The following is a 54,844-nucleotide window of genomic DNA, read 5'->3' as shown; positions in this document are numbered from 1 at the left end:
CGAACTGAACGGCCTCATCATGGGCCTGCTGCACGACGCGCGCTTCCTGCGCGACCCCCAAGCCGCCGATCGCGCCACGCAGACCTGGCAGCGGCTTCTTTCGAGCTACCGCGCCTGAGCCACGGCACAGGCCATTTCGTTCCGTCTTTCTTTGTCTTAATTTCGCACGATCGTGCGATAAAAGGAGAAACACCATGCTGATCATCGCCCTCTGTCTTGCCGTCTATGTGGTCGCCATCGGCGCCGACGCCACCCGCGATGCGCTGCGCAGCCTGCCGCGCAGCAATGAGGACTGGGTCTGGTACTGAACGACCGTACGCAGGAGCCCATTGCATGACGAGCACCACCACCTCCGCGGCCACGCACGCCGCCCAGTCCAACTACTACCGCCCGGGCCGCCTGATGCGCGCACTGCGCTTCGGCCTGACCGCCTCGCAGCGCCTGTGGCCCGGGCTGGGCGTGCGTGCGGCCTACCGCGTGTTCGGCACGCCGCTGCCGCCCAAGTGGCTCTACCGCGGCCAGGGGCCCGGGGCCGACTGGCGGCGCGAAGGCTGGGCCTTCGAGAATGCCGGCATCGGCCTCTATCACCTGGCCGCGCAGGACTCAGGTGCGGAATCGGCGCCCGTCGTGCTGCTGGTGCACGGCTGGGGCGGGCATGCGGGGCAGATGCTGGCGCTCGCGCAGGCGCTGGCCGATGCGGGCCTGCGGCCGGTGCTGCTCGAACTGCCGGCCCATGGCCGCAGCGCGGGCACGACGAGCAACTCGCCGCAGTTCGCGCGCGCCATCGCGTATGTGGTTGCCAGGCTCGCGGCCGACGGCCATGCGCTGCGCGCGGTGGCTGCCCATTCGCTGGGAGCCAACGCGCTGGCGCTGGCGGCCGCGCAGGGCCTGCAGGCCGAGCGGATGGTGCTGCTCGCGCCGCCGGCGTCGCCGCGCGAATACACGCGCTATTTCGCGCACACCTTCGGGCTCAGCGAGGCGACGCGCCAGGCCATGCAGCGGCGGTTCGAGGCGCGCGAAGGCGTCCTGATGGCGCAACTGGAGCCGGCGGCCGTCGGTCCGCGCATCGCGCAGCCGACGCTGATCGTGCATGACCGCGACGACCGGGTGAACCGCTTTGCGGATGCCGAGGCCTATCGAGACGCGATCAGCGGAGCGCGGCTGGTGGCCACGCAGGGACTGGGGCACCGCCGCATCCTCAAGGAGGAGGACGTGGTCCGCCAGGTGGTGCGCTTCGTGGCGCAGCCCTGAGCGGTGGGCGGGCGTGGGGGGCAATGCCGCCCGCGCCGCGTTCTTTCTTTTTCAGCGCGCCGGCGAGGGTGCCGGGTCGGGCAGCTCGATCTTGATGTCGAGCACTTCGAGGTCGTCCTGTTTTTCCAGGTGAACCTTGATGTCATCGGCATTGATCTTCACGTACTTGGAGATCACCGCCATCAGCTCGCGCTGCAGGTCGGGCAGGTAGTCGGGGCGTTTCTTGCCGCTGAGGCTGGACCGCTCGTGCGCGAGGATGATCTGCAGCCGCTCCTTGGCGACGCTGGCCGTCTTCTTCTTTTCGCCGAGCAGGAACGAGAAAAAGGACATGGCCTACTTGCCTCCGAAAATTCGCTTGAAGAAGCCCGGCTTTTCGGCGTCGACGAAGCGCATCGGGCGGTCCTCGCCCAGGAAGCGCGCCACCACGTCGCTGTAGGCCTTGGCCACGTCGGTTTCCTTGTCGTGGATGGCGGGCACGCCCTGGTTGGAGGCCTGCAGCACGCTCTCCGACTCGGGAATGACGCCGATCAGCTTGATGCGCAGGATGTCCTGGATGTCCTCCAGAGAGAGCATCTGGCCGCCGGCCACGCGGTTGGGGTTGTAGCGGGTGATCAGCAGGTGCTCCTTGATGGGGTCGCCGCCTTCCTTCGCCCGCTTGGTCTTGCTGCTGAGCATGCCCAGGATGCGGTCGGAGTCGCGCACCGAGGATACCTCGGGGTTGGTCACCACGAGCGCCTCGTCGGCAAAGTGCATGGCCATCATCGCGCCGGTCTCGATGCCGGCGGGCGAATCGCAGACGATGTAGTCGAAGTCCATCGCGGCCAGGTCGGTCAGCACCTTTTCGACGCCCTCCTGCGTGAGCGCTTCCTTGTCGCGCGTCTGCGAGGCCGCGAGCACGAACAGGTTGTCGCACTGCTTGTCCTTGATGAGCGCCTGGCTCAGGTTGGCCTCGCCCTGGATCACGTTGATCAGGTCGTACACCACGCGGCGTTCGCAGCCCATGATGAGGTCGAGGTTGCGCAGGCCCACGTCGAAGTCGATCACCGCCGTCTTCTTGCCCGCGAGCGCGAGGCCCGACGCGAAGCTGGCGCTCGTCGTGGTCTTGCCGACGCCGCCCTTGCCTGAGGTCACCACCACAATTTTGGCCATGGCCATTCCTTCTTGTTTCGATTCGGTTGTTGGTTGTCGGATGCGGCGCGGCCCGTCAGGGAATCGCGTCGATCATTAGCTTCTTGCCATCGAGGCGTATCTGGGCCGGCTTGCCGAGCACCGGGTCGGGCAGCGGCACTTCGTTGGTGCGATAGATGCCCGCGATGGCCACGAGCTGCGCTTCCATGCAGGTCGAGAAGATGCGCGCCTCGGTATTGCCGCGCGCGCCGGCAATGGCCTTGCCCCGCAGCGGTGCGTAGACGTGCACGTTGCCGTCGGCAATGACCTCGGCGCCGAAGCTCACCACCGCGGTCACCACCACGTCGCCGCCGCGGGCGTAGACCTGCTGGCCCGAACGCAGCGGCTTGTCGATCAGCAGGGTGCCGTTGGCCGGCACCGGCACTTCGCGCACGATCTGCGGTGCTTCGCTGGCGGGCGCCGGCGAAGCGGCCGGCGGTGCCGGGGAGCGCGGCGCGGGTGCCACCGGCATGGCCGTGAGCGACAGGCCGGCGGCGCGCGCCGCCGCATTCTGGGCGTTGTTGCCCCCGCGCACCGCAATCGGCTGCGTCTGGTGGCGCGCCAGCAGGCCGCGCAGCGCCGCGAAGTCGAGCGCCGGGGGTTCCTCGCCGCCTTCCTCGTCCGGCTGCAGCTGCGAGAGGTCGATGACCACCGGCTCCTGCTCGAAGAAATCGGGCGAGTCGGCCAGCTGCGCGTCGAGGGCCTCGGCCAGCACGGCCAGGTCGGCCGTCTTGAGGATCACTGCGATCAGCGGCAGCGTGGCGCTCTTGAATTCGAAAACCGCCTTGGTGCGCGCGGCGGAGACATCGGCCATTGGAAAACGTCGGTGCGAAAAGCGTTGAAGTCTAACGGGCGCGGGCTTCCGGCCAGTGACCGGGGCCCGCTTCAAGCACCTCGGACAACATTTCTTGCACGAGGTTTCACTTTGCAAGGCCTCAGGCGTTGCGCGTCCGGCCCAGAAGCGCGTAGAGGATGATGGCGCCGAAAGTCGCGGTGCCGATGCCGCCCAATGCGAAGTCGCCGAACTTCAGCGTGAAGTCGCCGGTGCCGATGATCAGCGTGATGGCGGCCACGATCAGGTTCTTGTTCTGCGAGAAGTCGACCTTGTTGTCGACCCAGATCTTGGCGCCCGCAATGGCGATGAGCCCGAACACCACGATGCTCACGCCGCCCATCACCGGCAGCGGAATGGCCTGGATCAGCGCGCCGAACTTGGGGCTGAAGCCCAGCACCAGCGCGATGAGCGCGGCCACCACGAACACCGCCGTCGAGTAGATGCGCGTGGCCGCCATCACGCCGATGTTCTCGGCATAGGTGGTCACGCCGGTGCCGCCCGAGGCGCCGCTCACCACGGTGGCGATGCCGTCGCCGATGAAGGCGCGGCCGATGTAGGGGTCGAGGTTGCGGCCGGTCATGGCCGTGACCGCCTTCAGGTGGCCGAGGTTCTCGGCCACCAGAATGATGGCCACGGGCGCGATCAGCAGCATGGCGTTGGCCGTGAACACCGGGGCGGTGAAGGTCGGCATGCCGAACCAGGCGGCGTTGGCGATGCCGCCCAGGTCCACCGGCTTGCCCAGGCCCATGCCGTTGGTCAGCGCCGCATAGACCAGCGTGGCCAGGATCAGCCCGACCAGGATCAGCAGCCGCTGCAGCATGCCGCGTGTGAACACCGCCACCAGCCCCACGCAGAGGAAGGTGACGGCCTGCATCCACGAATCGAAATTGCTGGCCGCCATGTTCTTGATCGGCACGCCCGCCAGGTTGAGCCCGATCACCGCCACCACGGCGCCCGTGACCACCGGCGGCATGAAGCGCTCGATCCAGCCGGTGCCGATCGCCTGCACGAGGGCGCCGATCAGGATGTAGACCACCCCGCAGGCCACGATGCCGCCGAGCGCCACCGCGATGTTGGCGTTGGGACCCTTGCCCGCGTAGCCGCTGGCCGCGATCACCACGCCGATGAACGCGAAGCTCGAGCCCAGGTAGCTGGGCACCTTGCCCCCCGTCACCAGGAAGAAGATCAGCGTGCCGATGCCGCTCATCAGGATCGCGATGTTGGGATTGAAGCCCATCAGGATGGGCGCCAGCACCGTGGCGCCGAACATCGCGATCACGTGCTGCACGCCCATCGCGCCGGTCTGCAGCCAGGGCAGGCGTTCGTCGGGCGCGACCACGCGGCCCTCGGTGGCGGCGACTTCGCGCCAACTGAACAGGTTGCTCATGAGTGGTGATCTCCTCGGTAGTTATTGATGTTCCTGGGGGGCTTCTCTCGGCCCGCCGCCGCCCGCGTGCCGGGCGGGTTTCCTGCCCTAGCGCGGCGCCAGCACCGCCATTGTGATGCGCGAGACGCAGGTCAATTCGCCCGCGTCGTTGGTCATGTCGATCTGCCACACCTGGGTGGTGCGCCCGCGGTGCACCGGCCGCGCGGTGCCCGTGACCCAGCCGCTCGTGGCCGAGCGGATGTGGTTGGCGTTGATGTCCAGGCCCACGGCCCGGTCGCCCTCGGGGGCCGAGTAGTGCGCGCCGCAGGAGCCCAGCGTCTCGGCCAGCACCACCGACACGCCGCCGTGCAGGATGCCGTAGGGCTGGCGGGTGCGCTCGTCCACCGGCACGCGGGCGCGGATGAAGTCGTCGCCCACCTCCAGGAATTCCATGCCCAGCGTGGACACGGCGGTGCCGATGTGGTTGCGGGTCAGTTCCTCGACAGAGATGTCTTTTTTCCAGATACGCATTCGGTTTCTCCGGTGCAGGGTTTGGGAAACTATAGCGACGGGGGCTGACAACGGCAGTCGCCTTTGCGTGCTAAGTTGGCCGGATGAAACGCCCTGTCCGCCGTTGGCTCATCGGCATTGCCGCGGTCCTGCTGCTGGGTGCCGGCGCGCTGGTGTGGGTGGCGAGCACCCGCCTGCCCAGCGACGAGGAAGTGGCCGCGCGCATTGCCGAAGGTTTCGAGAAGCGCTTCGGCGTGGGCCTGAAGATCGGCGGTGCGCACTGGGCGCTGTGGCCCAGCCCCGTGCTGGTGCTGTCCGACCTGGCCACCGAGCAGCCGCGCCCCGTCACGCTGCGCCGCATCACGGTGCAGCTCAAGCTGCGGGAGCTGCTGCGCCGGGTCGTCGCGATCGACGAGGTCGAGATCGAAAGCCTGGTGCTGCCGCGCGAGTCGGTGCGCGCGTTCCGCGGCAAGGGCCCCAAGCCGAAGGAGGGCGGCCACATCGTCGCGCTGCCCGCGCCCTGGACGCTGGCGCCCGTTCCGCTCGAAAAGCTGCGCTGGCGCGACCTGAGCTGGATCGACCGGCGCGGCATTGCGCTGGCCTATGACGGCGAAATCAGCTTCGACGCCGGCTGGCGGCCGCGCCAGGCGCGAATCGAGCGTGCCGGCGTGTCGCCGCCCGCCCGGCTGCGGCTGGACCGCGCCGCCGGACAGGACCGGTGGCGCACCCGCATCGACATCGGCGGCGGCACGGCGAACGGCGTGGCCTGGTTCGAGACCCTGCCCGGCGACCTGCTGCGCGTGTCGGCCGAGCTCGAGCCGCGGCAGGTGGACATCGAGGGCATGGTGCAGGCCTTCGGCCGGCGCAGCGCCGTCGCCGGCAAGGTTTCGGGCCAGTCCGCGCTGGTGGCCGAGGCCGGCGAAGTGGGCGCGCTGCTGCGCAGCCTGCGCACCCGCACCACCTTCTCGGTCCAGCCCGCCACGCTCACGCGGCTGGATCTGGCCAAGGCCGTGACCACCGCCGGCATCAGCCGCGGCGGCACCACGCCGCTCGACGAGCTCACCGGCGTGCTCGACACGCAGGGTACCGAAGACGGCGTCGTGATGCGCTACACCGGGCTCAAGGCGCGTTCGGGTGTGCTCACGGCCAGCGGCAGCCTGCGGCTGTTCAACCGCAAGCTGGACGGCGAGATCGCGGTCGACCTGGTCGACGGCGTGGTCGGCATGCCGCTGAAGATCGGCGGGACCATGAGCGAGCCCGAGGTGTCGCTGACCGGCGGTGCGCTGGCCGGTGCGGCGGTCGGCACCGCGCTGCTGCCGGGCGTGGGCACGGCCATCGGCGCGCGCGCGGGGCAGCAGATCGAAAGGCTTTTCGGCGAGGAAGAGCCCGTGAAGAAGGCAGCGCCGGCGGCTCGCAGGAAAGGCCCTCGGGTTTCCCCCTGACCGGTGCCGGCGGGGCCTGCGACTGAAGGTCGTTGAAGCCGCGCTGCGCACCTCGAGGCATCAACCGAAGGCCTTGATGACGGCCGGCACCGTCAGCACCGCTGTGTAGTAGCCCATGAACTGCACGCCGGTGTTGAAGCCGATGGCGCGCGACAGCAGGCCCCCGAGCAGGCCCATCGTGAGGATCACCAGCAAGCCGAGCAGCTGCCCTTCCCATACGCTGATCACCACGATCAGGCCGACGAAGGTCGCGATGATGGCCTCGTGGCTCACCTTGCGCGAGACGAAGAGTGCCGCGCGGCGCGCGAAGTTCATCGTGAACGGATAGGCCACCAGCGCCGCGAGCATCACCGCCAGCATGCCGTAGCCCAGGAACTCCCAGTGGTTCAGCAGGTTGTGCAGGTTGTGGGTCTGGCCCGTGGCCGAATCGATGGTGAACACCGGCGGCGCATTGAAGAGCGGCGCGGCCGGGCCGGCCGCCACCGGGCTCAGCGGCAGGCCGATGGCGATCAGCGGAATCAGCGCCTCGGCGATGTAGGTGGCCTCGGTCACGCCGTTGCGCGCGGCCAGCGTGGTGGTCAGCCGGTGGTAGGCGTGCTTGATGCGCGAACCCACCAGCTCGCCCAGCACCACCGTCATTGCGACCGGGCTGAACACGAAGGTGGCGCTGGAGATCGCGGCGGTCGCAACGGTCCACTTCACCTGTCCGCGGTCGAGCACCTTGAACGGGTTCGGAAAGTAGCCTGACCAGCCTTTCACGTCCGGCGCGAGCGAGAAGGTACGGACCTTCTCGCGCTTCATGCGCGCACGGGCCGCGGGAGAAATCACCGAGAACAAATCGGCCACCAGCGGCCCGATGGCGATGCCCAGGAAGTAGCTGATGCTGAGCTTCACGCCGTACTTGCCGGTGAGCGCCTGCAGCGCCACGATCACCATCACGAACGGCACCAGCGTGGCCACCGAGGCCCAGCGCCCGCTCGAGAAATACGCAATGGCCACGGCCGCCACCACGAAGATCCAGGGCGCCGCCTTGGTGATGGCCGCACCATAGGGCGCGAGCAGCACCGCGAACAGCACGGCCAGCGGCACGGCGAGGAAGGCCGCGATGATCGCGCCCGACACCATCTTGCGCAACGCGATGTGCGGCACGCCGAGGTTGCGCAGCACGTTCGCGTCCTGCAGCAGCGGTGTCGCCATGGTGTCGCCCGGGATGCCCAGCAGCGCGGTGGGCACCGCGTGCGTCATGTGCTTGGCCACGGCCGCTGCGAGAAAGAAGGTGAACACGCCTTCGGGCGGCACGCCGAGCAGCACCACCAGCAGCGTGAGCGGCGCGAGCGTGGTGGTTTCGTCGGTGCCCGAGACGAGGCCGATGGCCGCGAAAACAATGGCCCCCACGAGGCCCATGCCGGTGGCAACGAGGATCTGGTCGAGGAGTGCGGCGTCGATCACGGTGCGGCTCCTCCGGCGCTGCGTGCGCTGGGCTTGTACGACGCGAACAGGTCGTAGATCTCCAGTTCCTTCATCTCGCGCACCACGGACGGCGGCAGGTCGTCCACCGAGCCCAGGTCGCCATGCTCGCCGGCCAGTTCGGCCAGCACTTCTTCGCGCCAGCGCGGATCGGCCTCGGTGCCTTCCACCACTTCGCGCTTCGGCGTGAAGAGCTTCGCGCAGACCAGGCCCGACACCACGCAGCCGCCGAGGCCGGCGAGCATGGCGTAGGCGCGTGCCAGCTCGGGTGTGCTCACGGCGCTCGCGAGCACGCGGCTGGCCACGAGATAACCCGTGAGGCTCACCGCGACGCCGATGACGATCGACCACGCGAGGTGGCCCAGGTCGGCCGTGTCGCCCCATATCTCCACCAGCCGCCATCTGGCGCGCGTTGCACTGTCTGCGTTCATTTGCGATGTCTCCGTCTTGGTGATGTGACGGCCACTTCCATGGCCGCCGCGGTTTCGGCCGCGGTCCGTTGTGCGGGCCTCTCCGGCCCTGCCTACTTCCTGCGCAGCGCTTCGAGCAGTGCCATGGCGCGGTCGGTACGCACGTCATGCTCGGCGGCCATCTGCCTGGCGATGCTGTCGATCTCGTCGCCGGTGGCGCCCGCGACCAGCGCGATGTTGCGGGCATGCAGCGCCATGTGGCCGCGCTGGATGCCTTCGGTGGCGAGCGCGCGAAGCGCGCCGAGGTTCTGCGCGAGGCCCACGGCCACCGCGACTTCGCCGAGTTCCTGTGCCGACTTCACGTCGAGGATCTTCAGTGCGAGCCGGGCGAGTGGATGCGTCTTGGTGGCACCGCCGACCAGCCCTACCGGCATCGGCATCTCGATGGTGCCGACCAATGCGCCTGTCGTGTCCTTTTCCCAGGTGGTCAGCGAGCTGTAGCGCCCGCTGCGGCAGGCGTAGGCATGCGCGCCGGCTTCCACCGCGCGCCAGTCGTTGCCGGTCGCGACGATCACCGGATCGACGCCGTTCATGATGCCCTTGTTGTGCGTCGCCGCGCGGTAGGGGTCGATGGCCGCGAAGGTGTACGCATCGATCACGCCCTCGACCACTTCTTCGCCGCTGCGCTCGCGCGTGGCCAGCACGGCCGGTGCGAGCCGCACGCGCGCACGCGCCAGCCGCAGGTCCGCCAGGTTCGACAGGATGCGCAGGCGCACCGTGCCGCCCGTGAGCTTCTCGACCAGCGGCGACACCGCCTCGGCCATGGTGTTGACCGTGTTCGCGCCCATCGCGTCGCGCACGTCGACGATCAGGTGCATCACCACCATCGCGCCGCGCGGCGTGTCGCCGAACACATGCACCTCGATGTCGCGGCAGCCGCCGCCGAGATCGATCAGCACTTTGTCGCGGCTGTTCGCCACGGCCAGGATCTCGTCGCGCGCACGCAGCAGCGCGAGCCGCGCGCCGTAGGGGTCGGTGATGCCGATCACCTGCACCTGCGCGCGCATCAGCGGCCCGGTGCTCGAGGCCTCGAAGCCGCCGCCTTCGCGCGCCAGCTTGGCCATGAACGACGCGGCGGCCACCACCGAGGGCTCTTCGACGGCCATCGGCACGAGGTAGTCGCGGCCGTTGATGGTGAAGTTGCCGGCCACGCCCAGCGGCAGCTCGAAGGTGCCGATCACGTTCTCGACCATGCCGTTGGCGCGCTCCACGCTCAGGGCGCCCGGTTGGGCGAACAGCGCCGCCTCGTCGCCGGTGAGCGATGCGGCCTGCGCGATGTGGGCAAGGCGCTGTGCGGGCGTGAGTGCGCGGAAATTGGGAATGCGGGAATCGGCGACCATCGTTGCTTGTCTCTTCGGAAGATGAATTCGGGAGCAGGCAATTTAGGCCGGCTGTACCGGCCGCGGAAGGCACAGTTTGGCGGGACAGTGCGGACAGTGGTGCACCGCGGCGGCCTGCTGTGTCACAGTCGCAGCCCATGACCACGATTGCCGATTCGCTTGCCGAAACCCTCGCGCGCCAGATCGCGAGCGGCGCCTACAAGGCCGGCGACAAGCTGCCGTCGCTGCGCGAACTCGCGCAGCTGCACGGCTATGCCAAGAACACGGTGGTGGCCGCGTTCGAGCTGCTGGTGTCGCGCGGCCTCGTCGAGCCGCGGCGCGGTTCGGGCTATTTCGTGCTCGCGCAGTCGACCCCCAAGCCCGTCGAGGAAGACGCGGGCAGCCTCGGCCGCGCGATGGACATCGTGTGGCTCATGCGCGAGCAGCTCAAGACGCAGCCCGACGCGGTGGCCGTGGGCGACGGCTTCCCGCCGGTCGAATGGCTGGCCGACGTGCGGCTCGACAAGTACCACCCCAAGGTGGTCCGCACGGGGCTTGGCGCGCTGTTCCGCTACGGCAGCCGCTTCGGCTATGCGCCGCTGCGCGACCACCTCGTGCGCAAGCTGGCCGACTTCGGCATCGGCGCCGAGCCGCGGCAGATCGTGCTCACGCACGGCGCCAACGAGGCGATGGACATCGTCATCCGCTATTTCGTGCCGCCCGGCGGCAAGGTGCTGGTGGACGACCCGGGCTACTACCCGCTGTTCGGAAAGCTCAAGCTCGCGGGTGCGCAGATGCTGGCCGTGCCGCGGCTGGCCGACGGGCCCGATCTCGACGTGCTGGAGCGGCTGTTGATGGCCGAGCGGCCGCGCCTCTTCTTCACGCAGTCGCTCGCGCACAACCCCACGGGCTCCGACATCTCGCCGGCCAAGGCCTTCCGCGTGCTGCAGCTCGCGCAGAAATACGACCTGCTGATCGTCGAGAACGACCCGCTGGCCGACTTCAAGCCCACGGCCTTGCCGCGGCTTTCGGCGCTCGACCAGCTGGAGCGCACCATCTACATCGGCAGCTTCTCGAAGTCGTTCTCGGCAGCCTTGCGCGTGGGCTTCATCGCCTGCGGGGCCGGCCTGGCGAGCGACCTCGCGGACCTGAAGGCGCTGATCCACGTGAGCAGCTCGGAGTACAGCGAGCGCACGGTCGACGTGATCCTGAGCGAAGGCCACTACCAGCGGCACCTGAACCGCCTGCAGAACCGCCTCGGCGAGGCCACGCGCAAGGCCTTGCAGCTGTTCGATTCGGTCGATGCGGAGGTCTTCGCGCGCACCCCGCAGTCGCTCTATGTCTGGGCCGCGCTTCCCGGCGTGGCCGACTCGCTGGTGCTGGCGAAGGAACTGCTGCCGCGCAAGATCGTGATGGCGCCGGGGCGCATCTTCAGCACCGATTCGACGCAGGTCTCGCGCTGGTCGCGCTTCAACGTCGGCGCCATGGCCGACCCGCGTTTCGCGAAGGCGCTGCGTACCGCGCTGCGGCGACGTCCCGGCGGTTGATCTTTTTCAGTCAGTCGCGCAGCCGGATGACCTGCAGGTCGTGGTCCGCGCCGGCATGCAGCCGCGCCACCTCGGCCGCGCGGCGCACGAGCACCGCGCGCTGGTTGATGTAGCCCTTGTCGGTGATCTCGCCCGCGTCGAGGCTCGGTGGTTCGCTGAGCACCAGCGCGCATGCGGGGCATTGCGAGGAACCCGCGCCTTCGCTGCGCAGCGTGCGCAGCACCTCGGCGATGCGCCCGGCCAGCGCCTGCGGCGCGAGCGAGGCGGCCTGCGGGCTCGCGAACACCAGCATGCCGATCTCGTCGCGGTCATGGCCCGTGAGCACCACGTCCTGCACGTGCGGCGCCAGCATCGACACCAGCTTCACGCGCAATGTGCCCACCGAGACCCAGGTGCCGCTCGAGAGCTTGAAGTCCTCGGCCACGCGGCCGTTGAAGATCACGCCTTGCGAGGGCTCGGCGGGGTCCGCAAGAAAACCGGCATCGCCGATGCGGTAGTAGCCCTCTTCGTCGAAGGCCTCGGCGGTTTCGCGCGGCGCATGGCGGTAGCCCGGGAACACCGAGACGCCCTTGACGCGCATCTCGATCTTCTGGCCGTTGGGCACGAACTTGAGTTCGAGCCCCGGCAGCGGTGCGCCGATGCAGCCCGCGCCGTCGAGCTTCCAGTGCGCCGAGGTGATGGCTGGCGAGGTTTCCGTGGCGCCCCATGAAGTGGTGAGCCACAGCGGCCGCTCGGGCCGCACGCGCTGCGCCACGGCCTCGAGCCGCTGCCAGGTCGAGGGCGCGAGCGCCGCGGCCGCATAGAAGGCCAGCCGCAGCCGCGAGAACACCTCGCGCGCGAGGGCATCGTCGGCTTCGAGAAAAGGCAGCAGCATGTCAAAGCCGCGCGGCACGTTGAACAGCAGCGTGGGCTTCACCTCGCGCAGGTTGCGCACGGTCTTCTCGATGAGCCCCGGCGCGGGCCGGCCCTCGTCGATGTAGAGCGCACCGCCATGGGCGAGCACCATGTGCAGGTTGTGGTTGCCGCCGAAGGTGTGGCTCCAGGGAAGCCAGTCGACCAGCACCGGTTTCTCGTGCGCGAGGAAGCGCCAGGTCTGCGCCATCATCTGCTGGTTGGCGCAGAGCATGCGGTGCGTGTTGATCACCACCTTGGGCTTGCCGGTGGAGCCCGAGGTCAGCAGGTACTTGGCGTGGGTGTCGGGCAGGATGGCTTCGTAGGCCTGCATCACGGCGGATGTCTCGCGCGCCTGCAGCAGTTGCGCAAAGGGCAGGGCGCCGGCATGCGCGTCGGCATGACGGCTGAACACCGTGACCGCCTCGACGCCGCAGCCCGCGAGCGCGCCGCCGTAGATCCTGGCATCCGAGGCGTAGATCAATGCGGGCTGCAGCGCCTGCAGCATGCCGTGCAGCCGCGACGGATCCCTGGCCAGGCGCGAGTACGCGCTCGACAGCGAGCACGCCGTGCGCCCGATGTGCATCGCCGCGAGCATCAGCACCGCGTGGTCGATCGCGTTGTCCGAGAGGATCACGATGGGCTTTGCGGCCGGCAGCGCCAGGTCGAGCAGCGCCTGCGCGACGGCACCCACGGCCTCGCGCAGCGCGCGGTAGTCGAGCTTGCGCCAGCCTTCGCCGCTGTCGTCGCGCTCCGCGAAGGCCAGTGCCTCGGGCGTCTCGCGCGCCCAGCGCTCCAGCCATTCGCCGATGCACCGCGCATAGGGCTTGAGCGCCATCGGCGAACGCAGCGCAAAGGAGCCGTCGTCGAAGTCGATGCGCACCGTGCGCGGCGGGGCGATCTGGCTTTCGTCGAGGAGGAAGTCGTCGTCGTTCATTTCAATCGAGTCTGCCGGTTTCGGACTTCGCGCGAATCAGGTCCAACAGCAGGATGTCGCGCGCGGCCTCCAGCTCGGCCACGCGCCGCGCGCCCAGTTCCTCGGCCACGCCCTCGGCCACCTTCTGCTTGAGTTCTTCCGTCATCGACGGCGCGCCCAGGTCTTTCCACCAGTCCTCGATCGGCCCGCCCAGGTGCGCGAGCACGTGTTCGATGCCGCCCGCGCCGCCTGAAAGATGCAGGTTCATGAACGGCCCCATCACCGCCCAGCGCAGGCCGGGGCCGTGCGCAATGGCGGTGTCGATGTCGGCCACGCTCGCCACGCCTTCATCGACCAGGTGGAAGGCCTCGCGCCAGAGCGCAGCCTGCAGCCGGTTCGCGATGTGGCCCTTGACCTCGCGCTTCACGTGGATCGGCCGCTTGCCGATGGCGGCATAGAGGGCCATCGTGCGTTCGATGGTCTGGTCCGAGGTGCGCGCGCCGCCGACCACCTCCACCAGCGGGATCAGGTGCGGCGGGTTGAAGGGATGGCCCAGCACCACGCGCTCCGGGTGCTTGCACTCGGCCTGCACGGCGCTGATCGCGAGCCCCGAGGAGCTCGACGCCAGGATCGCGTGGGCCGGCGCGGCCTCGTCCATGCGCCGGAACAGGTCGACCTTGAAATCCAGCCGCTCGGGGCCGCTTTCCTGGACGAAGTCGGCCTGGGCCACCGCATCCTCGAGCCGCGCGTGGAAGCGCAGCCGCCCGGCCGAGGCGCCGCTGGCCAGGCCGAAGCGTTCGAGCGTGGGCCAGTGCGCAGCCACGGCCGCGCGCAGCCGCGCCTCGGCATCGGGCGAGGGGTCGGTGGCCTCCACGTAGAGGCCGCGCGCGAGGAAGTAGGCGGCCCAGCTGGCGCCGATGACGCCGGTGGCGACCACCGCCACGCGTTTCGGAGTCGGTTCCATCTGCATCGCCTCAGGAGTCCGCCGTGAAGCCGATCTTCTTGACCAGCGGGCCCCAGCGCTCGGCCTCGGCCCGCTGAGAGCGCGCCATCTCTTCGGCGGTGGAGCCCTGGGCGATCAGGCCGACCACGGCCAGGCTGTCCGTCACCACCTTTTCCTTGATGGCCGCGTTGATCGCCGCATTGGCCGTTGCCACCACGCTGGCTGGCGTCCTGGCCGGCGCGTAGAAGCCGAACCATTCCTCGGTGGTCAACTCGGCGAAGCCCTGCTCGGCGAAGGTCGCCACCTCGGGCGAGAAAGGCGAGCGCGCCTTGCCCGAGGTGGCGAGCAGCCGCAGCTTGCCGGCCTTGTGGTTGGGAATGAAGTCGCCGCTGGGCGTGACCATGGCGGCGATCTGTCCGCCCACCACGTCGGTCACGCCGGGAATGGAGCCGCGGTAGGGCACGTGCTTGAGATCGACGCCGTTGTGGAGGCCCAGCAGTGCGCCGATGAAGTGCGGCGTCGAGCCGGCCGCGGGCGAGCCGTAGCTGGCCTGGTTCGGATTGGCCTTGGCCCAGGCGAGGAAGTCCTTCACCGTGCGCACCTCGGGCGGCACCAGCGGGCCGACCGCGAGGCCATGGTGCATGACGGCGGCGATCGACACCGGCACGAAGTCCTTGCCCGGGTCGTAGCTGAGCTTGCTGTAGATGTGCGGATAGATCGAGGTGCACGAGAAGGGCGAAAGCGCCAGCACGCTGCCGTCGGCCGGCGCGCTCTTGAGCGTTTCCAGCGCAATGCGTCCGCCGGCGCCCGGCTTGTTCTCGACCACGGCCGCGTTGCGGCAGTAGGCCGAGCCCGCGAGCTTTTCGCCCACGCGGCGCGCCACGCTGTCGCCGGCGCTGCCGGCCGGGAAGCCGTAGTAGATCTTGACCTGCTCGAGCGCCTGGGCCAGCGCGGCCAGCGGCGAGAGGGCGCCCAGCGCAGTGGCTGCGCCCAGGGTGTGGAGGAAGCGGCGGCGGGTGTTCATGGATGTCTCCTTCGATGTTCTGGCGGGGTGAACGGCCGCTTCAGCGCGGCGCGAATTCGGGGCGCGGGCCGCTTCTGCGCGGCAGCCCCATCATCTGCCTTGCTTCGGCCGGCGTGGCCACTTCCATGTCGAGCTCATGGATGACGCGCACGATGCGTTCGGTGAGCTGCACGTTGGTGGCCAGCTCGCCGTGGCGGAAGTAGAGGTTGTCTTCGAGCCCCACGCGCGCATGGCCGCCCAGCAGCAGCGCCGCCACGTTGGCTTCCAGCTGCGAGGTGCCGATGCCGCTCACGCCGAAGATGCTGCCCTTGGGCAGGGTGTCGACCATCATCTGCAGGAAGCGCGGCGAATACGGCATCGCGTTCTGGAAGTTGCGGTGCACGTTCATCACCAGGTTGATGAAGTAGGGCTCGTCGTCATGGCCTTCCTCGATCAGCGTGATGGTGTCCTGCAGGATGTGCGTGGGGCTGAACACCTCCCACTCGGGCTTGATGCCGCGCGCCTTCATGCCGGCCGCGAGCTCGCGGCCGCGGGTGATGGGCGTGTCCATCAGGATCTGCTTGCCCTCGAAGCTCAGGTTCAGCGTGGTCGCGTCGAGCGTGCACATCTCGGCGCCCGCGTCCATGCCCTTGATGCGCTCTTCCCAGGCGATCTCCCAGCGATCGCCCGCCAGTGGCTTCACCATGTCGCCGTGCACGCCGCCGCCGGTCGAGTTGTTGATGACGATGTCGCAGCCGGCATTGCGGATTCGGCTGTTGATGTCGCGGTACACGTCCGCGTCGCAGGTCGCGCCGTCATCGGGGCGGCGCGCATGGATGGCGGCCACGCTCGCGCCGGCGTTCCAGCAGCGCAGCACGTCGGCCGCGATCTCGTCGGGCTGGGTGGGAAGGTGGGGGTTCTGCGACTTGTGCGCCATGCCGCCGGTGGGGGCGATGGTCACGATCACTTTGCGCTTCGACGACATGCTCCGGATCTCCTGGGTGTCTTCTTTCATGAGGGGCGCGCTATTATTTTTGGCGGCGCAGGCACACTCAGTCATTGCGACGACATTTGGGCTCAGGGTTTACGCACCCGGGCCCCAGGAGCTTTCATTTCATGGCCACGACGAAGCCGGCCTTCAAGGCGGCATCGCTGACGATTCCCCAGTTGCTGCAGCGCTCGGCCTGGTATCCGCTGCTCGACGAAACGGCGCGCGAACGCGTGCTCGACGAGATCCGCGAGGTCGAAGTCGCGGCCGGCGCCGCGCTGTGCCGGCGCGGCGATACGCCGCTGCACTGGTACGGCACGCTCGAAGGCTTGCTCAAGTGGTCGATCACCTCGAGCGACGGCCGCTCGGTCACCTTCGGCGGGCTGTCGGTGGGCAGCTGGTTCGGCGAAGGCACGCTGCTGCGCGGCGCTCCGCGCTCGGCCGACGTCATTGCCCTGCGGCCCAGCCGCGTGGCTCAATTGCCGCTGGAGACCTTCGAGTGGCTGCACCGCACGCAGCGCGGCTTCGATCATTTCCTGCTGCAGCAACTCAACGAGCGGCTGCACTGGTTCATGGGCAACTACGCGGCGCACCGGCTGCTCGACGCCGACGGCCAGGTGGCCCGCGCGCTGGCGGGGCTGTTCCATCCGTGGCTGTATCCGGGCAGCGAGCTGCACCTGCAGACCTCGCAGGAGGAGATCGCCAATCTTTCGGGCGTGTCGCGCCAGCGCTGCAACGCGGCGCTGAACCGGCTGAGGGAAGCGGGCTTCCTTCGCATCGAATACGGCGGCATCACCGTGGTCGATCTCGAAGGGCTGCGCCGCTTCATCAGTGAATGAGCCGCCCGCTCAGCGCGTGTGGTAGGACGGCGCGCGCTCGTACACCGGCGTGTCGATGCCTTCCATGCGCGCCTTCAGCTGCAGCGCCAGGAACTGCGAGTAGTGGCGCGACTGGTGCAGGTTGCCGCCGTGGAACCAGAGGTTCTCGACCTGCGTGGGCTTCCACATGTTGCGCAGCTCGCCTTCCCAGGGACCCGGGTCCTTCGGCGTACCGGAGCCCAGGCCCCAGCACTTGCCGACCTTGTCGGCGATCTCGGGCGAGATCAGGTCGGCCAGCCAGCCGTTCATCGAGCCGTAGCCGGTGGCGTACACCAGCAGGTCGGCCGGCAGCTCGGTGCCGTCGGTCAGCGTGACCGAGCGCTCGTTCACCCGCTCGATGTTCACGCCGCTCTTGAGGTGGATGCTGCCGTTGGCCACCAGCTCGGAGGCACCCACGTCGATGTAGTAGCCCGAGCCGCGCCGCAGGTACTTCATGAAGAGCCCCGAGCCGTCGACGCCGAAGTCGAGCAGGAAGCCCGCCTTCTCCAGCCGTGAATACAGGTCGGCGTCGCGCTTCTTCATCTCCTCATACACCGGGATGTGGAAGGTGTGCATGATCCTGTAGGGCACCGAGGCGAAGATCAGGTCGCCCTTGTGGTGGTCGATGCCGTTCTTCACGGCCTGCTCGGAGTAGAGCCCGCCCAGCGCCAGCTCCATCAGCGACTGCGAAGGCGCGATGTGCGTGGACGAGCGCTGGATCATCGTCACGTCCGCGCCGTGCTCCCACAGCGCCGCGCAGATGTCGTGCGCCGAGTTGTTCGAGCCCAGCACCACGCACTTCTTGCCGGCATAGGCCTCGGGCCCGGGGTGCTGGCTCGAATGGTGCTGGTCGCCCTTGAAGTTCTCCGCGCCCGCGATCTTCGGCACGTTCGGGTAGCCCGAGACGCCGAGTGCGAACACCAGCTGCTTCGGCCGCAGCACGACCTGCTTGCCTTCGCGCTCCACCGTCACCTCCCAGCGCTGCGTGGCTTCGTCGAAGCGGGCCTTCTTCGCGTTGGTGGAGCTCCAGTAGTTGAGCTCCATGATCTTGGTGTACATCTCGAGCCAGTCGCCGATCTTGTCCTTGGGTGCGAACACCGGCCAGTCGTCCGGGAAGGGCATGTAGGGCAGGTGGTCGTACCAGACCGGGTCGTGCAGGCACAGCGACTTGTAGCGCTTGCGCCAGGAGTCGCCGGCCTTCGCGTTGCGCTCCACGATGATGGTCGGCACGCCCAGCCGGCGCAGCCGCGCGCCCAGCGCGATGCCGCCCTGGCCGCCGCCGATGACCACCACCTCGGGCTGCTCGGTGTAGCCGAGCGCGGCCTCTTCGTCGCGGCGTTTCTCGAGCCAGTTCTTGCGGCCCTTGTGCACGCCGTGCTCCGCGCCCTTGATGCGGTTCTCGCCGGTTTTTTCCTCGAAGCCCTTGAGCTCGGTCATGGTGGTGAGCAGCGTCCAGGCCTTGCCGCCGCGCAGCCGAAGATGGCCGCGGCCGCGCGCCACGCGCGTCTCGAAGGTGAACCAGGCATCGACCACGCCATCGGCCTCGGTCGCCTCGCCCTCCAGCGCGAAGGCCGCGGGCTGCGTGTCGGCCAGCCGCGCCTGCAGCATCGCGCGGATGGCATCGGCACCTTCCTGCGTGCGGATGTTCCAGGTGAAGGCGACGAGGTCGCGCCAGTAGCTGTCGGCCTCGAACAGCGAGACGGCCGTGTCGATGTCGCCGCGTGCGAGCGCGGCGGCGAAGTCGGCGAGCCAGGTGGCGGCGGCCCGGGTGGGGGCGGTGGTCGGGTCTGTCATTGCATGTCTCCGTGTGTCGTTGAACGAGTCGAATCGAATCGCGGCGCAGCAAGGCGCACGCGGGATTCGTGGCGCAGCTTTCGTGCCGTGCGGAACGGGACGAAGAATCAAGGGCCTGGCCGGGGTTTTGTCGCAGGCGCCTGTTGCTGTCTCACCGAGACTGAGACAGCGCATGAGAATTTGAACGTCGTATAAAATTGGACGGCGTTTAAATTCAAGGGCCCACACCGTGACAGAACCCGACCCCCCAGGCCGCCGCGAGCGCCGGCGCACCCAGACGCTCGACCACGTTGCGTCCACCGCCATGCGCCTGTTCGAAGCCCAGGGCTACGACGCGACCACCATGGAGCAGATCGCGCAGCGGGCGGACGTGGCCAAGGGCACGCTCTACAACCACTTTCCGACCAAGGAAGCGATCCTGGCGCACTGGGTGCACCTTGAGCTCGTGTCCGATGTGCAGCGCCTGCACGAGGCGGTCGATCCGAAGGCGGATTTCGCGGTGCAGCTCGCCAGCCTGCTCGACGCGTCGGCCGAGTGGTCCGAGCGCTACCGGGCCTACCTGCTCGACTACTTCCGCTTTCGCTTCCTCAACATCGAGAGCGAACTCGGCGGCGGCGACCGCAGCACGCCGCGCGACCTGTCGGGGCTGTTCGAAGCGCTGATCGCCGCCGCCCAGCGGGCGGGCACGCTGCGCACCGACGTGTCGGCCGCGCACCTTGCGAGCCTGCTGCACCACCTGTACTTTGGCGCGCTGATGCGCTGGCTCACGCTGCCCGGCCTGGTGCTGCGCGACGAGTTCGCCGTGGTCGTCGACCTCTTCGCCCGTGGCGCACGCGCGGCGCCGAAACCCCCTGCAAGGAGGCGCTCCTCATGAAACTCGCCGTGCTCACCTACGGCACCGAGGGCGACGCCCGGCCGCTCGCTGCGCTGTGCCGCGCGCTGGACGACGCGGGCCATGCGTCGGTGCTGCTGGCGGACGCCACCACGCTCGGCGCGGCCGAACGGCTTGGCGTGCGCTCGCAGGCGCTGGCCGGCGACATGCGCGAGGCGCTCGGCAGCGTCGTCGCGCAGGGCGACAAACCGGCCGCGGCCGCGAAGGCGCTCGCGGACATCGCCAATGCCAACGCCACGTCCTGGCTGCGCCAGACCATCGAGACCGCGCAGGGCTGCGACGCCGTCGTCTGCGCGGGGCTCGCGGCCTTCGTGGGCCTGTCGGCGGCCGAGGCGCTGGGCGTGCCCGCCATTGGCGCGGGCATGTTCCCGCTCACGCCGACGGCCGCATTCGCTTCGCCTTTTTTGCCGCCCGCCCGCGTGCCGCGCTTCCTGAACCGCGCGAGCCACCATCTCGTCAACGGGCTGCTCTGGCGCGCCTTCCGGCCGGCCGTGAATGCCGCGCGCGCCGAGGTCTGCGGCCTGCCGCCGCGACGCCGCCTGTGGACCACGCACCCCGTGCTCTACGGCTACTCGCCGAGCCTGCTGCCGCGCCCGGCCGACTGGCCCGCCAACGCCGCCGTGTGCGGCCAGTGGCTCGCGCCCGCGCCCGGCTGGCAGCCGCCGCCGGCGCTGCGCGACTTTCTCGCGGCCGGCGAGGCACCCGTCTACATCGGCTTCGGCAGCATGACGGGCTTCGACAAGGCGCGGCTGCTCGCGGCCCTCGTCGAGGGCGTGGCCGGCCGGCGCGCGGTGCTGCATCCCGGATGGAGCGGCCTGGATGCGCGGCAGCTGCCACCGAACTTCCACGCCATCGGCGACACCCCGCACGACTGGCTGTTTCCGCAGATGGCGCTGGTGGTGCACCACGGCGGCTCGGGCACCAGCCACTCGGCCGCGCGCGCGGGCGTGCCCTCGGTGGTCGTGCCCTTCGCGGGCGACCAGGCGTTCTGGGCGCACCACCTCGCGCAGGCGGGCGTGGCACCGCCCGCGGTGGCGGGTGCCCGGTTCGGCGCCGGCGACCTGGCGCGCGGCATCGCGTTTGCGCATGACCCGCAGGTGCGCGCGCGGGCCCGCGCGCTGGGCGAACGCATGCGCGCGGAAGACGGCCTGGGCACGGCCGTGCGCGCCGTCGAGCGGATCCTGAGGCGTTAGCCGCGCTGCGGCGCCACGATGCCGAAGCGCTTCATGTGGCGGTACGCCGTGGCGCGGCTGATGCCGAGCGCCTGTGCGGCCCGCGCCACATGCCAGCGGTGGCGCTGCAGCGCGTCGAGCAGGCGCGTGGCGTCGGCGGCGCTGTCGCCGTCGTCTGCCGGCGTGGGTGATGTGTCCCCGCGGTCGAGCGACGGACGATGCGGCGCCAGGCGCAACTCCTCGGGCGTGATGCTCGCCCCCGTGCAGAGCGCCAGTGCCAGCCGCAGCACATTGCGCAACTCGCGCAGGTTGCCCGGCCAGTCGTGCGCCATCAGCCGCAGCATCGCGGCCTCCGATAGCCGCGCGGCCGAGCCCATCGCCGCCGCCTCTTCATGGAACATCGCCTCGATCAGGTAGCGCCGGTCGCGCCGCGCGCGCAGCGGCGGCAGCTTCAGCACCGCGCCGCACAGGCGGTAGTACAGGTCCTCGCGAAAGCGCCCGGCCGCGACCAGCGCCCACAGATCGCGGTGCGTGGCCGCCACCACCGCAAGGTCCACGCGCTGCGGCGACTCGGCCCCCAGCGGCAGCACCTCGCCTTCGGACAGCACGCGCAAAAGCCGCGTCTGCAGCGCCATCGGCATGTCGCCGATCTCGTCGAGGAACAGCGTGCCGCGGTCGGCCTGCGCGATCAGCCCCTTCATGCCCTTGGCGCGGCCGCCGGTGAAGCTGCCGGGCGTGTAGCCGAAGAGTTCGCTCTCGATCAGCGAATCGGGAATGGCCGCGCAGTTCACCGCCACGAAGGGCATGGCCGCGCGGGCGCTTGCGCCGTGCATGGCGCGCGCCAGCACTTCCTTGCCGCTGCCGGTTTCGCCTTCGACCAGCACATGGATGCCGCGGTCCACCAGACGGCGCGCCTGCGCGAGAAGCTGCTGCATGGCCGGGTCGTCGCCGGCGATGCGCGCGAGCGGCGGCAGGCGATCGGAGGGGCGGGCCGTGCCAGGCGCTGGCGCTGCCGCCCGCCGCACGCGCGGCGCCAGCAGCGAGGCGTGGTATTCGCCGCCGCCCGGCAGCAGCACGGTGTGTGCGAAAGGCATGGCCGATGCGCCGCCGTTGCCCAGGCGCCAGATCGCGTCCATCGGCATGTGCAGCAGCTGCGACAGCTCGCGGCCCAGCGGGTTTTCGGCCAGGGCCTGCCGCGCGCCGCTGTTGGCGCCGACCACCGTGCCGCCCTCGTCGAAGGCCAGCATCAGCTCGCCGGCCACGTCGACCAGCCCGTAGGCCGTGCCCAGCCGCAGGATCCAATGGCCGCGGAAGCTGCGCAGGAAATCGGCGTCCTCGATCATCCGCGCGTAGATCGACACCAGGTGCCGCACGAGGTGCTGGCTCTCCCTGGCCTCGGGCGAGCGCAGCGCCGAGACGTCGAGAATGGCCGTGAGCTTGCCGCTGTGGTCGAACAGCGGCGCCGTCGTGCAGGTGAGCGCGATGTGCGTGGCATCGAAGTGCTCGGTCTGGTGGCAGGTCATCGGCTGGCGCTCGATCAGGCAGGTGCCCACGCCGCAGGTGCCCGCATGGGCTTCGTTCCAGTCGGCGCCCAGGTAGAGGCCGGCGCGGCGCAGCTGGTCGTCCCAGGCCGGATTGCCGATGTAGTCGACCGTGATGCCTTCGGCGTCGGTCAGCAGCACCATGTAGCCGAGGTCCGCCACGCGGCGGTAGATGTCTTCCATGCCGGCGCGCGCCGCGCGCAAAAAATGCTCCAGCTGCTGCTGGTGCGCGCGCAGCTCCTGCGCCGGCAGGATGCGCGCGGGGCTGGGCTTCGTCGGGTCGAGGCCGTGCTCGCGCACGCAGCGCGCCCACGACTTGTGGACCAGGCTCGCCGCCGGATCGGCCAGTGCCGTGCCGGTGGCGATCGAGTAGACGTTGTCGATGTGACGCGATTGCAGGGAAGTCATGCTCAACCTCGCGGTGCGCACGGCCTCCGCGGGGATCCATGGGGCGTGCAGCCGCACATCATTCGACTGCCGCATGCCCCGGGGTGAGAGGTGAAACCCGGTGGAACGGAGGTTTTACGCCCCTCGCGTCGCGGGCACGCCGCTCAATCCGGCGCAGTTCCTTCACTGCCCGGTTTCGCACCACCGGCCAACCGCTTGCGGTACTCGGTGGTCGTCAGGCCCGCGAAGCCCCAATCGTCGGTGTCGATCTCCTCGATCACGACGTGCGTCCATTCGGGCGGTTTCTTCAGCACCCGTTCGAGGGTTTCCGTGAACTCGGCAATCACCTGGGTTTTCTGTTCGCGCGTGACACCGTCGCGCGTGATCTTCAGGTTGATGAAAGGCATGGTGTGCTCCTTACCAGGTGCCCGTGCTCATGCCGCCGTCCACCGGCAGCACCACGCCCGTCGTGAAGTCGGAGCTCGTGAGGTAGAGCACCGCGTCGGCGATCTCGCGCACCTGCGCGATGCGGCCGGCGGGCGCCAGGCCGTTCAGAAAGCCGTGCATCTCGGGCGTGTACAGCGGCGTGTCGACGATGCCGGGCGCCACCGCATTCACCTTGACGTTGTGCGGCGAGAGTTCGAGCGCCAGCGCGCGCGTCGCGGCGTTGACGCCGCCCTTCACCAGCACCGGCAGCAGGGCCGGCACCTTGAGGTTCGGCTGCAGCGCGAGGCTCGCGGTGATGTTCACGATATGGCCCTGGCGGCGCGGCACCATGTGCGCCGCAGCGGCTTGCGAGGCGTAGACGAAACCCTTGATGTTCGTGGCCACGATGCGGTCCAGCTCTTCCTCGGTGTACTCGACGAAAGGCTTGGCATTGAAGATGCCCGCGTTGTTGATGAGCACGTCGACCTGGCCGAAGCGCTCCACGGCGCGGTCGATGAGCTGCCGCGCGGTGTCGCGCTGGCCGATGTCGCCAGCCACGCCGAGAAAGCGTGCAGGGCTGCCGAGCTGCCTCGCCGCGGCGGCGAGCCGCTCGTCGGTGCGCGCATTGGCGACCACGTTGAAGCCGCGCGCCAGATAAGCCTCGGCGAGGCCCAGGCCGATGCCGCTCGAGGCGCCTGTGATGACCACGGTGGGGGATGTGTTGTCCTGCATGTCGGTTCTCCAAAGGAAGTTGATGACGTGGGGAGAACTGTATTGATGACACGGCAATAGATAAATCACTAGACTCGCACTTCACTTGATACGCAAGGTAATCAATCCATGCAGCGGCAGTTCGGCGACATCCTCCTGGGCAGCATCGAGCTCTTCTGCCTCGCAGCAGAGACGGGCGGGTTCACCTCGGCGGCGCTCGCTGCCGGCGTCACGCCAGCGGCCGTGAGCCGCTCGATCTCGCGGCTCGAAAAGCGGCTCGGGCTTCGCCTCTTCGTGCGCACCACGCGCAGCGTGCGGCTCACCGACGCGGGCCGCTCCTACTTCGCGCAATGCCGCCAGGCGCTGGCGCAACTCGCCGAGGCCGAGCGCGAAGTGATGGGCCAGCAGGCGCAGCCCTCGGGCATGCTGCGCATCAGCGTGCCCACCACCTACGGCCATCACCGCATCCTGCCGATGCTGCCCGCGTTCCGCGAACGCTTTCCCGACATCCGGCTGCATGTGCACCTGAGCAACCGGAACATCGACTTCGTGGAAGAGGGCTACGACATGGCCGTGCGGGTGCGCGCCCAGCCCGACTCCACGCTGATTGCGCGCCACCTCGAGGATGCGCAACTGGTGGTGGTGGCCAGCCGCAAGTACCTGAGGAAGGTCGGCACGCCGCGCACGCTGGACGATCTTTCCGCGCACGAGTGCATCCAGTTCGAGCTGCCCAGCAGCGGCCGCCGCATCTCATGGCTCTTCAAGGAGAACGGCAAGGACCGCGAAGTCTTCGCGGACAGTGCCTACAGCTGCTCCGACGATGTGCTGGGCGGCGTCACGCTCGCCAGGAGCGACGCCGGGCTCTTTCAGACCTACCGCTTCGTGGTGGAAAAAGAGCTCGCCGACGGATCGCTCGTCGAGGTGCTCAAGCCCTTTGCGGGCCGCTCGCGGCCCTACACGCTGCTGTACCCGGACGGGCGGCATGTGCCGCTGCGCATGCGGGTGTTCATCGATTTCCTGATGGCGCAGCGGGCCGCCTGAAGCGCCTTACACGCCCAGCAATTCTTCGAGCGCCTGAGGCTCCGCCAGCAGGTCGGCCGACGCGCCATGCCGCACGATCTGCCCCTTCTCCATCACCACCGCGAGGTCGGTATGCGCGAGCACCTTGCGGTAGTCGCGGTCCACGATCAGCGTGGCGATGCCGGTCGCGCGGATCTCGCCGATCACGCGCCAGATCTCGGCCACGATCAGCGGCGCGAGGCCTTCGGTGGCCTCGTCGAGGATCAGCAGGCGCGGGTTGGTCATGAGCGCGCGGCCGATCGAGAGCATCTGCTGCTCGCCGCCCGAGAGCTGCTGGCCGCCGTGCGAGAGCCGCTCGGCCAGGCGCGGAAAGGTGGCCATCACGCGGTCGAAGGTCCAGGCGCGGCGGCCGTCGATGCCCGCGCGCTCGCTCATCACGAGGTTCTCGCGCACCGAGAGGTTCGGGAAGATGCCGCGGCCCTCGGGCACGTAGCCGATGCCGAGCCGCGCCATCTTCTCGGGCGGCCAGCCGGTGACGGTGCGGCCGTCGACCTGCACTTCGCCCGAGGCGGGGCGCACGTAACCCATGACCGTGCGGATCAGCGTGGTCTTGCCCATGCCGTTGCGCCCGAGCAGGCCGACCGAGGTGGCGGCCGGAATGCCGGCGTGCACGCCGCGCAGGATGTGGCTGCTGCCGTAGTAGGTGTTGAGATCGCGGACGACGAGCATGGTCAGTGATCCTCTCCAAGGTAGGCGGTGCGCACTTCGGGGTTCTCGCGGATCGATTTCGGATCGCCGGTCGCGATGACCGTGCCGTTCACCATCACCGTGATGCGGTCGGCAATGCGGAACACCGCGTCCATGTCGTGCTCCACCAGCAGGATCGCGTGCGTGGCCTTCAGCCGCGCGAGCAGCGTGAGCATGCGGTCGGTTTCCTCGGCGCCCATGCCCGCGAGCGGCTCGTCGAGCAGCAGCACGCGCGGTTTGGTGGCCAGGCACATTGCCACTTCGAGCTGGCGCTGCGCGCCATGGCTCAGCGTGCCGGCGATGCGCAGGGCTTCGGTCGACAGGCCCGCGGCTTCGAGCGCCGCATCGGCCGCCGCATTGCTGGCCGCGCAGCGCCCTGACGACTGCCACACCGTCCAGGGCCGCGCCGTGGCGGCCTGCGCTGCGAGCCGGCAGTTCTCGTGCACGCTGAACTCCGGGAAGATGGTGGTGCGCTGGTAGCTGCGGCCCACGCCGGCACGTGCGCGGCGCCACTGCGCGCGGCGCGTGATGTCGACACCGTCGAGCGCGATGCGGCCTTCGGAGGCTTCGATCTCGCCCGAGAGCATGTTGATCAGCGTCGACTTGCCTGCGCCGTTGGTGCCGATCACCGCATGGACTTCGCCCACGTGCAGGTCGAGCGTGATGGCGTTGACGGCGGTGAGGCCGCCGAAGCGGCGCGTGAGGCCTTCGACGGAAAGCAGTGCGGTCGTCATGCAGCCCCCTTCGGCGAGAGCCGTTTTGCCAGCCCGATCAACCCCTTGGGCAGCCACGCCACGAACACGATGATCGCGATGCCCAGCGTCAGCTGCCAGTGGTCCGCGAGCGGCCCCATCACCGCATGCGTCGAGAAGATCTCCTTCAGCAGCGTGAACGCGATGGCGCCGATGACCGCGCCGCGCAGGTGGCCGAGGCCGCCGAGGATCACCATCAGCAGCACCTCGCCCGAGTTGTGCCAGGCCATCAGCTCGGGGTTGACCACGCCGTCGCGCGAGGCCAGCAGGAAGCCCGCGAGCCCCGCCAGCGCACCCGCCAGCACGAAGGCCGCGAGCTTGTAGCCGTACACCGGGAAACCGGCCGCGCGCATGCGCTGCTCGTTCACGCGGATGCCCGCGAGCGCCGCGCCGAAGCGCGAGCGGCGAACGAGCGCCAGCAAGCCGTAGGTGAACACCAGCGATGCGAGCACCACGTAGAACAGCACCATGCGGTTCTCCATGTCGAGCTTGCCGATGGCCGGCCGCACATACATGTAGATGCCGTCGCTGCCGCCGCCCACCTTGGTGTCGTGGAACACGAAGAAGGCCATCTGCGCGAAGGCCAGCGTCACCATGATGAAGTACACGCCGCGCGTGCGCAGGCTCAGCGCGCCCACGAACAATGCATAGAGCGCCGCCGCGCCCATGGCCAGCGGCAGCAGCAGCGCGAGGTTGCCGCCTTCGTTGCCCGAGGCCAGCACCGTCACGTAGGCGCCGATGCCGTAGAACGCCGCATGGCCCAGGCTCACGAGGCCCGTCATGCCGACCAGCAGTTCGAGGCTCAGCGCGAAGATCGACAGGATCATCACCTTGACGACGAAGTCCGAGACGTAGTTGCCCATCATCGGGCCGAGCACGCCGATCGCAATGGCGCAGGCCACCGGCACGAGAAACGCGCCGCGCCGCACGGAAGAAGTGTGGACCTGCGTCATGGCCGCCTCCCCATCAGCCCTTCGGGCTTCCAGATCAGCACGATGGCCATCAGCAGGTAAATGCCGATGCCGCTCAGGTCCGCGAAGAACACCTTGCCGAAGGTGTCGACGAAGCCCACCAGCAGCGAGGCCACGAGCGCGCCCGTGATCGAGCCGATGCCGCCGATCACCACCAGCACGAAGCAGATGATGAGCACGCTCGCCCCCATGTTCGGATACACCGAGGACATCGGCGCCGCGATCATGCCGGCCAGCGCCGCGAGCGCCACGCCGGCCGCGAACACGATGCGGTAGAGCCGCTTCACGTCGATGCCCAGGCCGCGCACCATGTCGCGGTTGCTCGCGCCTGCGCGGATCATCATGCCCAGCCGCGTGCGGTTGACCACCCAGTACAGCGCCACCGCCAGCACGATGCAGGCGGCCGAGGCGAAGAGCCGGTACCAGGGATAGCTCATGACGTTGCCGAGCGCGAAGCTGCCGTCCAGCCAGGCCGGCACCTTCACGCCATGCACGTCGTTGCCCACCAGGATGGAGCGCAGCTCCTCGAACACCAGGATGAGCCCGTAGGTCATCAGCACCTGCTGCAGGTGGTCGCGCTGGTAGAGGTAGCTGAAGAAGGCCCATTCGAGCAGGTAGCCGAAGATGGCTGCCAGCACCACGCCGGCCACCAGCATCAAGAGGAACTGGTCGCCGAACAGCGGCGCGAGCGCGAACGCCATGTACGCGCCGATCATGTAGAAGCTGCCGTGCGCAAGGTTGATCACGCCCATGATCCCGAAGATCAGCGTGAGCCCCGAGGCCACCAGGAACAGAAGAAGTCCGTACTGAACCGAGTTCAGGCACTGGACAAGGAAGGTGCCGAAATCCACGTTAGGTCATCCCGGTAGGGGGCTTGGAGAGCGTGGCGCGAAAGCGCCCGCGATGTTCGTGAGACACCGCGGATCCGGCTTCGCCGGTCCGCCGGTGTCGCCCCCTCGAGGGGGGAGTCGAGCTACACGAAGTGAGCGAGGGACGGGGGTGGGTCACATCCTGCATCCGCGGGCCGGGTCCGTCAGGCCCTTGATCGCGATGCTCACCAGCTTGTTCTCCTTGCCTTCCACCTTGCGCAGGTAGATGTCCTGCACCGGGTTGTGCGACTTGCTCATCGTGAACGTGCCGCGCGGGCTGTCGATCTTCGCCTTCTCGATGGCGGCCGTGAACTCGGCCTTCTTGCCGATGTCGCCCTTGGTGGCGGCCAGGCCCACGCCCAGCATCTGCGCTGCGTCGTAGCCCTGCACCGCGTACACGTCGGGCTGCAGCTTGAACGACTTGGCATATGCCACGCGGAAGGCGTTGTCGCGCGCGGTGTTGAGGCCGTCGGCATAGTGCAGCGTGGTCAGCATGCCTTGCGCGGCTTCGCCCTGCGCATCCAGGGTGCCGTCGGTCAGGAAGCCCGGGCCGTAGAGCGGAATCGTCTTGTTGAGGCCTGCGGCCTGGTAGTCCTTGACGAACTTCACCGCGCCGCCGCCCGCGAAGAAGGCATACACCGCATCGGGCTTGGCCGCCGCGATCTCGGTCAGGAGCGCCTGGAACTCCACGTTGGGAAAGGGCAGCGTGAGCTGCTTCTCGACCTTGCCGCCGTTCTTCTCGAAGCCTTCCTTGAAGCCGTTGACCGACTCGTCGCCGGCCGCGTACTTCCAGGTGATGGTCATCGCCTTCTTCTTGCCCTGCTGCTTGGCCGCCACTTCGCCCATCGCGTAGGCCGGCTGCCAGTTGCTGAACGAGCTGCGGAAGATGTTGGGCGCGCACATCGGGCCCGTGACCGCGTCGGCGCCGGCATTGGGCACGATCAGCACGGTGCCGCTTTCCTTCGCGGCCTTGGCCATGGCCATGGCCACGCCGGAGTGCACCGTGCCCACGATCACGTCGACGTTGTCGCGCTTGATCAGCTTGTTGACGTTGTCGGTGGCCTTGGCGGGGTCGGACTCGTCATCGACCTTGAAGTATTCGATCTCGCGGCCGGCGAGCTTGCCGCCGTGCTCGTCGACATAGAGCTTGAAGCCGTTCTCGATGGCCACGCCCAGCGCGGTGTAGGTGCCGCTGTAGGGCAGCATCAGGCCGACCTTGAGTTTGCCGGTGCCCTGGGCGCCGGCGGCGCTGGCCAGGGCGGCGAAGGCGATCGCGGTGAGCGCGAGGCGGGCGGTACGGATGGTCATGGTGTTTGTCTCCTGTTTTTGGCAATGAAAGAAGTGGCCGCGACGATGACACGATCCGGCTGATCGCGATGCGGGGAATGCCCGCATTCCGGGATTTCGAGCAGCTCGCATCCCCTGACCCGTGCCGCGATGCCGCGGATCTGCGCGAGCGTGCCGTACTCGTCGCCGATGCCCTGGATGGCGAGCACCGGGCAGCGGATGGTGTCGAGCTCGGCCTCGATGTTCCATTCGCGGAAGGGCGGGTGCAGCCAGATGCGGTTCCAGCCCCAGAAGGCCGAGTCGGCGCTGTCGTGGTAGCGGCCGAGCTTCTTCGGCAGGTCGGTCGAGAGGTAGGCGGTGCGGGCCTGTTCGATGTTCGCGACGGTCACGTCCTCCACGAAGATGTGCGGCGCGAGCACCACGAGGCCTTCGACGCGGTCCGGGAAGCGCGAGGCATAAAGCAGCGAGATCGAGCCGCCGTCGCTGTGGCCGAAGAGCCAGGGCTTTTCAGCGTCGAGCTCCAGGGCGGTGAAGAGGGCGGGCAGCACCTCGTGCGCCTGGCGGTGCATGAAGTCGACGTCCCAGATCTCGCCGCCGGCGCGCGGCGTGGAGCGGCCGTAGCCGGGGCGCGAGAACACGAGGCCGCGGGCATTGGCGGCTTCGCAGACTTGCGCGGGGAAGTCCTTCCACATGGCAATCGAGCCGAGGCCTTCGTGCAGGAAGACGATGAGTGGGGCATCGCTGCGTTCGGGGGAGATCCACTGGCATTCGATCTGCACGGGACGGCCGCGCCAGTTGATGGTGGCGAAGTCGGGGGAGCTCATGGTGTTGCTCCTTCCCCCTCCGGGGGAAGGCTGGGATGGGGGCTCCCGGCACTGGCAGAAGCCATGCCTTTGCAAAGGCCGCCTGCCCCCACCCCAACCCTCCCCCGGGAGGGGAGGGAGAAAAAAGGCAAGGGGACGCTCATGCCTGCTTCTCCCGCTCGCGCAAGCGAAAGCGCTGGATCTTCCCCGTCGCCGTCTTCGGCAGCTCCTGCACGAACTCCAGGAAGCGCGGGTACTTGTAGGGCGCGAGCCGTTCCTTCACGAAGGCCTTCAGCTCCTCTTCGCTGACCGACTGGCCGTCCTTCAGCACCACGAAGGCCTTGGTCTTGGTCAGCCCGTCCGCGTCTTCCTTGCCGATCACCGCGGCCTCGAGCACCGCGGGGTGCTGCATCAGCGTGGCTTCCACCTCGAACGGCGACACATAGATGCCGCTGACCTTCAGCATGTCGTCGCTGCGCCCGGCGTAGGTGTAGTAGCCGTCGGCGTCGCGCGTGTACTTGTCGCCGCTCTTGGTCCAGCCGCCCTGGAAGGTCTCGCGCGACTTTTCGCGGTTGCACCAGTACATCAGTGCCGAACTCGGGCCGCGGATGTAGAGGTCGCCCACTTCGCCATCGGGCACCGGGCGGCCGTCCTCGCCGCGCAGTTCGACTTCGTAGCCCTCCACCGGCTTGCCCGTGGTGCCGTAGCGCACGTCGCCGGGGCGGTTGGAGATGAAGATGTGCAGCATCTCGGTGGAGCCGATGCCGTCGATGATCTCGCAGCCGAAGTGCGCCTTGAAGCGCTGCGCGATCTCGCCGGGCAATGCCTCGCCGGCGGAAGAACACATGCGCAGGGCCACGGCTTCGCGCGCCGGCAGCTTCGGCGAGGCGAGCATGCCGGCAAAGCCGGTGGGCGCACCGAAGAACACGGTGGGCTTGTGCTCCACCCAGCGGCGGAAGGTCGCGTCCGGCGTCGGCCGCTCGGCCATCAGCACCACGGTCGCACCGACCGAGAGCGGAAAGGTCAGCGCGTTGCCCAGGCCGTACGCGAAGTACATCTTGGCGGCCGAGAAGCACACATCGTTCTCGGTCAGCCCGAGCACCGGCTTGCCGTAGAGCTCGGCCGTCCACCACAGGTTGGCATGCGTGTGGACCGTGCCCTTGGGCTTGCCGGTAGAGCCGGAGGAATACAGCCAGAAGCCGGGGTCGTCGGAGGCCGTGGGCGCGGGCGCCGCCATCGGCGCGGTGGCGGCGAGCGCGGCTTCGAATTCCTGCGCGCCATCGGGCAGCGCGCCCGCGGGCTGCGAGACGATCAGCGTGTGCACTTCATGCGCGCCGAGCGCCATCGCCTCCTGCAGCGTGGGCAGCAGCGTACCCGACACCAGCGCAGCCTGCGCGCGGCTGTGGTCGAGCATGTAGGCGTAGTCCGCGGGCGTGAGCAGCGTGTTGACGGCGACGGGAACGATGCCGGCATAGAGGCAGCCCAGAAAGCTCACGGGCCAGTCGCTGCTGTCGAGCATCAGCAGCAGCACGCGCTCTTCGCGCCGCACGCCGGCGGCCTTGAGCGCCGCGGCCAGGCGGCGCGCGCGATCCTCGAGCTGGCCGTAGGCGAGCGTGCCGCGGTCGTCGATGTAGGCCGTGCTATCGGCGCGGCCGCGGTTCAGGGCGAACAGGTGTTCGGCGAAATTGAAGCGTTGGGGCAGGGGCATGGTTGTCTCCTTCGGCCGGGTTCTTTTTCTAGAGGCCCAGTGCGGCCAGCACGCCGGGGCTCGCCTGCACCGCGCTGCGGCGGTGGTAGAAGTCCAGCGCGCGCAGGCCGCCGAGTTCGGCGCCGCCACCCGCGCGGCCCGGGCCGCCGTGCATCGACATCGGCATCACGTTGCCATGGCCGGTGTGGGCCTGCGCCACCTCGGGCGAGATCACGTGCACGCGGCCGTGGCTCGGCGCGACGGCGAGCGCGGCCTGCGCCAGCGCGGCGTCGTCGCTGCCATAGAGCGAGGTCACGAGCGAGCCCTGGCCACGGTGTGCCAGCGCAATGCCGTGCGCCAAATCGCGGTACGGCAGCAGCGTGGCGACCGGCCCGAACACTTCCACGTCATGCACGCGCTGCGCCGCATCGGCATCGCGCGCGCCCAGCAGCACGGGGCCGATGCAGGCGGCCACGGACGGTTCGGCATCGATCAGCGGCGTGTTGCGGCCGTCGTACAGCAGGCTGGCCTGCGCAGACAGTGCCTCCAGGCCTTCGCTCACGGCCTTCATCTGCGCCCGGCTCACGAGCGCACCCATGCGCACGCTCTCGTTGCGCGGATTGCCGACCGTGATGCCCGCGAGCTTGGCGCTGATGGCTTCGGCCGCCGCGTCATAGAGCTCGGCCGGCACGAGGATGCGGCGGATCGCGGTGCACTTCTGGCCCGACTTGACCGTCATCTCGCGCACCGCTTCGCGCACCAGCAGGTTGAAGGCCTCGCTGCCGGCCGCGGCACCGGGCAGCAGCAGGGCGCTGTTGAGGCTGTCGGCCTCGATGTTCGCGCGCACCGAGCGTTCGGCCACGGCCGCGTGCGAGCGGATCACGGCGGCCGTCTCGGCCGAGCCGGTGAACGAGACCACGTCGAAGGGCTGCAGCGCATCCATCAAGCCCGCCGAGCTGCCGCAGACGACCGAGAGCGCACCCGCGGGCAGCACGCCCGCATCGACCACGTCCTTGACCATGCGCTGCGTGAGCCAGGCGGTGGCCGTGGCGGGCTTCACGATCACCGGCACGCCCGAGAGCAGCGCCGGCGCGGCCTTTTCCCACAGGCCCCACGACGGGAAATTGAAGGCGTTGATGAAGAGGGCCACGCCGTGCGTCGGCACCTGCAGGTGCTGCGACTGGAACACCGGCTCCTTGCCGAGCTTCACGGCCTCGCCGTCGCGCAGCGCGCGCACGTCGCCGAGCGCATCGCCCCACTTCGCGTACTGGCCCAGCGTGAAGATCGCACCGTCGATGTCGACGGCCGAATCGTTCTTCACCGTGCCGGAGTTCGCGGTGGCGATCTCGTAGTAGGCGTCGCGGTTGGCCTGCAGCACCTTCACGATGGCGCCGAGCAGCCCGGCACGCTGGCGATAGCTGAGGGCGCGCAGCGCGCGGCCGCCCTGTTCGCGCGCAAAGGCAAAGGCGGCGGGCAGGTCCAGGCCGGTGGCGTCGACGCGCACGAGCTCGGTGCCCAGCACCGGATCGAAGAGCGGCGTGCCGGCGCCCGATCCGCCTTGCCAGCGGCCGGCGATGTAATTGGGGAGGAGTTCGGTCATGCGGTGAACTTGATCTGCCCTTCGGGCAGGAGATAGAGAACCAGGGCGCGGCCGTTCGCCACGGTCGGCCGGTGCGCGGTGCCCGGCCCGTAGACGCACCAGCCCGCGGGCCGGCCGTCGAAGGTGGCGCCGGGGCTGCCTTCGAGCGGCATGATCAGGTCGATCTCGCCGTTCGGATGGGTGTGGTGCGGCCCCGCGATGTCCTGCATGTCGACCACGTCGACCGAGAAGCGGTGCAGCGCGTCCTCGGCCTTGAACACGCGGCCGTAGCGGATGCCGCCGCCTTCGCGCTCGCACAGCCAGCCTTCGGCCACGCCGCCGATGCAGGCCTGGCGCAGCGCCTCGAAGCGCGCGCTGCCTGCGCCGTGCGTGGCATTGAGCCACTGGTCGAGATGTTCGTCGAGCGGCCGGCCGGCGATTTCGGCGGCCAGGCCGGCGATCAACTGATGAAATGCTTCCTTGCTGGACATTGGCGGGCTTCCTTTTTGGAGGCTGGCTGGCAGGGTGAATGGCGCAGCGAACTTTTGGACTACCTTGCAGGATTGGTGCGCGTGCAGTATCTTGCTTGTGGCCGAACAATAAGCATCGACTCCATGGGTGTCAAGCAATATAGTGCATCTATGGTGTTTACCCTGAGCGCGCACAATCCCGGCCAAGAACGAGGACATGCATGAACGAGCACGTAGACGCGGTGCTGGCCCCCGCGCCCGAAGAAGGCCAACGCGCCGGCAACCCGGCGGCACCGGCCGCGGAGGCCAAGAATCCATTGCTGGCGGCATTGGGCGAGCGCGTGCGCAACCTGCGCGCGCAGCGCGGCCTCACGCGCAAGGCGGTAGCCATTGCGGCCGACGTGTCGGAGCGGCACCTGGCCAATCTCGAATACGGCATCGGCAATGCGTCGATCCTGGTGCTGCAGCAGGTGGCTGGCGCGCTGCATTGTTCGCTGGCCGAGCTGGTCGGCGACGTGACCACCAGTTCGCCCGAATGGCTGCTGATCCGCGAGCTGCTCGAGAACCGCAGCGAGGCCGACCTGCGCCGCGTGCGCGTGGCGGTGGGTGAGTTGCTGGGCACGGCCTCGGTCGATCCGGCGCGCCACCGCCGCATCGCGCTCGTGGGCCTGCGCGGCGCGGGCAAGTCGACGCTCGGCCAGATGCTGGCCGACGACCTCGACGTGCCCTTCGTGGAGCTGAGCCGCGACATCGAGAAGCTCGCGGGCTGCAGCGTGCGCGAGATCCACGACCTCTATGGCACCAATGCCTACCGCCGCTACGAGCGCCGCGCGCTCGAGGAAACCATCCAGATCTACGGCGAGGTGGTCATCGCCACGCCGGGCGGCATCGTCTCGGACCCGGCCACCTTCAACGAATTGCTCGCGCACTGCACCACCGTGTGGCTGCAGGCCGCGCCCGAGGAGCACATGGGCCGCGTGGCCGCGCAGGGCGACACCCGCCCGATGGCGGCCAGCAAGGAAGCGATGGAAGACCTGCGCCGCATCCTGAACGGCCGCGCCGCCTTCTATTCGAAGGCCGACCTCTCTGTGGACACCAGCGGCAAGACGCTGGCGCAGAGCTTCCAGGCGCTGCGCGCCGTGGCGCGCCAGTCGATGGGGATTGCCTAGGCTCGCCCCCAGTCTTCGCGCACTTCGTGTCGCTACGCCAACCCCTACCCGGGGGCAACACCAGCGGCCCGGCAAAGCCGGTTCCGCGGTGTTCGCTGGAAAAAAGGCCGCCTCAATGTCTGGCCATGCCTGAAATCTGAAAAAAAGAGATTCAGGCATTGACTTGCCTGTTCGCATGCAGCATGATGCATGTCATCGGAACCGGAGTGTGCATTATTCTTCCGGTTTGCATCTGCCCCCACAGGAGACTTCCGTATGACCGAGACCACGACCCTTCAGGCGCCCCCGCGCGTCGACTACCGCATCGAACCCGCGCAATACAGGCACTGGAAGCTCAGCTTCGAAGGGCCGGTGGCGCGGCTGGTGCTCGACATCGCGGAAGACGGCGGCATCCGCCCCGGCTACAAGCTCAAGCTCAACAGCTACGACCTGGGCGTGGACATCGAGCTCAACGACGCGCTCAACCGCGTGCGCTTCGAGCATCCCGAGGTGCGCAGCGTGATCGTCACCAGCGGCAAGGACCGCATCTTCTGCTCGGGCGCCAACATCTTCATGCTCGGCGTGTCGAGCCACGCCTGGAAGGTGAACTTCTGCAAGTTCACCAACGAGACTCGCAACGGCATCGAGGATTCGTCGAAGCATTCGGGCCTGAAGTTCATCGCGGCCGTGAACGGCGCCTGCGCCGGCGGCGGCTACGAGCTGGCGCTGGCCTGCGACGAGATCCTGCTGGTGGACGACCGCTCTTCCGCCGTCTCGCTGCCGGAGGTGCCGCTGCTCGGCGTGCTGCCCGGCACCGGCGGCCTGACCCGCGTGACCGACAAGCGCCATGTGCGCCATGACCTGGCCGACATTTTCTGCACCAGCGTCGAAGGCGTGCGCGGCCAGCGCGCGGTCGAATGGCGCCTGGTCGATGCCGTGGCCAAGCCCGCGCAGTTCGCTGCCGCCGTGCAGGAGCGTGCTGCGCAGCTCGCCGCTGCGAGCGACCGCCCCGCCAGCGGCAAGGGCGTGGCGCTGAGCCGGCTCGAACGCACCGACAGCGCCGACGGCATCGCCTATTCGCACGTCGACGTGAAGATCGACCGCAGCAAGCGCACCGCCACCCTCACCGTCAAGGCACCCGCGGGCACGCAGCCCGCGGACATTGCCGCCATCGAAGCGGCGGGCGCCGCGTGGTGGCCGCTGGCCGTGTGCCGCGAGCTCGACGACGCGATCCTCAACCTGCGCACCAACGAGCTCGACATCGGCACCTGGCTGCTCAAGACCGAGGGCGACGCGCAGGCCGTGCTCGCGTCGGATGCCGTGATGCTCGCCCACAAGGACCACTGGCTGGTGCGCGAGACCATCGGCGCGCTGCGCCGCACGCTGGCGCGGCTGGACGTGTCGTCGCGCAGCCTGTTTGCGCTGGTCGAGGCGGGCTCCTGCTTTGCCGGCACCTTGGCCGAGCTGGCCTTTGCCGCCGACCGCAGCTATATGCTCGCGCTGCCCGACGATGCCGCGCGCGCACCGAAGCTCGTGCTCAACGAATTCAACTTCGGCTTCTTCCCGATGGTGAACGACCAGAGCCGCCTGCAGCGCCGCTTCTACGAAGAAGCCGCGCCGCTGGACACCGCCCGCGCCGCCGCCGGCCAGCCGCTCGATGCCGACGAAGCCCTGAAGCTCGGCCTCGTCACCGCCGCGCCCGACGACATCGACTGGGACGACGAGATCCGCATCGCCGTCGAGGAGCGCGCCGCCATGTCGCCCGACGCGCTCACCGGCCTCGAAGCCAACCTGCGCTTCGCAAGCCGGGAGAACATGGCTACCCGCATCTTCGGCCGGCTCACCGCCTGGCAGAACTGGATCTTCAACCGCCCCAACGCCGTCGGCGAGAAGGGCGCGCTCAAGGTCTACGGCACCGGCGAGAAAGCCGGCTTCGACTTGAATCGCGTTTGAACTGGCAGCCTGAACAACCCAAGGAACAACGATGAGCACGATCAACTACAGCGAGAAGATCCCCAACAACGTCAACCTCGGCGAAGACCGCACGCTGCAGCGCGCGCTCGAAGGCTGGCAGCCCAACTTCATCAACTGGTGGGACGACGTGGGCCCCGAGGGATCGACCAACCACGAGGTCTACCTGCGCACGGCCGTGAGCGTCGACCCGCAGGGCTGGGCGCAGTTCGGCCACGTGAAGATGCGCGACTACCGCTGGGGCATCTTCCTGAACCCGGGCGACGCCAACCGCGAGATCCACTTCGGCGACCACAAGGGCGAGAAGGCCTGGCAGGACGTGCCCGGCGAGCACCGCGCCAACCTGCGCCGCATCATCGTGACGCAGGGCGACACCGAGCCCGCCTCGGTCGAGCAGCAGCGCCACCTGGGCTTGACCGCGCCTTCGATGTACGACCTGCGCAACCTGTTCCAGATCAATGTGGAAGAGGGCCGCCACCTGTGGGCCATGGTCTATCTGCTGCACAAGCACTTCGGCCGCGACGGCCGCGAGGAGGCCGAGGCGCTCTTGCAGCGCACCTCGGGCGACCAGGACAACCCGCGCATTCTGGGTGCCTTCAACGAGAAGACGCCCGACTGGCTCGCGTTCTTCATGTTCACCTACTTCACCGACCGCGACGGCAAGTTCCAGCTGGCCGCGCTGGCCGAGAGCGCCTTCGATCCGCTGGCGCGCACCACCAAGTTCATGCTGACCGAGGAAGCGCACCACATGTTCGTGGGCGAGAGCGGCGTCTCGCGCGTGCTCGCGCGCACCGCGCAGGTCATGAACGAGCTCAAGACCGACGACCCGCAGAAGGTGCGCGCGGCCGGCGCCATCGACCTGGGCACGATCCAGCGCTACCTGAACTTCCACTACAGCGTGACCATCGACCTGTTCGGCGCCGACCAGTCGAGCAACGCCGCCATCTTCTACAGCTCGGGCCTGAAGGGCCGCTACGAAGAAGGCAAGCGGGGCGACGACCACGTGCTCAAGGGCCAGACCTACAAAGTGCTGGAAGTGAAGGACGGCCAGCTCGTCGAGAAGGACGTGCCGATGCTCAACGCGCTCAACGAAGTGCTGCGCGACGACTTCATCAAGGACTCGGTGGCCGGCGTCGGCCGCTGGAACAAGGTGCTCGAGAAGGCCGGCATTCCCACGCGCCTGACCGTGCCGCACAAGGCCTTCAACCGCCAGATCGGCGCGCTCGCCGGCATCAAGATGTCACCCGAGGGCCGCGTGGTGAACGACGTGGAATGGGCCGCCAAGAAGAGCGAGTGGTTGCCCAGTGCCGAAGACTTCGCTTTCGTGGCATCGTTGATGGGCCGCGTGGTCGAGCCGGGCAAGTTCGCGGGCTGGATCTCGCCGCCGGTGATGGGCATCAACCGCCAGCCGGTGGATTTCGAGTACGTGCGTTTCGGCTGATTGGTATTGGTATTGCTCCTTCCCCTTCCGGGGGAAGGCTGGGATGGGGGCAGCAGCGCGACCACGACAAGCGCCGCGGGCCCCCACCCAACCCTCCCCCGAAAGGGGAGGGCTTTCAGGAGAGAACAACATGGACATGGCCGTTGAAGCCGGAGTCATCAAGCAGCACCTGATCGACCCCGAGATCTGCATCCGCTGCAACACCTGCGAGGCCACCTGCCCCGTCAACGCGATCACGCACGACGACAACAACTACGTCGTGCGGGCCGACGTCTGCAATGGCTGCATGGCCTGCATCTCGCCGTGCCCCACCGGTTCGATCGACAACTGGCGCACGATGCCGCTGGTGCGCGCCTACACGATCGAGGAACAGCTCACCTGGGAATCGCTGCCCGCGGAGCTCACGCCCGAGGAGCTGGAAGCCGCTGGCGCGTCCGCCGAAGCGGCCGGCGATGCGGCGGCCGCCGTGCCCGCGCAGACCCAGGCGCAAGCCCAGGCCGCGGTCGAGTCCGTCGAGCCCGCCTTCAACTCCGCCCAGTACGGCGCCACCGTGCCGCCCTGGTCGGCCGCGCACGCCTACACCAACCTCTTTGCGCCCAAGTCGCCGACCACGGCCACCGTGGTCGGCAACTTCAACTGCACCGAGGCCGGCTTCGACAGCGAGACCCACCACATCGTGCTCGACTTCGGCGTGGTGCCGTTCCCGGTGCTCGAAGGCCAGTCGATCGGCATCGTCCCGCCGGGCGTCGATGCTACGGCCAAGCGCCACCATGCGCGCCAGTACTCGGTGGCCAGCCCGCGCAACGGCGAGCGGCCCGGCTACAACAACGTGTCGCTCACCGTGAAACGCGTGACCGAGGACCACCAGGGCGACCCGGTGCGCGGCGTGTGCTCCAACTACGTCTGCGACCTGAAGGTGGGCGACACGGTGCAGGTGGTGGGGCCCTTCGGTTCCTCGTTCCTGATGCCGAACCATCCCAGGTCGCACATCGTGATGATCTGCACCGGCACCGGCAGCGCGCCGATGCGCGCCATGACCGAATGGCGCCGGCGCCTGCGCAAGAGCGGCAAGTTCGAAGGCGGCAAGCTCATGCTGTTCTTTGGCGCGCGCACCCAGCAGGAGCTGCCGTACTTCGGTCCGCTGCAGTCGCTGCCCAAGGACTTCATCGACATCAACCTCGCGTTCTCGCGCACGCCGGGCCAACCCAAGCGCTACGTGCAGGACCTGATGCGCGAGCGCGCCGCCGACCTGGCCGCGCTGCTGAAGGACGGCGCGAGCCACTTCTACGTGTGCGGGCTCAAGAGCATGGAAGAAGGCGTGGTGCTCGCATTGCGCGACGTGGCGAAGGAAGCCGGGCTCGACTGGGACACCGTCGGCGCCGCATTGAAGCGCGAAGGCCGCCTGCACCTGGAGACGTATTAAGCTGCGGCGAATGAAGTTCGCCGACTTCCACCCCGGCCAGGTCATCGAGGCCGGGCCTTATGTCGTGTCCGAAGCGGAGCTCGTCGGCTTTGCGCAGGCCTACGACCCGCAGTGGTTCCACACCGATCCGGTCGCCGCGGCAGACAGCGCCTTCGGCGGGCTGATCGCGAGCGGCTGGCACACCTGCTCGATCGCGATGCGGCTCGTGGTCGATGCCGCACTCAGGGGCTCGGAGTCCTTTGCGTCGCCGGGACTCGAGCATGTGCGCTGGCCGCATCCGGTGCGGCCCGGCGATGCCTTGCGGCTGGTGGCCGACGTCATCGAGGCGCGGCGCTCCGAAAAACGGCCGACGCTCGGCATCCTGCGCTGGCGCTGGCGGCTCTTCAACCAGCGCGAGCTGATGGTGCTCGATGTCGAAGTGACGAGCCTGTTCAGGCTGGAAGCAAGTTAAAAAAGCCCGCGGCGCATCGCACCGCGGGCTTCTTTCCCTGAGCGAAGTGCTTTATTTCTTGACGTCGACCGCGCCGGAACCCTGCGCCTTGCCGCGCGCCTTGGCATCCACGGCTGGCGCCTTCAGCGCGCCGCCGGCCGAGCCCGCGGCGCCGGTCGCGCCGCCCAACGTGTCGCCCACGACGTTCGTCGCGCCGGTCACGTTGCGGGCCGTGCCGGTCGCAGCATTGGCGGCGCCGCCCACCGCGCCGGTCGCGCCGCTGACTGCGCCAGTGGCACCGCCGACTGCACCCGTCGCGCCACCGACCACGCCGCCCAGGGTATTGCCCAGGCCGCCTGCGGCCTTGCCGGGGACTTCGACCGGCTGCACGCCGGCGCTTCCCTCGGTGCGCGTCTGCGCGGCTGCATCGGTGCGTGCACCGGCGCCCGCGGCGCCCTGGCGTTGGGTCGCGTTCGCGCTGCCCGATGTGTTGACATCGGCATTCACGCCCACGCCGACCCCGACGCCTTGTGCCTGTGCGAAGCCGCTCATGGCAAGAAGGCCTGCGAGCAAGGCGCCGACGAAAAGGGATTTGTGTTGTTGCTGCTTCATAGGTGACTTTTCCTTTCGTTGAATGGTCATTGACCAGAACCGGCTTTGGGCCAGTTCGGTCGCTACCGTGACCACCTCCGCACATGTCGCCGTGTGCGAGGCGGCCGCCGGCGCGTGTGGGACGCCTCCGTCGTCCGGAATGGGGGCTCGTGCGTTAGGCCGCGCGTCTTCCTTGCCCCGGGGGCCAGGCAACCGCAATGCCGGCAGGGTCAAGGAGGGCTACTTCGCACGCCGGAGCTTTCACGCAACTAATAATGTTGCATGAAACGAGACAGCAAGCTTTCAGGCGTTCTCCACGCACTGCTGCACATGGCCGAGATGGAAGGGCCCGTCACCTCCGAATCGCTGGCCATGGCCATGCAGACCAACCCCGTCGTCGTGCGCCGGGTCATGGCGGGCCTGCGCCAGGCCGGCTTCGTGAGTTCGGCCAAGGGCCATGGCGGCGGCTGGGTGCTGTCGTGCCCGCTCGATGCCGTGACGCTCGGCGACATCCACCAGGCCGTGGGGTCTCCGGCGCTGCTGGCCATGGGCAACCGCACCGAGAGCCCCGGCTGCATCGTCGAGCAGGCCGTGAACGCGGCGCTCGACGGCGCCTGCCGCGAGGCCGAGGCCCTGCTGTTCGAGCGTTTCAGCAGCATCACGCTGGCCGATCTTTCCCGGGACTTTCATCGCCGCATGACGGGCGGCGGCTTCACTCGCAAGGACATCGAACATGCACTATGACGCTCTGGTCGTGGGCGGCAGTTTTGCCGGCCTCTCCGCTGCCCTGCAGCTTGCGCGCGCGCGAAAAAAGGTCTGCATCGTCGATGCGGGCGCGCCGCGCAACCGCTTCGCCGCCGCTTCGCACGGCTTCTTCGGCCAGGACGGCACGCCGCCGCTGAAGATGATTGCCGATGCGCGCGCCAAGGTGCTCGCGTATCCGAATGCCAGCTTCGTCGAGGGCCGGGTCGCCGAGGCGCAGGCCGATGGCGCGGGCGGGTTCGCTGTTTCGCTCGAAAGCGGCGGCGCGCCGCTGTCGGCCCGCCGGATCGTGCTCGCCTTCGGCGTCGAGGACGGCTTTCCGCAGATCGAGGGCGTGCGCGAACGCTGGGGCCACAGCGTGCTGCACTGCCCGTACTGCCACGGCTATGAAGTCGGCGGCCGGCGCCTGGGCATCCTGATCGAACGGCCGCATGCGCCCGAGCATGCGATCCTGTTCGCCGAATGGGGATCGGCCACGCTGTTCCTCAACGGCAACAACACGGTGGACGAGGAGACGCGCGCCAGGCTGCAGGCGCGCGGCGTGGCGATCGAGCCGGGCCCTATCGCGGCGCTCGAGGGGCCGTCGCCTGCCGAGCTCTCGGACGTGCGCCTCGCGGACGGGCGGCGCGTGCCGCTCGATGCGATGTTCCTCGTGCCGCGCACGCGCCTGGCGAGCTCGCTGGCCGAGCAGCTCGGATGCGCGATCGACGAGGGCGGCTTCGGCCCGCTGATCCGCACCGACGCGATGAAGATGACCACGGTGCCCGGCGTGTTCGCGGCCGGGGATGCGGCCATGATGTTCCACAACGCCACGATGGCTTCGGCCGATGGCGTGATGGCCGGCATTTCGCTGCACCGCGCATCGGTGTTCGGCCACTGAAAAAAACCAGGCTATAATCTGCGGCTCGAAATGCGGGAATAGCTCAGTTGGTAGAGCGCAACCTTGCCAAGGTTGAGGTCGAGAGTTCGAGACTCTTTTCCCGCTCCACATTTCATGCCAAAGGCCACCTCACAGGTGGCCTTTTGCTTTGGGGCGACGGATGTCCTCAGCCCTTCGCGGGCAGCACCATCCCGCGGCTTTCGCCGAAGCCGATGCGCGCATGGCCCGGCTTCTCGCACCAGCCGCGCAGCAGCACCGCGTCGCCGTCTTCGAGAAAGCCGCGCTGCTCGCCGCTGGCCAGCGTGACCGGGTCTTGCGCGGCGCGCGTCAGCTCGATGATCGCGCCGGCCTCGCCCGGCCCCGGTCCCGAGATGGTGCCGCTGCCCAGCAGGTCGCCCGGGTTCAGGCTGCAGCCGCCTACCGTGTGGTGCGCCACCATCTGCGCCACGCTCCAGTACTGGTGCCTGAAGCTCGTGCGCGACAGGCGCGAAGGCCCGCTCCCCTCGCTGCGCGCCTTCTCGCTTTCGAGCCAGACCTCCAGCCGGATGTCGATCGCGCCGCTTTCGCGGTTGCCGCTGCTTTCGAGATAGGCCAGCGGCTGGGGCTCGTTTGCGGGCCGCGTCCAGGCCAGGCGATAGGGCGCGAGCGCTTCCATCGTCACGATCCACGGCGAAATGGTGGTCGCGAAGTTCTTCGCGAGGAAGGGGCCGAGCGGCGCCATCTCCCAGAACTGAATGTCGCGCGCCGACCAGTCGTTGAGCAGGCAGATGCCGAAGATGTGTTCTTCCGCGCGTTCGAGCGGAATCGCTTCGCCGGCCGCGTTGCCTTCGCCGATCCAGATGCCGAGCTCGAGTTCGTAGTCGAGCCGCGCGCAGGCGTGAAAGGTGGGCGCCTTCGCACCCGGCGCCATCGTCTGCCCCATCGGCCGATGGAAGCGCTGGCCGCTGATGCCGATGGTCGACACGCGCCCGTGGTAGGCCGTCGGGATCCAGCGGAAGTTGGGCGTCACGTCGCCTTCGGGATTCATCAGGCGGCTGATGTTCAGCGCATGGTCGATGGAGGTGTAGAAGTCGGTGTAGTCGCCGATGCGTGCGGGCACCGTGTATTCGACCTCGGCCTGCGGCACCAGGCATTCGCGCACGGCCTGCACCGTGGCGGCCGGCGCGTCGTCGCGCAGCAAAGCGAAGACCGCATGGCGCAGCGCGCGCCAGGCGGCGGCGCCGAGCGCGAAGAAGTCGTTGAGCGTGGGCAGCGCGGCGGCACGGGCGGCATCGAGCGCGAGGCCGTCGAGCAGCTGGCGCGCGCAGAGCGCGGCCATGTCGAGCACCTGGTCGCCAATGGCCACGCCGCCGCGGAAGGGCTGGGGGCTGCCGGTGCGGCGGAACACCGCATAGGGCAGGTTCTGGATCGGAAAGTCGGTGTCCGGCGCATTGGCCGTGGCGACCCAGCTCCTGGCGTTGGCGTCGTGCGTGTGGTTGAGCGTAATCATCGGCTTGGCCTCTCGCGCTTCAGACCGACGCCATCAACGCATCGTCGAAGATCGCCACCGCACGCGTCCAGCCGGCCGATGCGCCGCGGATCTTGTGCGGAAAGCAGCTGATGAAAAAGCCCGTGGGCGGCAGCGCCTCGAGGTTGTGCAGCTTTTCGAGGTGGCAGTAGCCGATGTCCCGGCCGGCCTTGTGGCCTTCCCAGATGAGGGACGCATCCTGCGTCTCGCCGTACTTCTTCGCGGTGTGCACGAAGGGCGCGTCCCAGCTCCAGGCATCGGTGCCCGTGAGGCGCACGCCGCGCTCCAGCAGGTACATCGTCGCCTCGTAGCCCATGCCCGCGCCGGCCGAGACGTAGTCGGGGTTGCCGTAGCGCGAGCCGGCGCGCGTGTTGACCACCACGATCTCCAGCGGGCTCAGCGTGTGGCCGATGCGCTTGAGTTCGGCCTCGACGTCGCCGGCCGTGACCACGTAGCCGTCCGCGAAGTGGCGGAAGTCGAGCTTCACGCCGGGCTGGAAGCACCATTCGAGCGGCACCTCGTGGATCGCGATGGCGGGCTTCTTCTCGCCCAGTGCCTTGTCCATGGTGGAGTGGAAGTGGTAGGGCGCGTCGAGGTGCGTGCCGTTGTGCGTCGACAGCTGCACCAGCTCCACGGCCCAGCCTTCGCCGTCGGGCAGGTCTTCCTTCTTGAGCCCGGGGAAGAAGGGCTCGATCTGCTCGTAGGTCTGCTCGTGCGTGAAGTACTGGATCTTCGGCGCGAAGGCCGGCGGATCGGACAGCACGTCGTTTTCCAGGAAGATCGAGAGATCGACGAACTTGCGTGGCATGGCGGGGCTCCTTGTGGAATGGGGATCTGAGGGATGGCGTCAGGGCTGCTGCCAGCGCAGCAGCCGCTTCTCTGCAAAGGCCAGCAGCGCGTTGCTCGCGAAGCCGATCAGCCCGAGCAGCACGATGCCGGCGAAAAGATCGCTCGCGCGAAACGCGCGTGCCGCGAGAAGAATGGCCTGGCCCAGGCCGCTCTGCGAGGCGATCATTTCGCCCACCACCGCAACGATCAGCGCAATGGTCAGCGCAAGCCGCATGCCGGCCAGGATGTCGGGCATGGCGTTGGGCAGGCCCATCTTCCAGACGAAGGCCGCGCGCGACATCTGCAGGCAGCGCGCCACTTCCGAAAGCCGCGGCTCCACCGCCGCAAAGCCATGCACCGTCGCCAGCAGCACCGGCCACATCGCGCCGAAGGCCACCACGAACAGCACCATGCCGGGGTTCAGCCCGAAGATCGAGATCGCGAGCGGCAGCAGCGCCGAGGCGGGCAGCGGGCGAATGAACTCGAGCGTCGGCTGCACCCACGCGCGCACCGCGGGCGACACCCCGATGGCTGCGCCCAGCAGCACGCCGAACAGCGACGCGAGCAGCCAGCCCTGCACCATGCGGCCGACCGTGGCCTGCGTGAAGGCGAGCAGCTCACCGTTGCTGTTCTGGCCGCTGAGGTTGAGGCCTTCGAGCAGGCTTGCGAAGGTGGCCTGCGGCGTCGGCAGGAACACGCGGCTCACCCAGCCCGCGTTGCTCGCCATCCACCACAGCGCAATCCACGCGCAGAGCACGGCAAGCGAGCCGAGCCGGTTCATGATGCCGAGCCGGCCGTGCGCATTGCCGTTCATGGCTGCACCCCCATGCGCCGCGCCACCACGCGCTGCAGCCGCACCATGCCCGCATTGACCGCAAAGCCCACCACGCCGATCCAGCCGAGCCAGGCGAGCATCAGCGCGGGGTCGAAGCTCTGCTGCGCGATCATCATCGCGTAGCCCATGCCGTGGGGATTGGCCGCAATCTCCACCGTGACGGCCACCACCAGCGCCACCGCCACGCCCAGCCGCAGCGCCACGAACAGGCGCGGCACGATGGCCGGCAGCACGATCTTGAAGGCGCGTTCGCGCGCCGAGAGGCCCAGCACGCGGCTCACTTCGAGCAGCCGCGGCTCGATCTGCTGCACCGCCGACTGCACCAGCACCAAGAGCGGCCAGAAGGTGGCAAAGGCAACGATGGCCAGCTCCATGCGCACGCCGAATCCGAAGCTCAGCATCGCGAGCGGAATCAGCGCCACCGAGGGCACGGGCCGCAGCACTTCGATGGAAAGCGAGCCGAGCTGCGCCGCGCGGCGCGAGAGCCCGAGCACCAGGCCCAGCGCAATGCCCAGCACCGCCCCCAGCAGCAGGCCGAGCGCGGCCGTGCCGAGCGTGAAGCCCGTGGCCTGCCACAGCGAGCCATCGAGCGCCGCGCCCATGAAGGCCCGGGCCGCCGCGCTCGGCGGGGCGAGCGCATCGCTGCCCAGCGCCGCCGCACGCCGCGCGTACCACTCGAACAGAGCCAGCAGCAGCAGCGGCAGTACAAAGGGGCGGACCGTACCAGGAACACCGCGGAACCGGCTTTGCCGGGCCGCTGGTGTTGCCCCCGGCGAGGGGGTGGGCGAAGCGACACGAAGTGCGCGAAGACTGGGGGTGTGCCTATCCATGGCCTTGCTCGATGAAGGCGAAGAGTTCGCGCCGCAGGTGCAGGTATTCCGGATGCTCCTTGGTCGTGAGCTGGTCGCGCGGCCGCGGAATCTTCACATCGATCATCCGCGCCAGGCTGGGCCGCCCCGGCCCGGGGTTGGCCTGCAGCGCGATCACGCGGTCGCCAAGATAAATGGCCTCTTCGAGATCGTGCGTGACGAACAGCACCGTGAGCCCGTCGTCGCGCACCAGCCGCGCGAGTTCGTCCTGCAGGCTCTGCCGCGTGAGTGCATCGAGCGCGCCGAAGGGTTCGTCCATCATGATCAGCTCGGGCTTCTGCGCGAGGCAGCGGGCGATCTGCGCGCGCTGCTGCATGCCGCCCGAAAGCTGCACCGGGAACTTCTGCGCGTGCTTGGCGAGGCCGACCTTGCCGAGCACCTCGGCAATGCGTGGCGCGCGCTCGGCCGCGGGCACGCCAGCCGCTTCGAGCGCGAGGCTCACGTTGCCTTCCACGGTGCGCCAGGGCAGCAGCGCGCGGCCGTAGTCCTGGAACACGAAGGCCACTTCGCGCGACGGCTCGCTCATCTTCACGCCCTTGCGCCGCACCTCGCCGGCGCTCGCGGCCACCAGACCGCTGGCCGCGCGCAGCAGCGTGGTCTTGCCGCAGCCGCTCGGGCCCACGATGCAGACGAACTCGCCGCGCGCCACGTCGAAGGAGGTGGGCGACAGGATTTCGCGCCCGCCGAGCCGGATCGCGACGCCGTCGAAGCGAAGGAAGTCGGCGGCAGCGCTCACTTGGCGATCAGCTTCGCAACGTCGATGGAGGTCTTGAGCATGTCCTGGTCCTTCATCAGGCCGACCCAGTAGCCCAGCTGCTTCTCGTTCACTGTGGCGCCGGGCGGCGAGATCTGGATCTTCGCGAGCACCTCGGGCGGCAGCTTGATGTACTTGCCGATGGCCGCGCGCACCTTGGCGTCGTTCTTTTGCTGCTGCATGAAGGCCGCGGCCTCGACCAGCGACTCGCGGAACGCGCGCGCGGCGCCCGGGTTCTCCGCCACCCATTCGCGCTTGGCCGCGTGCACGATGGTCTGGTTGTTCTCCGGCAGGAAGGTGGAGTAGTACGAGGCCACATAGCCCGCGCCGCTCTCGGTGATGCGGCTCATGAATGGATCGGCCGACACCACCGCGTCGACCGAGCCGCCGCGCAGCAGGTCGGCATGCTGCGGGAACGAGGCCTCGACGAAGTTGACCTTGCGGTAGTCCACGCCGCTGTCCTTGAGCCAGGCGCGGAAGGTCACGTGCAGGAACGCGCCGAGCCCGGGCACGCCGATCTTCTTGCCCACGCAGTCCTGCGGGTTCTTGATGCCCGAGCCGGCGCGCGCCACCAGGCCGAAGCCCGTGATCGTCTTCGAGGTGAGCCCGCCGCCGGCCACCAGCACCAGGTCGAGCCCGCCGTCCACCGCCTGCAGGAACACCGAGGGCGTGGGCCCGCCGATCTGCAGCGAATCGGACTGCAGCGCCGCGGGAATGGTGGAGTTGAGCGGGATGAACTTGAGCTCCACGTCGAGGTTGCGCTTCTTGAAGTAGCCCTCTTCCGCGGCCACGAAGACCGAGGCGAAGTCGGACACGGCCGTGTAGCCGAACACGATCTTCGGGTTCGATTGCGCGCGCGAGGGCAGCGCCGCGGCGGCCGAGGCGGCGGCCAGCGCCGACAGCAGGGTGCGTCGTTTCATCATGTCTTCTGTCTCCTGGGGGTGGTTTTCTTCTGCGGGGCCTTGGGTCGCGGCAGCGCGGCGCGCAGCCCGCCGACGATGAAGTTCACGAGCATCGGCGCCGCGGCCGGATCGCTGCGCCGGTTCTCGCCGTGCGAGAGCCGCTCGATGCGGCTGTCGTTCAGGTGGTGCAGCAGCGCCCCGAGCGAGAACTGGTAGCCCCAGGCCGCCTGCCCGCGCGTGGCATGCGGCAGCGCGACGTGCAGCGCGTCGATGTAGGCCTCGGCCAGCGGGTCGAAGTAGCCGCGCAGCACGCGGTCGGCTTCCTCGGTGGCGTGGTAGAGCTCGCGCGCCACCAAGAGCGCGTAGTACTCGCCCTCGGCGCTCGCACGCAGCGCCAGCACGGGCCCGGTGAAGGCCTCGATGATGCGCGGCAGCGTGCGCGCGTCGTCGGGGTCGTTGTTCACCGCCCGAAGGCCCGCCAGCCGCTCCTCGATGCTGTGGCTCCAGTGCTCGAAGATCGCATGGAAGAGCTCGTGCTTCGGGCCGAAGTAATAGCCCACCAGCGCCAGCGGCACGCCCGCTTCCTCGGCGATCTGGCGGATGGTGACCGCGTGGTAGCCGTGCTGCGCAAACAGCTTTTCCGCCGCCAGCAGGATGGCGTGGCGCCGATCGGGCCGGGCCGCTTCGGCGGTGATGGCCGCGGCGCGGTGGGCGCTTCGCCTGGCGGGCGGGGTGCGGGTGTTCATCGGGCGTATTGAACGTCTGTACAAAACTATTGAACACACGTACAAACCCTGAGGTCAAACCCGGTTGAACGGCGCGGAATGCGGCATTAGGCTCGGTGCATGCCCGCTCCCAACATTCCCCAGATCCGCCTCTACCAGGACTGGCTGCGCGAGCAGCGCGGCCTGTCCTTCGACACCTACGACGCGCTGTGGCGCTGGTCCGTGACCGACCTCGACGCCTTCTGGCAGAGCATCTGGGACTACATGGGCATCGTGTCGCCCACGCCGCGCACGGCGGTGCTGGCCGACGACCGCATGCCCGGCGCCAAGTGGTTTCCGGGCGCGCAGGTCAACTATGCGCGCGAGGTGCTGCGCCATGCCGACGCGGCGCATGCGGCCGGCATGCCCGCCATCGTGAGCGACAACGAACGGGGCGAAGTGCGCGAGATGTCGTGGCCCGAACTGCGCCGCCAGGTGGCCTCGGTGGCGCTCACGCTCAAGTCATTGGGCGTGCAGCGCGGCGACCGCGTGGCGGCCTATATGCCCAACGTGCCCGAGACCATGGTCGCGTTTCTTGCGTGCTCGAGCATCGGCGCGGTGTGGAGCGTGTGCGCGCCCGACATGGGCACGGCCGCGGTGGTCGACCGCTTCCGCCAGATCGAGCCCAGGCTTCTGATCGCGGCCGACGGCGTGCACTACGGCGCCAAGCCCATCGACCGCAGCGCGGTGGTGCAGGAACTGCGCGGCGCATTGCCCAGTGTGCAGAAGCTGCTGTTGCTGCGTACGCCTTATGCCGCCGAGCAGCTTGCCGCCGACGCCGACTGGCAAAGCGCCAGTGCGCGCCGCGACGCCGAGGTGGCCGCCTTCGAGCCCGAGTGGCTGCCCTTCGACCATCCGATCTGGATCGTCTATTCGAGCGGCACCACCGGCCTGCCCAAGCCCATCGTGCACGGGCAGGGCGGCATCATCATGACGATGTATGCCTGCGGCCTGCACAACGACATCGGTGCGAGCTACGGCGCCAACAACTTCAACGAGCGCTTCCACTGGTACAGCTCGACCGGCTGGGTCATGTGGAACTGCCAGCTCGCGGGCCTGGCCTTCGGCGCGACCATCGTCATCTACGACGGCCATCCGGCCGGCAGCAAGGAGAAGCCCGACTGGAGCGTGCTGTGGCGCTTCGTCGCGAAGCACCGCATCACCTTCTTCGGTGCCGGCGCGGCCTACTTCACCAACTGCATGAAGGCCGGCGTGGTCGCGGCCGAGTGCGGCGACCTGTCGCGCGTGCGTGCGCTCGGCAGCACCGGCTCGCCGCTGTCGGAAGAGGTGCAGCGCTGGGGCACGGCGCAGCTGCTGGCCGCCGGCGCGAGCAGCGTGTGGTGGTGCAACATCTCGGGTGGCACCGACTTCTGCGGCGCCTTCGTCGGCGGCAACCGCGAGCTGCCCGAGGTGCCCGGCCAGATGCAGTGCCGCCAGATCGGCCATGCGGTGGAGGCCTGGAACGAAGACGGCAAGCCCGTCATCGGCGAAGTGGGCGAGCTGGTCTGCACGCGCCCCATTCCATCGATGCCGCTGTACTTCTGGGGCGACGAAGGCAATGCGCGCTACCTGTCGAGCTACTTCGACACCTACCCCGGCGTCTGGCGCCACGGCGACTGGATCCGGATCGGCGAGGACGGCGGCTGCATCATCTACGGCCGCAGCGACGCCACCATCAACCGCCAGGGCCTGCGCATGGGCACCAGCGAGATCTACAGCGCCGTCGAGGCGCTGCCCGAAGTGCTCGACTCGATGGTGGTCGACCTCGAATACCTGGGCCGCGAAAGCTACATGCCGCTGTTCGTGGTGCTGCGCCCCGGCGTGGCACTCGACGATGCGATGCGCGCGAAGATCAACAACGCGATCAAGACCTCGCTCTCGCCGCGCTTCCTGCCCAACGACATCTTCCAGGTGGCCGAGATCCCGCGCACGCTCTCGGGCAAGAAGCAGGAGCTGCCGATCAAGAAGCTGCTGCTGGGCCAGCCGCTCGAGAAGGTGGTCAATCCCGAGGCCATGGCCAACCCCGGCTCGCTCGGCTGGTACGTGGAGTTTGCGGCGCGGCGCGCCGCGGCCTCTCACGGCATCAGCAGTTCGTAGAGCACCATGCGCGTCTGGCGGCCGCGCAGCGCCACCCGCTCGTCGATGCGGCGCGTCTGCAGCCGGCCCTTCAGGCCCGCGCAGGTGACCTCCGAGATCAGCGTGTGCGTGCCCAGCTGCTTGTTGATGCCCTCGATGCGGCTCGCCACGTTGACCACGTCGCCCAGGGCCGTGTAGGACAGCCGGTCGTTCGAGCCCAGCACCCCGGCGATCGCCACGCCGGTGTGGATGCCCACGCGCGTGCGGAACTCGGGCAGCCCGTCGGCGCGCCACTTGCGGTTGAGCGCACTCGTCTCGATATGCAGCTGCAACGCGGCCAGGCAGGCGCGGTACTCCGCGTCCTTCAGGTCGGCGGGCGCGCCCCACAGCACCATGATGCCGTCGCCCATGAATTTGTCGACCACGCCGCCATAGCGCGCCAGCACCCGCGTTGCCAGGTTGAAGTATTCGGTCAGCATGCGCACCAGCACATTGGCCTCCATCGACTCGGAGATCCGCGTGAAGCCCTCGATGTCGGTGAACATCACGGTCATGCGCCGCGGCGAGCCGCTGGGTGCCAGTGCCTGGCCTTCGGCCACGAGCTGGCTGATGACGTCCACCGGCACGAACTTGCTGAACGCCCGGAGGCTGCGCGCCGACTCGTCCAGCGCCTGGTCCAGGTGCTGGATCTCGAGCACGCGGCTCGGCTCGCGCGGCAGGTCGTCGAGCTCCAGCAGGCCGATGCGGCGCGCGGTCTGCGCGAGCTTCTCGACCGGCGAGGTGACCAGCCTGGACAGCTGCAGCGACACGAACAGCGCGGCCGCGAGCAGCGCCAGGCCCAGCAGCAGCCACCACAGCACGGCGCGCCGCAGGTCACCCAGCACGAAGTCCTCGGGCACCCAGCTCACCAGCTGCCAGCCGGCCGAAGGAATGCGCGAGGCCTGGGCCAGGTAGCTGCGCCCTTCGTGGTCGAACGAGAAGGCCGCGCCGCCCGCGCTGCCGGCCGCGGCCTCGCCCAGCATCTGGCCGTGCAGCGCGCCCAGCACGCCGGTGGGCGGCTCCGGCCGGCGCAGCACGCCGGGCTGGTCGCTGCGCGCCAGAACCTGGGAGCCGGTGCCCAGCAGCGCGCTGTCGCCGCGGCCGTCGCTCGCGAAGAGCCGCACGAACTCCGAGAGCCGGCCCAGCGAGACGTCGCCGCCCACCACCAGCAGCCTGGGGCTGCCTTCGGCATGGCGGCGCTTGCTGGTCAATGCGTAGGTCACACCCAGCTCCTGCGTCGCGGCGAAGCTGTAGGGCGCCGTCCATACGGGCCTGCGCATCTGGCGGGCCTCCTGGTACCAGCGCTGCAGCCGCGGGTCGAAGCTGCTGCGGAAGGACTCGATGCGCTGCGTGGCGAAGCGCTGCTGTGCGTCGACCTCGGGCGCGGGCGGCAGCTTGTACTGCCAGGTCTCGATGGCGAGTTCGCCGGTGCCCGCGCCGCGCACGATGCGCCGGATGGCCGGCACCGGGTAGCGCAGCGCCATCATCATCTGGCCCGTGTCGTCGGCCACGTAGAGGCTGTCGAGTTCGGGCGACTGCTGCAGCAGGGTCCAGAGAAGCTCGGCCGTGCGCTGGGCATGCTCGCCTGCGGGACCGAGGCTGGGCGCGCCGGCCAGCGCTCCGACCGTCGACTCGGTCCTGGCGAGGACGGCGCGCATGTTGTCCTCGGTGCGGTGGTGGTTGGCCGCGTGCGCGGAGGCGCCGATCTTCGCCACCAGCCGCTGCGAGCCCCAGTAGCCGAGCGTGGCCAGCAGCAGCGACTGCGTCAGCGCCACGGCGCTCACGATGGTGCTCACGTCGACCCTGAAGCGGCGCGAGAGCCGCGCCACGGCGGCGGAAAATTCAAAGAATGCGAGAGGCGGCTTTCCCGCCCCATCCGCAGACCCGGATGAGTTCTTCTTGTTCATACAGCTCCCTGTCGACCACTCGAACGCACCCGCGGCCGTCACGTCGGGCCGCGGATCGCATCCGGCCGCTCGCTGCTCCGATCGTTTTGTTGTCGGAAATCATGGCGAGCACCCGGGGTGCAGGGCGGATTTTGCGCGACTTCGGGCCGCGCGCGTCATGGCACGGTCGTGCGCAAGACGCGGGCCTTGCTAGCGCGCGTCGTGGAAGATGATTCCCAGCGTGTGCCGCCGCCCCGAGCGCACGCGGCTCACGCCATGCCGCATGGTGACGCGGTAAGTGCCGCGCGTGCCCGCCACGGGTCGCTGGTTGACCGCGAAGATCACCGCCTCGCCCTGCGCGAGCGGCACCACCTCGGCGCGCGACTGCATGCGCGGGCGCTGCTCGGTGAGCACGAATTCGCCGCCCGTGAAGTCTTCGCCCGGCCGGCTCAGCAGCACCGTGAGCTGCATCGGGAACTGCAGCTCGCCGTACAGGTCCTGGTGCAGGCAGTTGTAGTCGCCCTCGACATAGCGCAGAAGCAGCGGCGTGGGGCGCCGCTGGCCCGCCGCATGGCAGCGCGCGAGGTAGGCCGCGTGGTCGGGCGGGTAGTCGGCCGGCTGCCCCATGGCGGCGGCCCATGCGTTCGCGAGCGGCGCGAGGCGCTCGTACAGCGCGCTGCGCCAGGCCGCGATCGAAGCGGGCAGCGGGTGGTCGAAGTACTGGTACTCGCCCTGGCCGAAGCCGTGGCGCTGCATCACCACGCGGCTGCGGAAACGGCCGGGCTCGTCATAGAGCGCGGCCAGCGCGGCGCATTCCTTCGGGCTGAACAGCACGCCCGTGGTCGCGCAGCCGCGCGTGGCAAGCTCGGTTTCGATGCGGGGCCAGTCGAGGGCGCGGACGATGTTGGCAGGAGAGGTCGGCATGCCGAAAGTGTGCGGCCGGCGCGGCCGCGGCGCTCGCTGTTTCCGGACATGGGTTCCGGCCACGCGGCGATGCCCGCGTGCGAACCTCAGAACGAAAGCGCCAGCGGCGCGAGTTCGCCGATCTCCACGCGCACGGCCGTGCCCGCCGAGGCGAACAGCATGCCGGTGCACGAGCCGCTCGTGACGATCTGCCCGGCCCTGAGCCCGCCGCCGCGCGCGGCGCAATGGTTGGCCAGCCACACCAGCAGCGCGCCCGCATCGGGGCTCGGATGCTCGCCCACGGTGTGCGCGACGGTCTGCCCGTCGAAATGCAGCGCGGCCTCGGCATGCCGCAGGTCGAACCAGGCCGGCGCGAAGGGCTGGCGCTGTCCCAGCACCAGCGCGCCATGGCTCAGCAGGTCGGCCAGCAGGGCGTTGGCATGGGCGCCGAACCAGTCGGCCAGCCGGGTCTCGACGATCTCGATCACCGGCAGCACCGATTCGACGGCGCCCGCCACATCGGCCAGCGTGTAGGGCGCGGCGCGCGGCGGCAGGTCGGCGCCCAGCTGGAAGCCGACCTCGGCCTCGATACCGCGCAGCCGCCATGCCGGGCCCTGCAGGCGCACGCCGCCGGGCAGCAGCCCCTCGGCCGGCAGCGGCGCGCAGGTGGGTTCCTGGCCGGGCGCGCGCGCGCCGACCTTCCAGCCGCCGACCGGGCCGATCGCCGCCAGCGTGGCGTCCTGGATGGCATAGGC

At 69.0% G+C, this 54,844-nt stretch carries 52 protein-coding genes and 1 tRNA gene (1 of these 53 cut by a window edge); 17 read left to right on the top strand and 36 right to left on the bottom strand.

From position 1 onward, the window contains the following. Positions 1-118 carry the end of a TetR/AcrR family transcriptional regulator gene (locus tag IB278_RS18640; RefSeq protein ID WP_145738839.1) on the top strand. Its footprint begins 485 nt before the window's first position, so the window shows 118 of its 603 coding nt (coding positions 486-603); its start codon lies beyond the left edge, outside the window; the stop codon is at positions 116-118. Between the two features lie 215 nt (positions 119-333). Further along, on the top strand, positions 334-1,251 hold the full coding sequence (locus IB278_RS18635) for an alpha/beta fold hydrolase (RefSeq protein WP_192324774.1): 918 nt from the start codon (positions 334-336) through the stop codon (positions 1,249-1,251). Between the two features lie 51 nt (positions 1,252-1,302). Here the strand turns inward: IB278_RS18635 and minE are convergent, their stop codons facing one another. The 5 genes from minE to IB278_RS18610 form a co-directional block, all read right to left on the bottom strand. Next, positions 1,303-1,581, bottom strand: coding sequence for a cell division topological specificity factor MinE (gene minE / locus IB278_RS18630; protein WP_012745230.1), 279 nt, complete (start codon positions 1,579-1,581; stop codon positions 1,303-1,305). A 3-nt stretch (positions 1,582-1,584) separates the two neighbouring features. Next, a complete protein-coding gene (minD, locus tag IB278_RS18625) occupies positions 1,585-2,400 on the bottom strand; it encodes a septum site-determining protein MinD (RefSeq protein WP_124960303.1) in 816 nt (271 codons plus the stop codon). A 55-nt stretch (positions 2,401-2,455) separates the two neighbouring features. Beyond that, the gene (gene minC / locus IB278_RS18620; RefSeq protein WP_192324772.1) at positions 2,456-3,232 is read right to left on the bottom strand and encodes a septum site-determining protein MinC; all 777 of its coding nucleotides are present in this window, start codon (positions 3,230-3,232) and stop codon (positions 2,456-2,458) included. A gap of 121 nt (positions 3,233-3,353) precedes the next feature. After that, positions 3,354-4,640 (bottom strand): solute carrier family 23 protein, encoded by a 1,287-nt coding sequence (locus IB278_RS18615; RefSeq protein ID WP_192324770.1) that lies wholly within the window; start codon positions 4,638-4,640, stop codon positions 3,354-3,356. An 87-nt stretch (positions 4,641-4,727) separates the two neighbouring features. Then, positions 4,728-5,150: a hotdog fold thioesterase gene (locus IB278_RS18610; RefSeq protein WP_145738831.1), complete on the bottom strand. Its 423-nt coding sequence runs from the start codon at positions 5,148-5,150 to the stop codon at positions 4,728-4,730. An 83-nt stretch (positions 5,151-5,233) separates the two neighbouring features. Here IB278_RS18610 and IB278_RS18605 point away from each other — a divergent pair, with 83 nt between their 5' ends. Further along, positions 5,234-6,571, top strand: coding sequence for a hypothetical protein (locus tag IB278_RS18605; RefSeq protein WP_192324768.1), 1,338 nt, complete (start codon positions 5,234-5,236; stop codon positions 6,569-6,571). A gap of 60 nt (positions 6,572-6,631) precedes the next feature. On the opposite strand, the gene IB278_RS18600 is transcribed toward IB278_RS18605, so the two are convergent. The 3 genes from IB278_RS18600 to IB278_RS18590 all read right to left on the bottom strand — a co-directional run bounded on the left by IB278_RS18600 (position 6,632) and on the right by IB278_RS18590 (position 9,848). Further along, entirely contained in the window at positions 6,632-8,020 is a 1,389-nt protein-coding gene (locus IB278_RS18600) for a tripartite tricarboxylate transporter permease (protein WP_192324766.1), read from the bottom strand. Then, positions 8,017-8,469 carry a hypothetical protein gene (locus IB278_RS18595; RefSeq protein ID WP_145738826.1) on the bottom strand — a complete coding sequence of 151 codons (453 nt, stop codon included), beginning with the start codon at positions 8,467-8,469 and terminating at the stop codon, positions 8,017-8,019. The genes IB278_RS18600 and IB278_RS18595 overlap by 4 nt, the downstream gene beginning before the upstream one ends. 92 nt (positions 8,470-8,561) lie before the next feature. Next, positions 8,562-9,848 (bottom strand): hydroxymethylglutaryl-CoA reductase, degradative, encoded by a 1,287-nt coding sequence (locus tag IB278_RS18590; RefSeq protein ID WP_192324764.1) that lies wholly within the window; start codon positions 9,846-9,848, stop codon positions 8,562-8,564. Positions 9,849-9,985: 137 nt separating this feature from the next. Between IB278_RS18590 and IB278_RS18585 the strand changes: the two genes are divergently transcribed. Next, a complete protein-coding gene (locus IB278_RS18585) occupies positions 9,986-11,374 on the top strand; it encodes a PLP-dependent aminotransferase family protein (protein WP_192324762.1) in 1,389 nt (462 codons plus the stop codon). A gap of 10 nt (positions 11,375-11,384) precedes the next feature. Here the strand turns inward: IB278_RS18585 and IB278_RS18580 are convergent, their stop codons facing one another. The 4 genes from IB278_RS18580 to IB278_RS18565 are packed head-to-tail and all read right to left on the bottom strand — an operon-like array spanning position 11,385 to position 16,142. Then, positions 11,385-13,202, bottom strand: a complete 1,818-nt coding sequence (locus IB278_RS18580; protein WP_192324760.1) for a feruloyl-CoA synthase — start codon at positions 13,200-13,202, stop codon at positions 11,385-11,387. Position 13,203: 1 nt separating this feature from the next. Beyond that, positions 13,204-14,145 carry a 3-hydroxyacyl-CoA dehydrogenase NAD-binding domain-containing protein gene (locus IB278_RS18575; RefSeq protein ID WP_192324758.1) on the bottom strand — a complete coding sequence of 314 codons (942 nt, stop codon included), beginning with the start codon at positions 14,143-14,145 and terminating at the stop codon, positions 13,204-13,206. A gap of 10 nt (positions 14,146-14,155) precedes the next feature. Continuing rightward, the gene (locus tag IB278_RS18570; RefSeq protein ID WP_192324756.1) at positions 14,156-15,148 is read right to left on the bottom strand and encodes a Bug family tripartite tricarboxylate transporter substrate binding protein; all 993 of its coding nucleotides are present in this window, start codon (positions 15,146-15,148) and stop codon (positions 14,156-14,158) included. A 40-nt stretch (positions 15,149-15,188) separates the two neighbouring features. Next, complete coding sequence (locus tag IB278_RS18565; protein WP_225613008.1) at positions 15,189-16,142, bottom strand: 3-keto-5-aminohexanoate cleavage protein; 954 nt, start codon at positions 16,140-16,142, stop codon at positions 15,189-15,191. 101 nt (positions 16,143-16,243) lie between these two features. Here IB278_RS18565 and IB278_RS18560 point away from each other — a divergent pair, with 101 nt between their 5' ends. Then, positions 16,244-16,954, top strand: a complete 711-nt coding sequence (locus IB278_RS18560; RefSeq protein WP_145738814.1) for a Crp/Fnr family transcriptional regulator — start codon at positions 16,244-16,246, stop codon at positions 16,952-16,954. Between the two features lie 9 nt (positions 16,955-16,963). Here IB278_RS18560 and IB278_RS18555 read toward each other — a convergent pair whose 3' ends face one another. Beyond that, positions 16,964-18,766 carry an NAD(P)/FAD-dependent oxidoreductase gene (locus IB278_RS18555; RefSeq protein WP_145738812.1) on the bottom strand — a complete coding sequence of 601 codons (1,803 nt, stop codon included), beginning with the start codon at positions 18,764-18,766 and terminating at the stop codon, positions 16,964-16,966. Between the two features lie 229 nt (positions 18,767-18,995). Here IB278_RS18555 and IB278_RS18550 point away from each other — a divergent pair, with 229 nt between their 5' ends. Beyond that, positions 18,996-19,640 (top strand): TetR/AcrR family transcriptional regulator, encoded by a 645-nt coding sequence (locus IB278_RS18550; protein WP_261380196.1) that lies wholly within the window; start codon positions 18,996-18,998, stop codon positions 19,638-19,640. Then, a complete protein-coding gene (locus IB278_RS18545; RefSeq protein WP_192324754.1) occupies positions 19,637-20,851 on the top strand; it encodes a glycosyltransferase in 1,215 nt (404 codons plus the stop codon). The genes IB278_RS18550 and IB278_RS18545 overlap by 4 nt, the downstream gene beginning before the upstream one ends. Here IB278_RS18545 and IB278_RS18540 read toward each other — a convergent pair. The 3 genes from IB278_RS18540 to IB278_RS18530 all read right to left on the bottom strand — a co-directional run bounded on the left by IB278_RS18540 (position 20,848) and on the right by IB278_RS18530 (position 23,916). Then, entirely contained in the window at positions 20,848-22,779 is a 1,932-nt protein-coding gene (locus IB278_RS18540) for a sigma-54-dependent Fis family transcriptional regulator (RefSeq protein ID WP_192324752.1), read from the bottom strand. The genes IB278_RS18545 and IB278_RS18540 overlap by 4 nt on opposite strands. A 143-nt stretch (positions 22,780-22,922) precedes the next feature. Next, positions 22,923-23,165 (bottom strand): tautomerase family protein, encoded by a 243-nt coding sequence (locus IB278_RS18535; RefSeq protein WP_192324750.1) that lies wholly within the window; start codon positions 23,163-23,165, stop codon positions 22,923-22,925. Positions 23,166-23,175: 10 nt separating this feature from the next. Beyond that, positions 23,176-23,916: an SDR family NAD(P)-dependent oxidoreductase gene (locus IB278_RS18530; protein ID WP_192324748.1), complete on the bottom strand. Its 741-nt coding sequence runs from the start codon at positions 23,914-23,916 to the stop codon at positions 23,176-23,178. A 108-nt stretch (positions 23,917-24,024) separates the two neighbouring features. On the opposite strand from IB278_RS18530, the gene IB278_RS18525 reads away from it, so the two are divergent. After that, positions 24,025-24,936: a LysR family transcriptional regulator gene (locus IB278_RS18525; protein ID WP_192324746.1), complete on the top strand. Its 912-nt coding sequence runs from the start codon at positions 24,025-24,027 to the stop codon at positions 24,934-24,936. Between the two features lie 6 nt (positions 24,937-24,942). On the opposite strand, the gene IB278_RS18520 is transcribed toward IB278_RS18525, so the two are convergent. From IB278_RS18520 to IB278_RS18480, 9 genes are all read right to left on the bottom strand, one after another. Then, a complete protein-coding gene (locus IB278_RS18520; RefSeq protein ID WP_124960284.1) occupies positions 24,943-25,644 on the bottom strand; it encodes an ABC transporter ATP-binding protein in 702 nt (233 codons plus the stop codon). A 2-nt stretch (positions 25,645-25,646) separates the two neighbouring features. Beyond that, a complete protein-coding gene (locus IB278_RS18515; RefSeq protein WP_145738801.1) occupies positions 25,647-26,396 on the bottom strand; it encodes an ABC transporter ATP-binding protein in 750 nt (249 codons plus the stop codon). Then, positions 26,393-27,367, bottom strand: coding sequence for a branched-chain amino acid ABC transporter permease (locus IB278_RS18510; RefSeq protein ID WP_145738799.1), 975 nt, complete (start codon positions 27,365-27,367; stop codon positions 26,393-26,395). Before IB278_RS18510 ends, IB278_RS18515 begins: the two co-directional genes overlap by 4 nt. Continuing rightward, entirely contained in the window at positions 27,364-28,236 is an 873-nt protein-coding gene (locus IB278_RS18505) for a branched-chain amino acid ABC transporter permease (protein WP_021004792.1), read from the bottom strand. The genes IB278_RS18510 and IB278_RS18505 overlap by 4 nt, the downstream gene beginning before the upstream one ends. Before the next feature lie 153 nt (positions 28,237-28,389). Next, the gene (locus IB278_RS18500; RefSeq protein WP_192324744.1) at positions 28,390-29,562 is read right to left on the bottom strand and encodes an ABC transporter substrate-binding protein; all 1,173 of its coding nucleotides are present in this window, start codon (positions 29,560-29,562) and stop codon (positions 28,390-28,392) included. Then, complete coding sequence (locus IB278_RS18495) at positions 29,559-30,365, bottom strand: alpha/beta fold hydrolase (protein WP_145738796.1); 807 nt, start codon at positions 30,363-30,365, stop codon at positions 29,559-29,561. Before IB278_RS18495 ends, IB278_RS18500 begins: the two co-directional genes overlap by 4 nt. 139 nt (positions 30,366-30,504) lie before the next feature. Next, the gene (locus IB278_RS18490) at positions 30,505-32,052 is read right to left on the bottom strand and encodes a benzoate-CoA ligase family protein (RefSeq protein ID WP_145738794.1); all 1,548 of its coding nucleotides are present in this window, start codon (positions 32,050-32,052) and stop codon (positions 30,505-30,507) included. A 28-nt stretch (positions 32,053-32,080) separates the two neighbouring features. Beyond that, positions 32,081-33,631, bottom strand: coding sequence for a 3,4-dehydroadipyl-CoA semialdehyde dehydrogenase (locus tag IB278_RS18485; protein ID WP_192324742.1), 1,551 nt, complete (start codon positions 33,629-33,631; stop codon positions 32,081-32,083). Continuing rightward, complete coding sequence (locus IB278_RS18480) at positions 33,628-34,101, bottom strand: DUF4863 family protein (RefSeq protein WP_192324740.1); 474 nt, start codon at positions 34,099-34,101, stop codon at positions 33,628-33,630. The genes IB278_RS18485 and IB278_RS18480 overlap by 4 nt, the downstream gene beginning before the upstream one ends. A gap of 200 nt (positions 34,102-34,301) precedes the next feature. Between IB278_RS18480 and IB278_RS18475 the strand changes: the two genes are divergently transcribed. The 5 genes from IB278_RS18475 (at position 34,302) to IB278_RS18455 (ending at position 40,514) form a co-directional block, all read left to right on the top strand. Further along, the gene (locus IB278_RS18475) at positions 34,302-35,249 is read left to right on the top strand and encodes a helix-turn-helix transcriptional regulator (protein ID WP_145738787.1); all 948 of its coding nucleotides are present in this window, start codon (positions 34,302-34,304) and stop codon (positions 35,247-35,249) included. 255 nt (positions 35,250-35,504) lie between these two features. Continuing rightward, complete coding sequence (gene boxC / locus IB278_RS18470) at positions 35,505-37,181, top strand: 2,3-epoxybenzoyl-CoA dihydrolase (protein WP_192324738.1); 1,677 nt, start codon at positions 35,505-35,507, stop codon at positions 37,179-37,181. Positions 37,182-37,212: 31 nt separating this feature from the next. Beyond that, positions 37,213-38,640, top strand: coding sequence for a benzoyl-CoA 2,3-epoxidase subunit BoxB (gene boxB, locus IB278_RS18465; protein WP_192324737.1), 1,428 nt, complete (start codon positions 37,213-37,215; stop codon positions 38,638-38,640). A gap of 130 nt (positions 38,641-38,770) precedes the next feature. Then, positions 38,771-40,063, top strand: a complete 1,293-nt coding sequence (boxA, locus tag IB278_RS18460) for a benzoyl-CoA 2,3-epoxidase subunit BoxA (RefSeq protein WP_192324735.1) — start codon at positions 38,771-38,773, stop codon at positions 40,061-40,063. Between the two features lie 10 nt (positions 40,064-40,073). Next, positions 40,074-40,514: a MaoC family dehydratase gene (locus IB278_RS18455; protein WP_192324733.1), complete on the top strand. Its 441-nt coding sequence runs from the start codon at positions 40,074-40,076 to the stop codon at positions 40,512-40,514. A 51-nt stretch (positions 40,515-40,565) separates the two neighbouring features. Here the strand turns inward: IB278_RS18455 and IB278_RS18450 are convergent, their stop codons facing one another. Beyond that, entirely contained in the window at positions 40,566-41,105 is a 540-nt protein-coding gene (locus tag IB278_RS18450) for an adhesin (protein WP_145738779.1), read from the bottom strand. A 261-nt stretch (positions 41,106-41,366) separates the two neighbouring features. On the opposite strand from IB278_RS18450, the gene IB278_RS18445 reads away from it, so the two are divergent. The 3 genes from IB278_RS18445 to IB278_RS18435 all read left to right on the top strand — a co-directional run bounded on the left by IB278_RS18445 (position 41,367) and on the right by IB278_RS18435 (position 42,834). Further along, a complete protein-coding gene (locus IB278_RS18445; RefSeq protein WP_192324731.1) occupies positions 41,367-41,828 on the top strand; it encodes an RrF2 family transcriptional regulator in 462 nt (153 codons plus the stop codon). Continuing rightward, positions 41,818-42,726, top strand: coding sequence for an NAD(P)/FAD-dependent oxidoreductase (locus IB278_RS18440; RefSeq protein ID WP_192324729.1), 909 nt, complete (start codon positions 41,818-41,820; stop codon positions 42,724-42,726). The genes IB278_RS18445 and IB278_RS18440 overlap by 11 nt, the downstream gene beginning before the upstream one ends. A gap of 32 nt (positions 42,727-42,758) precedes the next feature. After that, positions 42,759-42,834: transfer RNA gene (locus tag IB278_RS18435), tRNA-Gly, on the top strand. Positions 42,835-42,892: 58 nt separating this feature from the next. On the opposite strand, the gene fahA is transcribed toward IB278_RS18435, so the two are convergent. The 7 genes from fahA to IB278_RS18400 are packed head-to-tail and all read right to left on the bottom strand — an operon-like array spanning position 42,893 to position 49,167. After that, complete coding sequence (gene fahA / locus IB278_RS18430; RefSeq protein ID WP_192324727.1) at positions 42,893-44,215, bottom strand: fumarylacetoacetase; 1,323 nt, start codon at positions 44,213-44,215, stop codon at positions 42,893-42,895. Between the two features lie 19 nt (positions 44,216-44,234). Next, positions 44,235-45,041 carry a cyclase family protein gene (locus tag IB278_RS18425; RefSeq protein WP_145738771.1) on the bottom strand — a complete coding sequence of 269 codons (807 nt, stop codon included), beginning with the start codon at positions 45,039-45,041 and terminating at the stop codon, positions 44,235-44,237. A gap of 39 nt (positions 45,042-45,080) precedes the next feature. Next, a complete protein-coding gene (locus tag IB278_RS18420; protein WP_145738769.1) occupies positions 45,081-45,875 on the bottom strand; it encodes an ABC transporter permease in 795 nt (264 codons plus the stop codon). Further along, positions 45,872-46,726, bottom strand: coding sequence for an ABC transporter permease (locus IB278_RS18415; protein ID WP_225613007.1), 855 nt, complete (start codon positions 46,724-46,726; stop codon positions 45,872-45,874). The genes IB278_RS18420 and IB278_RS18415 overlap by 4 nt, the downstream gene beginning before the upstream one ends. Then, positions 46,719-47,501 (bottom strand): ABC transporter ATP-binding protein, encoded by a 783-nt coding sequence (locus IB278_RS18410; protein ID WP_192324725.1) that lies wholly within the window; start codon positions 47,499-47,501, stop codon positions 46,719-46,721. Before IB278_RS18410 ends, IB278_RS18415 begins: the two co-directional genes overlap by 8 nt. Next, positions 47,498-48,442, bottom strand: a complete 945-nt coding sequence (locus IB278_RS18405) for an ABC transporter substrate-binding protein (protein ID WP_192324723.1) — start codon at positions 48,440-48,442, stop codon at positions 47,498-47,500. The genes IB278_RS18410 and IB278_RS18405 overlap by 4 nt, the downstream gene beginning before the upstream one ends. Further along, positions 48,439-49,167, bottom strand: coding sequence for a TetR/AcrR family transcriptional regulator (locus IB278_RS18400; RefSeq protein ID WP_192324721.1), 729 nt, complete (start codon positions 49,165-49,167; stop codon positions 48,439-48,441). The genes IB278_RS18405 and IB278_RS18400 overlap by 4 nt, the downstream gene beginning before the upstream one ends. 99 nt (positions 49,168-49,266) lie before the next feature. Between IB278_RS18400 and IB278_RS18395 the strand changes: the two genes are divergently transcribed. Then, positions 49,267-51,282, top strand: a complete 2,016-nt coding sequence (locus IB278_RS18395) for an acetoacetate--CoA ligase (RefSeq protein WP_192324719.1) — start codon at positions 49,267-49,269, stop codon at positions 51,280-51,282. Here IB278_RS18395 and IB278_RS18390 read toward each other — a convergent pair. The 3 genes from IB278_RS18390 to IB278_RS18380 form a co-directional block, all read right to left on the bottom strand. Further along, on the bottom strand, positions 51,261-53,207 hold the full coding sequence (locus tag IB278_RS18390; protein ID WP_145738759.1) for an adenylate/guanylate cyclase domain-containing protein: 1,947 nt from the start codon (positions 53,205-53,207) through the stop codon (positions 51,261-51,263). The genes IB278_RS18395 and IB278_RS18390 overlap by 22 nt on opposite strands. 189 nt (positions 53,208-53,396) lie before the next feature. Further along, positions 53,397-54,110 carry a 2OG-Fe(II) oxygenase gene (locus tag IB278_RS18385; protein ID WP_192324717.1) on the bottom strand — a complete coding sequence of 238 codons (714 nt, stop codon included), beginning with the start codon at positions 54,108-54,110 and terminating at the stop codon, positions 53,397-53,399. A gap of 86 nt (positions 54,111-54,196) precedes the next feature. Then, a partial coding sequence (locus IB278_RS18380) for a 2-keto-4-pentenoate hydratase (RefSeq protein ID WP_192324715.1) occupies positions 54,197-54,844 on the bottom strand: 648 nt, incomplete at its 5' end.

This window comes from Variovorax sp. VRV01 (assembly GCF_014852545.1).
Taxonomy (GTDB): Bacteria; Pseudomonadota; Gammaproteobacteria; order Burkholderiales; family Burkholderiaceae_C; genus Variovorax; species Variovorax beijingensis_A.
Note: the sequence above shows the minus strand (reverse complement) of the source record. Positions and strands in the feature narration are given on the sequence as shown.

What these genes read in the sequence shown, in the direction of transcription:
- IB278_RS18595 (WP_145738826.1), bottom strand. Translation starts at nt 8,469, where the DNA reads ATGAACGCAGACAGTGCAACGCGCGCCAGATGGCGGCTGGTGGAGATA.
- IB278_RS18455 (WP_192324733.1), top strand. Translation starts at nt 40,074, where the DNA reads ATGAAGTTCGCCGACTTCCACCCCGGCCAGGTCATCGAGGCCGGGCCT.
- boxC (WP_192324738.1), top strand. Translation starts at nt 35,505, where the DNA reads ATGACCGAGACCACGACCCTTCAGGCGCCCCCGCGCGTCGACTACCGC.
- IB278_RS18420 (WP_145738769.1), bottom strand. Translation starts at nt 45,875, where the DNA reads ATGAACGGCAATGCGCACGGCCGGCTCGGCATCATGAACCGGCTCGGC.
- IB278_RS18510 (WP_145738799.1), bottom strand. Translation starts at nt 27,367, where the DNA reads ATGACGCAGGTCCACACTTCTTCCGTGCGGCGCGGCGCGTTTCTCGTG.
- boxB (WP_192324737.1), top strand. Translation starts at nt 37,213, where the DNA reads ATGAGCACGATCAACTACAGCGAGAAGATCCCCAACAACGTCAACCTC.
- IB278_RS18590 (WP_192324764.1), bottom strand. Translation starts at nt 9,848, where the DNA reads ATGGTCGCCGATTCCCGCATTCCCAATTTCCGCGCACTCACGCCCGCA.
- IB278_RS18440 (WP_192324729.1), top strand. Translation starts at nt 41,818, where the DNA reads ATGCACTATGACGCTCTGGTCGTGGGCGGCAGTTTTGCCGGCCTCTCC.
- IB278_RS18610 (WP_145738831.1), bottom strand. Translation starts at nt 5,150, where the DNA reads ATGCGTATCTGGAAAAAAGACATCTCTGTCGAGGAACTGACCCGCAAC.
- IB278_RS18400 (WP_192324721.1), bottom strand. Translation starts at nt 49,167, where the DNA reads ATGAACACCCGCACCCCGCCCGCCAGGCGAAGCGCCCACCGCGCCGCG.
- IB278_RS18390 (WP_145738759.1), bottom strand. Translation starts at nt 53,207, where the DNA reads ATGAACAAGAAGAACTCATCCGGGTCTGCGGATGGGGCGGGAAAGCCG.
- IB278_RS18540 (WP_192324752.1), bottom strand. Translation starts at nt 22,779, where the DNA reads ATGACTTCCCTGCAATCGCGTCACATCGACAACGTCTACTCGATCGCC.
- minD (WP_124960303.1), bottom strand. Translation starts at nt 2,400, where the DNA reads ATGGCCAAAATTGTGGTGGTGACCTCAGGCAAGGGCGGCGTCGGCAAG.
- IB278_RS18385 (WP_192324717.1), bottom strand. Translation starts at nt 54,110, where the DNA reads ATGCCGACCTCTCCTGCCAACATCGTCCGCGCCCTCGACTGGCCCCGC.
- IB278_RS18555 (WP_145738812.1), bottom strand. Translation starts at nt 18,766, where the DNA reads ATGACAGACCCGACCACCGCCCCCACCCGGGCCGCCGCCACCTGGCTC.
- IB278_RS18395 (WP_192324719.1), top strand. Translation starts at nt 49,267, where the DNA reads ATGCCCGCTCCCAACATTCCCCAGATCCGCCTCTACCAGGACTGGCTG.
- IB278_RS18485 (WP_192324742.1), bottom strand. Translation starts at nt 33,631, where the DNA reads ATGACCGAACTCCTCCCCAATTACATCGCCGGCCGCTGGCAAGGCGGA.
- IB278_RS18405 (WP_192324723.1), bottom strand. Translation starts at nt 48,442, where the DNA reads ATGATGAAACGACGCACCCTGCTGTCGGCGCTGGCCGCCGCCTCGGCC.
- IB278_RS18515 (WP_145738801.1), bottom strand. Translation starts at nt 26,396, where the DNA reads ATGACGACCGCACTGCTTTCCGTCGAAGGCCTCACGCGCCGCTTCGGC.
- IB278_RS18495 (WP_145738796.1), bottom strand. Translation starts at nt 30,365, where the DNA reads ATGAGCTCCCCCGACTTCGCCACCATCAACTGGCGCGGCCGTCCCGTG.
- IB278_RS18450 (WP_145738779.1), bottom strand. Translation starts at nt 41,105, where the DNA reads ATGAAGCAGCAACAACACAAATCCCTTTTCGTCGGCGCCTTGCTCGCA.
- IB278_RS18575 (WP_192324758.1), bottom strand. Translation starts at nt 14,145, where the DNA reads ATGGAACCGACTCCGAAACGCGTGGCGGTGGTCGCCACCGGCGTCATC.
- IB278_RS18615 (WP_192324770.1), bottom strand. Translation starts at nt 4,640, where the DNA reads ATGAGCAACCTGTTCAGTTGGCGCGAAGTCGCCGCCACCGAGGGCCGC.
- IB278_RS18580 (WP_192324760.1), bottom strand. Translation starts at nt 13,202, where the DNA reads ATGAACGACGACGACTTCCTCCTCGACGAAAGCCAGATCGCCCCGCCG.
- IB278_RS18445 (WP_192324731.1), top strand. Translation starts at nt 41,367, where the DNA reads ATGAAACGAGACAGCAAGCTTTCAGGCGTTCTCCACGCACTGCTGCAC.
- IB278_RS18545 (WP_192324754.1), top strand. Translation starts at nt 19,637, where the DNA reads ATGAAACTCGCCGTGCTCACCTACGGCACCGAGGGCGACGCCCGGCCG.
- IB278_RS18530 (WP_192324748.1), bottom strand. Translation starts at nt 23,916, where the DNA reads ATGCAGGACAACACATCCCCCACCGTGGTCATCACAGGCGCCTCGAGC.
- fahA (WP_192324727.1), bottom strand. Translation starts at nt 44,215, where the DNA reads ATGATTACGCTCAACCACACGCACGACGCCAACGCCAGGAGCTGGGTC.
- IB278_RS18535 (WP_192324750.1), bottom strand. Translation starts at nt 23,165, where the DNA reads ATGCCTTTCATCAACCTGAAGATCACGCGCGACGGTGTCACGCGCGAA.
- IB278_RS18425 (WP_145738771.1), bottom strand. Translation starts at nt 45,041, where the DNA reads ATGCCACGCAAGTTCGTCGATCTCTCGATCTTCCTGGAAAACGACGTG.
- IB278_RS18585 (WP_192324762.1), top strand. Translation starts at nt 9,986, where the DNA reads ATGACCACGATTGCCGATTCGCTTGCCGAAACCCTCGCGCGCCAGATC.
- IB278_RS18635 (WP_192324774.1), top strand. Translation starts at nt 334, where the DNA reads ATGACGAGCACCACCACCTCCGCGGCCACGCACGCCGCCCAGTCCAAC.
- IB278_RS18525 (WP_192324746.1), top strand. Translation starts at nt 24,025, where the DNA reads ATGCAGCGGCAGTTCGGCGACATCCTCCTGGGCAGCATCGAGCTCTTC.
- IB278_RS18520 (WP_124960284.1), bottom strand. Translation starts at nt 25,644, where the DNA reads ATGCTCGTCGTCCGCGATCTCAACACCTACTACGGCAGCAGCCACATC.
- minC (WP_192324772.1), bottom strand. Translation starts at nt 3,232, where the DNA reads ATGGCCGATGTCTCCGCCGCGCGCACCAAGGCGGTTTTCGAATTCAAG.
- IB278_RS18560 (WP_145738814.1), top strand. Translation starts at nt 16,244, where the DNA reads ATGGCCACGACGAAGCCGGCCTTCAAGGCGGCATCGCTGACGATTCCC.
- IB278_RS18490 (WP_145738794.1), bottom strand. Translation starts at nt 32,052, where the DNA reads ATGCCCCTGCCCCAACGCTTCAATTTCGCCGAACACCTGTTCGCCCTG.
- IB278_RS18605 (WP_192324768.1), top strand. Translation starts at nt 5,234, where the DNA reads ATGAAACGCCCTGTCCGCCGTTGGCTCATCGGCATTGCCGCGGTCCTG.
- IB278_RS18565 (WP_225613008.1), bottom strand. Translation starts at nt 16,142, where the DNA reads ATGAAAGAAGACACCCAGGAGATCCGGAGCATGTCGTCGAAGCGCAAA.
- minE (WP_012745230.1), bottom strand. Translation starts at nt 1,581, where the DNA reads ATGTCCTTTTTCTCGTTCCTGCTCGGCGAAAAGAAGAAGACGGCCAGC.
- IB278_RS18570 (WP_192324756.1), bottom strand. Translation starts at nt 15,148, where the DNA reads ATGAACACCCGCCGCCGCTTCCTCCACACCCTGGGCGCAGCCACTGCG.
- IB278_RS18475 (WP_145738787.1), top strand. Translation starts at nt 34,302, where the DNA reads ATGAACGAGCACGTAGACGCGGTGCTGGCCCCCGCGCCCGAAGAAGGC.
- IB278_RS18500 (WP_192324744.1), bottom strand. Translation starts at nt 29,562, where the DNA reads ATGACCATCCGTACCGCCCGCCTCGCGCTCACCGCGATCGCCTTCGCC.
- boxA (WP_192324735.1), top strand. Translation starts at nt 38,771, where the DNA reads ATGGACATGGCCGTTGAAGCCGGAGTCATCAAGCAGCACCTGATCGAC.
- IB278_RS18480 (WP_192324740.1), bottom strand. Translation starts at nt 34,101, where the DNA reads ATGTCCAGCAAGGAAGCATTTCATCAGTTGATCGCCGGCCTGGCCGCC.
- IB278_RS18415 (WP_225613007.1), bottom strand. Translation starts at nt 46,726, where the DNA reads ATGGATAGGCACACCCCCAGTCTTCGCGCACTTCGTGTCGCTTCGCCC.